This is a genomic window from Streptomyces sp. NBC_00859 (assembly GCF_045161865.1).
Classification (GTDB): Bacteria; Actinomycetota; Actinomycetes; order Streptomycetales; family Streptomycetaceae; genus Streptomyces.
In genome coordinates, this window is the sequence record NZ_CP108826.1 from 624,949 (window position 1) to 682,619 (window position 57,671).

Annotated in this window: 9 protein-coding genes (2 of these 9 only partly in view); 1 reads left to right on the plus strand and 8 read right to left on the minus strand. The window is 66.8% G+C overall.

Annotated features, from left to right (window positions below):
• Window positions 1–809, plus strand: the 3' portion of a protein-coding gene (locus OG584_RS02820) for a threonine/serine dehydratase (protein ID WP_405774619.1). 229 nt of this gene lie to the left of the window's left edge; 809 of the gene's 1,038 nt are visible here — the last part of the coding sequence; the start codon falls outside the window, past its left edge; it ends in the stop codon at window positions 807–809.
• Window positions 810–894: 85 nt separating this feature from the next.
• Here OG584_RS02820 and OG584_RS02825 read toward each other — a convergent pair whose 3' ends face one another.
• From OG584_RS02825 to OG584_RS02860, 8 genes are all read right to left on the minus strand, one after another.
• On the minus strand, window positions 895–1,107 hold the full coding sequence (locus OG584_RS02825) for an MbtH family protein (protein WP_405774621.1): 213 nt from the start codon (window positions 1,105–1,107) through the stop codon (window positions 895–897).
• A 420-nt stretch (window positions 1,108–1,527) separates the two neighbouring features.
• Window positions 1,528–3,459: an ABC transporter ATP-binding protein gene (locus OG584_RS02830; protein WP_405774623.1), complete on the minus strand. Its 1,932-nt coding sequence runs from the start codon at window positions 3,457–3,459 to the stop codon at window positions 1,528–1,530.
• Between the two features lie 172 nt (window positions 3,460–3,631).
• Entirely contained in the window at window positions 3,632–4,399 is a 768-nt protein-coding gene (locus OG584_RS02835; protein ID WP_405773694.1) for a transposase, read from the minus strand.
• A gap of 563 nt (window positions 4,400–4,962) precedes the next feature.
• Window positions 4,963–5,349, minus strand: a complete 387-nt coding sequence (locus OG584_RS02840) for a hypothetical protein (protein ID WP_405774625.1) — start codon at window positions 5,347–5,349, stop codon at window positions 4,963–4,965.
• 123 nt (window positions 5,350–5,472) lie between these two features.
• The gene (locus OG584_RS02845; RefSeq protein ID WP_405774627.1) at window positions 5,473–22,362 is read right to left on the minus strand and encodes an amino acid adenylation domain-containing protein; all 16,890 of its coding nucleotides are present in this window, start codon (window positions 22,360–22,362) and stop codon (window positions 5,473–5,475) included.
• A complete protein-coding gene (locus tag OG584_RS02850) occupies window positions 22,362–31,979 on the minus strand; it encodes an amino acid adenylation domain-containing protein (protein ID WP_405774629.1) in 9,618 nt (3,205 codons plus the stop codon). The genes OG584_RS02845 and OG584_RS02850 overlap by 1 nt, the downstream gene beginning before the upstream one ends.
• Window positions 31,979–51,388, minus strand: a complete 19,410-nt coding sequence (locus OG584_RS02855) for a non-ribosomal peptide synthase/polyketide synthase (protein ID WP_405774631.1) — start codon at window positions 51,386–51,388, stop codon at window positions 31,979–31,981. The genes OG584_RS02850 and OG584_RS02855 overlap by 1 nt, the downstream gene beginning before the upstream one ends.
• A gap of 413 nt (window positions 51,389–51,801) precedes the next feature.
• Window positions 51,802–57,671 carry the 3' end of a non-ribosomal peptide synthase/polyketide synthase gene (locus tag OG584_RS02860; protein ID WP_405774633.1) on the minus strand. 13,240 nt of this gene lie beyond the right edge of the window, so 5,870 of the gene's 19,110 nt are visible here — the last part of the coding sequence; the start codon falls outside the window, past its right edge; the stop codon is at window positions 51,802–51,804.

Below are 57,671 nucleotides of genomic sequence, written 5' to 3' on the forward strand. Positions count from 1 at the left end.
TGGCTGCACACGGCAGTCTTGGTGTCATAGCCCAGAGCACCGGCAACCATGCCATCGCCGTCGCGCTGGCCGCCCGCACCCACAAACTGCCCACCTTCATCGTGTTGCCGTGCGACGCCCCGCCTTCCAAGGTGCGCCGCATCAAGGAGGCCGGCGGCCACATCACTTTCGCCGGTACCACGCTGGCCGACCGCGTGGTTGCCGTCGAGGAGCTTCGGAGGCTGCACGGTTACGACGTCATCGATCCCTATGACAACCCACATGTGGTCGCGGGCCAGGCCACTGCCACCGCCGAACTCCTGGCCCAAGCAGCCTCGGAAGGCGTGCGTCTGGACTCCGTGGTGGTACCGATCGGCGGGGGCAGCGCACTCGCCGGCGCCTGTCTGGCGGCCTCCGGGCACGGTGCCGCCGTGATCGGCGCCGAGCCTGAGGCCGTGCCCGCCTTCACTGAAGCCCTCAGAGCGGGCGGTCCGGTCACCGTGCAGGCTCGCCCCACGATCGCGGACGGATTACGCCCCGACCGTATCGGCGCCCTCCCCTACCTCATCGCATCCCGTGCGACGTCCTGTGTGCTGACCGTCCCCGAGGAGGACATCTACGCGGCCATGCGCGCCGCACTCATAGGCGCCAGGCTGCTGGTAGAGCCGGCGGCCGCGACTGCCCTGGCCGGTGCCTTGAAGTACGCCTCCGGTCCGGGGCGCAACACCGATATCGGTGTCCTGCTGTCCGGCGGGAACGTCGAGCAGCGCCTTGTCGCCGACCTGTTGGCCGAGCCGGATAGCAGCTTCCGCGAGGGCCTTGCAAGCTGAGAGCAAATTGCTGCGTGATACATGCTTCGGCCCGAAGACGCTGGACAGCGTCTTCGGGCCGAAGCATGTATCCCGCTCTGCGTCTCTACTTTCCCGCCATGGCATCGATCAGGCTCTTGGGACGCATGTCGGTCCAGGCCTTTTCGATGAAGGCGAGGCAGTCCTCTCGGCTTGCCAGGCCGTAGACAGACGTCCATCCGTCGGGTACGTCGACAAAGACCGGCCAGAGGGAGTACTGGCCCTCCTCGTTGATGAGGACCTGGTATTCGGCACTGGGGTCTTCGAACGGATTCGTCACCACATTGTCCTTTCTCGGACGAACAACTCTGACCATGTCCCTCGCTCCGGGGAACGGAGCGAGGGGTATCGGTTCCTGCGCGATCGACCATTCCTGTATCGCAGAGCATCGCGGATCTGCGGAAATCCACTATGCCCCGAAGAGAGTGGAGCCAACAACATCCTTCAGCCTGTTCGCGACGGTGGCCGGGGTTGTACTTCACAGCGCGGGCCCGGGGGTGTCCAACCGCGCCTGCGCACCGGTTGAACACTCCCTCGAACCACTTGCACGATTGCCGAACTTCTTGTAGGCAGGGCCGGTTTACCTCCCTGCCTACCCGACGCCACTTCGGTGAACACCTCGCAGGAATACATCTGCGCGTGGCGAACCGAGCGCCGTGGGACATACAGTGTGCCGCTGTCGTCATTCGTGAACGCCAGATCAGGCGGAACGCTTTCTGTCCGTGTCAGTCACCCCCTCGGCGAACTGCGTCTGGTAGAGCGACGCATACATGCCGCCGTGCGCCAACAATTCTTCATGGGTGCCGCGTTCACGAATGCGGCCCGCATCCACGACCAGGATCTGGTCGGCCTCACGAATGGTGGAGAGCCGATGCGCGATCACCAGCGAGGTCCGGCCGACAAGCACGGTTTTCAATGCCCGTTGGATCGCGGCCTCCGACTTCGAATCCAGGTGCGCGGTAGCCTCGTCGAGGACCACGATGGGGGGCGACTTGAGCAACAGCCGCACCAATGCGATCCGCTGCCTCTCGCCACCGGAGAGACGGTAACCGCGGTCGCCGACCACCGTGTCCAGGCCCTCGGGCAGCGCCGAGACCGAGTCCCAGATCAGTGCCGCCCTGCACGCCTCGATCAGATCTTCCTCTGTTGCTTCCGGGCGTGCGTACAGCAGGTTGGCGCGGATCGTGTCGTGAAACATGTGGGCATCTTGGCTGACCACGCCCACCGTTTCGCTCAGTGACTGCAGCGTGACGTCCCGGACATCGTGACCACCGATGCGGACCGAGCCGGAGGTCGCCTCGTACAGGCGGGGCACCAACTGGGTGATCGTGGTCTTGCCGGCGCCAGAAGGACCGACCAGGGCCGTCAGTTTTCCGGCGGGAGCAGTGAAACTCAGCTCCTTGAGAATCCAGGCGCTGTCCCCCCGGTCCTTCTCGCGCAGGGCGACGGGCTCGAGTGACGCCAGCGACACCTCCTCGGATGTCGGGTAGCGGAAAGACACGTGGTCGAACTCGACCTCGGCCCCGACGTCTCGGCCGCTGATGCCGCACTGTTGAGGACTGGACAGCTCATGCGCATCGGGCTTCTCGTCAACCAGCGGCTTGAGGTCGAGAACCTCGAAGATGCGGTCGAAGCTGACCAGCACCGTCAGAACCTGGATCTGCAGGCTGGACAGTTGGTTGATCGGCCCGTACATCCGGAACAGCAGGCTCACCATCGCGACGAGGGTGCCGATCTGCAGCGCTCCACTGATCACCAAGTTGCCGCCGAAGCCGTACACGATGGCCGTAGTCAGCGAGGTCAGCACCGTGACGATGATGAAGAACATGCGCCCCTGCACCACGTTGAGCGCGGTGATGTCCCGCACCCGACCCGCCTTCTCCTCGAAGAGCGCGGACTCAGCGGCCGGACGGCCGTAGAGCTTGGCGAGTTCCGCTCCCGAGACGTTGAAGCGCTCGCTCATCATCGAGCCCATCTCGCCGTCCAGGGTCATCCGTTCGCGGGTGAGCCGTTGGAGCTTGCGCCCGATGATGCGGGCCGGGAAGAGGAAGGCGGGCACCATCGCCAAGGCGACGAGGGTGATCGCCCAGGACAGATAGATCATGGTGCTGATGACGATGACCAGGGTCAGCAAGCCGGAAACGGCTTGCGTCAGCAGCAGGGTGATCGCCTGCCGGGCGCCCACGATGTCGGTGTTGAGCCGGCTCACCAGCGCGCCGGTCTGCACTCTCGAGAAGAAGGCGAGCGGTTGTCGCTGCACGTGCTCGAAGACTTCGGTTCTGAGGTCGTAGACCAGACCTTCGCCGATCTTCCCTGAGCAGCGTGCCTCGACATAGAGAACAAACGACTCGAGGATGGCCAGTAACACGATACCGAAGGCCAGCATCAGAACGACTTCGATCTTCTTGGGAACAATACCGTCGTCGATCATCAGCTTGAGCATCAGCGGGCTCGCGGTGGTAATCACACCGGTGGCGATACTCGCGAGAATCAAAATCACCAGTTGCCCGCGGTAGCGGGATACATACGGGAGGATGCGGCGCAGCGTCCTCCGATCGATCCGCTGGCCGGTCTTGCCTCGTTCGCCGAAACTGTTTCCGGACGTTAGATTTGGGCCGCCTATGAGAGCCATAGAGGACACTCCTTGCCTGTGGGTGAAATAGACCTTTCAGTCCAGTGGTTATTCGGTCGGACGGGTGACCTGCGCGGATGACGAGAGGTGATGCCGCGGCGGACCTAAGACCTGTCCCGTAAATGATCTCTGCCTGGTGTGGACGTGGGCGGTGACCAGCCCGACCGCTCGTCTATCCGGCGAGGTTGAGGTTGTGCAGGCGGGCGATGCCGAGCATGGCGTGGTGGACGCCGTCGCCCTTGAGGCGGCAGTCGCGGAGGATTTTCCAGGTCTTCATGCGGGCGAAGACGTGCTCTACGCGGGCGCGGACCTGTTTGTGGGACTTGTTGTGGGCGTGTTTCCAGTCGGGCAGTTCCTCGCCGTTGCGGCGCCGGTGTGGCATCACCAGCCCGGTGCCCGGATAGCCGCCGTCGGCGATTGTCATCGTCTTGCCGACGGCGGCCTTCGCGCCGGACTCCTCCCACGCCTTGCAGTCGTTGCGGTTGCCGGGCAGAGGCCGGCCGACCACCACAACGAGCCGAGTGTCGGCGTCGATAACGACCTGGTGGTTCGTGGAGTACCGGTAGTTCTTGGACTGCTCGGCGATGGTGTGGTCGCGGGTGGGCACCAGGGTGCCGTCCACGATGAGCACGGTGTCCTTGCGGAACCGCTTGCGGGGCTGCAGCGCGAGGGACGGGCCGAGGTGGTCGATGATGCGGTCGGCCGCGGACTTCGAGATACCGAAGAGAGGGGCGATCTGGCGCAACGTCAAGTTCGTGCGCCAGTAAGCCGCTACCAGCAGCACCCGGTCCTCCAGCGGAAGAGACCACGGGCGGCCCTTGCGGACCGGATCTGCACCTTCGCGGCGCAGCGCGGTCACCAGCTTGCCGAAGATACGCGGGCTCAGCCCGGTGAACGGGGCTATCCAGGACGGCTCCGACGCCGTGATCACACCAGACACAGCAAGATCATCTCACCTGTGACCAGCAGTTACGGGACAGGTCTTAGCCCCGGCATCGGGCCACGGTTTCCATCGGCGCCGGCCCACGCTGCCTCTGACGTGCGACCACCCTCGACCGATAGATGGATGAGGTCGCTCCGCATGGAGAATTGCCTGCCGCCGGGGCTGCGAACCGACCCGTGGTCGATGCAACTCGCCCTCACATGCGCTGTATTGCCGAGAATCCCATGGGGATTGCCGGGCAACAGGGGCACACCAGAGGGCTCTGACGTCCCGGGCCGACTTCCCGGCGGCGCAGCCCCGCGCCGCGGCTGCGCCGAGGCCGGCCAGGCGCGCAGCCGCCTGACTCACGGTCGGCCGTGAGGTGACTGCACGCGTGCAATCACCTGCACCGCCGAGTCCTCCTCTTATGTCGGACAGCCTCTGTTCATCATCCGGCTCGAAAGTTAGGAGAATTCTTGAAATTTTCACCAAAGGCACTTCGGATCTACGCTTTCTGCTCCCAAGGGAATTCCACTTGTCCATGCCGGCTGCCCGGGATCGAGCAGTGCCGGGTGCTGCCGTCAACCGTTGCTCTGCGGGCTCTCGGCGCCCTTTCCCTTTCCCCGCTGCGAGGTGCGCTCGGCGTTCTCGGTGTGGGCAGCGGTATCGTGGATGAGTTCCTGGGCATAGAAACTCTTGATGCGGGCGAGAAAACCGCGTGCACGGGGGCGGTCGGCCGCGTCGGGGCGCGGGCCCGGGTCGAGGGCGTCGAGCATCGCCTGGCGGCGGAGCTCGGCGACAGCAACGACGTCGAAGCCCGAGTGAGTAAGCGGCGCCGACTCAGCAGCTTCAACGATGGCAGAGCTGTGGGCGACGGGCGCGACGGCTTCGGCCTGCACCTGCAGAGTCCGGGAGTTGCCCACGGGCTCCGAGGCCGATGCGATCGAGGAACGGTTCACGATAGACATGAGGGATCTGCGCTTTCTGTCGCTGATGGTTGTTGTGCTGCAGCGCACTAGCGGAGCCGCAGATGGTGAAAGAGCGGTGTTCACGTACGGCCGGGATGTTGTCGAGGGCGGCCGGGCGGGCTGTCAGCTCCGCGCTGCCAGCCAGGCCGATACTTCGGTCCACACGGCGGCCAGGGTCTCCGGCCTGGCCATCTCGTAGTGGGTGCACGGAATATCGGCCTCCGTGATTTCACCCGTAATATGGGGCCTCCACAGCTCGGCGGTGGCGGTGCCCTCCGGCTTGCTTTCCCGCGCCACGATCAGCAGGGCGTCTCCGTCGAAGCGCCCGTGCCGGTGCCCGACTCGGACCGTCCGGTGGTTCTGGAGGATCCGGGCGAAGGTGCGGTACTCCTCCTCGGTGGCGGCGCCGAGGGCACCTCCTGCTTCCTGGCGCACCACCTCGATCAGCTGGTCAACCTTGGCCTCCAGGTCGATCTCTGCCTCGTCAGTGTGGTCGCCAGCCTCCTCTTCGACGCGAAGAGTCCACGGATACTGGTCGAGGATGACCAGTGCCGAGACCTCATCGCCCGCCGCCTGTAGCTGTACGGCCATCTCGTGGGCGACCGCACCGCCGTAGGACCAGCCGAGCAGCCGGTATGGGCCACTCGCTTGTACCGAGCGGATCTGCTCGATGTAGTCCGCCGCCATCTCCGGTACGGATGCAACGACTTCGGAGGTTCCGTCCAGACCGCGTGATTGCAGCCCGTACAGCGGGATGTCCGCGTCCACGTGCCGTGCCATCGGCATGTAGCACCAACTCAGACCGCCGGCGGGGTGGACCAGGAAGAACGGGGGCTGCTTGCCCTGCTCCCTGATGGGGAGCAGGACACCCAAGGCGTCTCGTATCGAGGACAGGCTCATCCCCTTCATCAGTTCGGCCACGCTCGGCGAAGCGAACAGATCGCGGACCGCGATCGACACTCCCCGCGAGCGAAGTGCCTCCACCAGCCTCACAGCGAGCAGGGAGTGCCCGCCCAGCGCGAAGAAGTCGTCGTCGACGCCGACGCTGTCCACGCCGAGGACTTCGGCGAAGGCGTCGCACATGTTGTCTTCGAAGGAGGTGACGGCCCAGTTGGCGGTCTCCTCGTCCGGCGCTGCCTCGGGCACCGGCAGGGCCTTGCGGTCGAGCTTCCCATTCGGCATCAGCGGCAGCCGGTCGATGACCACCACCGCCGACGGCACCATGTAGCCGGGCAGCCGGTCCTGGGTGATCACCCGGACTTCCTGGCCCAGCCGGTCGGTTGCCACGCTCTCCTCCTCTGCGTCCTGTGTGGTGACACGGTTCGGGACCACGTACGCCACCAGGCGCTGATCGCCGGGGGTGTCCTCGCGGACGACGGCGACGGCCTGGCCGACTGCGGGGTGCGTCGAAAGGATGCTCTCGATCTCCCCCAACTCGACGCGGAATCCCCGTATCTTCACCTGGTCGTCTGCCCTGCCCACGTATTGCAGGTCGCCCTCGGCTGTCCAGCGCACCACGTCACCGGTGCGGTACATCCGCTGGCCGGTGCCACCGAACGGGCTGGCCACGAAGCGGCCCGCCGTCAGCCCGGGGCGACCGAGGTAGCCGCGTGCCACGCTCTTGCCGCCGATGTACAGCTCACCTGCCACGCCCGCCGGCACCGGCGTGAGGGCCTGATCGAGCACATACACCTGCGTGTTGGCGATCGGGCCACCGATGGATGTCGGGTCGGCGCCCTCGCCCGTCAGCTCCTTGGCGGTCGACCAGACGGTGGTCTCGGTCGGACCGTACAAGTTGGAAAGGGTGGGCGTCCTGGACAGAAGGGTGCGGGCCAGATCGCTCGGCAGCGCCTCCGCGCCGATCATGGCTCGGACCCCCGTCCAGTCGACCGGGTCCTCGGCGTCGGCGATCAGACCGCGCCACAGACTGGGTGTCGCGTGCACGATGTTGGCACCGGTGGTACGGATGAGGGAGCGCAGCGCCCACGGGTCGAGCACCTGCTCCTGCGAGGCAAGCACCATGCGTGCCCCGTTGAGGAACGGCAGGTAGAACTCGAAACCCGCCATGTCGCAGCCGTGGGTGCTGACCGCCAGGAGCCGGTCGTCCGCCCCCAGGGCGAACCTGTCCTGCATCGCGCTCAGGAAGTTCACGATCGCGCGGTGCTCGACGAGAACTCCCTTGGGGCGCCCGGTTGACCCCGAGGTGTAGATGACCCACATCAAATGTTCGGGCCGCAGCGCCGCCGTGCGCTCGGCGTCGGTCAACGGTCGGCTCTCATAGCGCGCGAGCCGCTCGGTGACTTCCACACCGTCCAGCAGCACCACAGGTACCTGCGGGCGGTGCTCGGGTGCCGTGGGGCGCGCATGCAGGTCCTCGCTGGTGAGCACGCAGACCGCTTCGGAGTCAGCGATGACGTACGCGATCCGGTCGGCCGGGTAGGCCGGGTCGATCGGCAGGTATGCCGCACCCGCCTTGATCACACCGAGGAGTGCCACCACCAGGTCGACCGTGCGCTCAAAGACCGCCGCGACGACCGCCTCCGGGCCTATGTTCCGGCCGACCAGGTAGCGTGCGAGTCGGTTGGCGCGGGCATCGAGTTCGGCGTAGGTCAGTTCCGTGTCGCCGTGCACCAGGGCGATCGCGCCGGGTGTGTGGGCGGCCTGTGCCTCGAACAGCTCGACGACCGTCGCTTCCGGGACCTGAGCCTCGGTGGCATTCCACTCGGCGAGCATCCGCACCCGCTCGTCCTCGCCGAGAACGTTCACCTCGCCCAGGCGGATCCCCGGATCGGCGGCGAACGCCGTGAGCACCCGTGTCAGCCGTTCGGCGATCCGCTCGACCGACGCCGAATCGAACAGGTCGGCGGCCGCGACGACCGAACCCCGCATGCCCGCGGGGGCACCTTCCGCGTCGTACAGCTCTGCGACGCTGATGTCCAAGTCGAATTTCACGACGGCCTCGGCCGGGGCCCCGGCGACGCGGGCCACCGGGGCCCCGCGCTGCGCGGCAACGCCTTCCAGGTCGAGCACGGCCTGGTCGTTGTTCTGCAGGAGCAGCATGACTTGGAACAGCGGGTGACGGGCCATCGAACGAGCCGGGGACAGCTCTTCCACCAGCCGCTCGAAGGGGACGTCCGGGTGGGCGAACGCTCCCAGCCCCGCTTCGCGTACACGGCCCAGGACCTCCCGGAAGGTCGGGTCCCCGGCCAGGTCGGTGCGCAGGACGAACGTGTTGACGAAGTAGCCGACCAGGTCGTCGAGTGCGTCGTCGGTGCGGCCCGCGATCGCGGAGCCGATCGGGACATCGGTGCCTGCGCCGATCTTGGACAGCAGGACCGAGAGGGCGCCATGAAGGACCATGAATGTCGTCACGCCCTCTGCGCGCGCCAGTTCCGTCAGCCTGGCGTGGACGTCCGCGGGGATATCGAGCGGCACCCGGTGGCCTCGGTGCGAGGCGATCGCCGGCCGGACCCGGTCGAAGGGCAGTTCCAGTTCCTCCGGCAGCCCCGCCAGCGTCTCGCGCCAGTAGGCAACTTGCTGCCAAATCAGGCTCTGGGAGTCCTGACTGTCGCCCAGTACCTCACGTTGCCACAGCGCGTAGTCGGCGTACTGGACTGGCAGCGGCTGCCAGTCGGGAGCACGGCCCGTGGTGCGAGCCTCATAAGCCACGGACACGTCACGGGCCAGGGGCGCCCATGACCAACCGTCCATGGCGATGTGGTGGACCACGACGACGAGAACTTGCTCCTGCGGGCCTGCCCTGAACAGCCAGGCACGGATGGGGACATCGGTCGCGAGGTCGAAGGTGTGGGCCTTCGCCCCGGCGACCGCGTCGGCCAGCACCTTTGGGTCCACGTCGGTGACGGTCAGTTCCCAGTCAAGCGCGTCGAGGTCGACGATCTGCTGGTACGGCTCGCCGTCTGCGACCTCGAAAACGGTCCTCAGCACTTCGTGGCGTGTGAGCAGGTCGCGGAAGGCCGCGCGCATCGCGTCGGCGTCCACCGCTCCGGCAAGCCGGGTGACCACAGGGATGTTGTAGGTGGCGCTCGGCCCATCCATTTGGTTGATGATCCAGAGCCTGCGCTGTCCGTACGAGAGTGGGAGCCGCTCGGGGCGTTCCCTGGCCGTCAGTGCCGCTCGCGCCATACCGGCACCGGGCAGCTGATCCGCCAGACCCGCGACCGTGGGGGCATCGAAGAGCGATCGGATCTCGACTTCGATGCCGAGAACGGAGCGTATGCGGCTGACCAGGCGCACCGCGAGGAGCGAGTGGCCACCGAGCTCGAAGAAGTCGTCGTCCACGCCCACTTCGGGAAGACCCAGGACTTCAGCGAAGGCCATGCACAGGATCTCCTCCTGCAGCGTGGCCGCCCGACGCCCACCGGACGCCAGCGACGAGGAATAGTCGGGCGCGGGCAGCGCCTTACGGTCGAGCTTTCCGTTGCCGGTCAGCGGCAGCGTATCCAGGACCACCACCGCGGACGGCACCATGTGCTCCGGCAGCCGCTGTCCAGCGAACTCACGTACGGATGCCGGTAGATGGTCACGCGGCTCGTCGAGGTCCGTGGGAATGACGTAGGCGATGAGGCGCTTGTCGCCGGGGACGTCCTCGCGGGCGATGACCACCGCCTGGGCGACCTGCGGGTGTGCGCCGACCACGCCCTGTACTTCGCCGGGTTCGATACGGAAGCCGCGGATCTTGACCTGGTCATCGGCCCGGCCCAGGAAGACCACCTGACCATCCGCCGTCCACTTCGCCCGGTCACCCGTGCGATACATCCGCCGACCCGACTCGAACGGGTTCGCCACAAACCGCTCCGCCGTCAGGCCGACTCGTCGGATGTACCCGCGTGCCAGCCCCGCACCCGCGACATACAGCTCACCGGCAATGCCCGGTGCCACCGGCCTCAGGTGCTGGTCCAGGATGTAGAGACGGGTGTTGGCGATCGGGGTGCCGACCGGCACCACACCGGCGGCTGTCTGCTCGGCAGTCAGCCGGGTGGTCGCCACCCCGATCGTAGTCTCGGTCGGCCCGTAATGGTTGTAGACCTCCCGCTCACCGGCCACCGCGAGCAGCTCCCGCAGCCATGCCGGCGACGGAGCCTCACCACCCAGAACCAGTGACCCTGCCGGCAGCACAGCATCGAAACCACCGGCGGCGGAGAGCGCCGCCAGGTGCGAGGGCACAGCCTTGAAGTGGTCGATACGGTGCTCGGCAAGATACGCCGCAACAGCCTGCGGGTCGGTGACCGCACCCTCATCCAGAATGTGCAGCTCACCGCCGGTGGCGAGACTGGCGAACACCACCGTGTTCCCCAGATCCGTTGCCTGCGCCTGGAGCAGCGCGTACCGCGCGCCAGGCTTCCCAAAACCCACCCGGCCGGGGACGGAAGCCACATAGTTGGCCAGACCCCCGTGCGTCACCGCCACACCCTTGGGCTGACCCGTCGAACCCGACGTATAGATCACATACGCCAACGACTGCGCTTCAACACGGGTACCCGGGCGCTCTGTTGGGAGACCAGCCAGCTGCATCTGCACGAACGTGCCGTCGAGGGCAACCAGACGCGAACGCCCCGCCGGCAGATCATCCAAAAACTCCTCGGCAGTCAGCACCAGCGCGGCCCGGCTGTCCCGCAGCATGAACGCAACCCGCTCCGTCGGCTGCGCCGGATCGATCGGCAGATAACCCGCACCCGCCTTCCACACCCCCACAATCGCCGCGATCATGTCCACACCACGCGGCAGACACAACCCCACCAGGGATTCGGCACCCACACCCTGACCAATCAGATAATGCGCAATCCGGTTCGCCCGCACCTCCAACTCCGCAAACGACACCTCAACGCCCTCAGCGACAATCGCGACGGCATTCGGCGTACGGAGAGCCTGTGTCTCGAAGCGTTCGTGCATGAAGGCAGGTTCGACATCGGTGGCCGTGTCGTTCCATCCAACCAGCACCCGATGACGCTCCACCTCATCGACCGCCGGGATGCCGCTGAGGCGGGTCTGCGGGCTGTCGCCGAGGAGGTCGAGCACGCACACCCAGGACCGGGCGATCCGCTCGGCCCACTCCGCGTCGAACAGGTCGGCGGCGACCGTCACTGAGCCGCGCAGCCCGGCCGGGACGCCCTCGGCGTCGTACGTCTCCCCCACCATCACGTCGAGGTCGAACTTCGCCGCACGGGTTCCGGTGGACATTCCGCTGGTCCACACGACGGGTGTGGCCAGTGCGTCGAGACCGGCGCTGACGGTGTTCTGCTTCGTCAGGACGACCTGGAAGAGCGGGTGGCGGGCCATGGAGCGGGCCGGGGCCAGCTCCTCGACCAGCCGCTCGAACGGCACGTCCTGGTGCGCGAAGCCGGACAGGCCCGTCTCGCGCACCCGGGCGAGCAGTTCGGTGAAGGACGGATTGCCCGAGAGGTCCGTCCGAAGCACCTGTGTGCTGACGAAACACCCGACCAGGTCGTCAAGGGCCTCATCGCTGCGGCCAGCGTGTGCCGAGCCGATCGGGATGTCGGTGCCCGCGCCCAGCTTCGAGAGCAGGGTGGCCAGGGCGGCCTGGAGCACCATGAACATGGTCACGCCTTCGGCCCGCGCCAGCTCCGCGAGGCGCGCGTGCACTTCTGCGGGGACGTCAAGCGCAACGCTGTGCCCAAGGTGAGAGGCGACCGCCGGGCGGGGCCGGTCGAAGGGTAGCTCCAACTCTTGCGGAGAATCTGACAACGCCGCGCGCCAGTAGGCGAGTTGGCGGGTGATTACGCTGTCGGGATCGGCCTCGTCGCCGAGCAGCTTCCGCTGCCACAGTGCGTAGTCGGCGTACTGGACCGGCAGCGACGGCCATGCGGGGGCGCGACCCTCTACCCGCGCCGCGTAAGCCGTGGAGAAGTCCCGGGCCAGCGGTGCTCGTGACCAGCCGTCGCTGGCGATGTGGTGGACGAGGACGACAAGGACGCGCTCACCCTCTCGGGTCTCGAAGAGGGTGGCCCGGATCGGTACCTCGACGGAGAGGTCGAAGGCGTACTGCGCGACCTTGGCGACCGCCTCCTCCAGCTCCGTCGCGTCAACCTCGACAACCTCCACCCCCCATTCGAGTTCGTTCAGTTCGATGACCTTCTGGTACGGCTGTCCGTCCGCGACACCGAAGACGGTCCGCAGCACTTCGTGCCGCCCGATGACATCGCGCAGAGCCAGGTTCAGCGCCTGCTGGTCGAGCTCGCCGGCCAGGCGCAGGGCGATCGGGCTGTTGTATGTCGAGCTGGGTCCTTCCAGCTGGCTGATGAACCAGAGCCGTTGCTGGGCGAACGAGAGCGGGATGCATTCCGGGCGTTCGCCGGCGGTCAGCGCCAGCCGGGCCTGCCCAGCAACTGCCAGACCGGCCGCGAAACCCGCCACCGTCGGAGTGTCGAACAAGGAACGCAAAGGGACCTCGACTCCCAGCACCGTACGGATACGACTGATCAGGCGCACCGCGAGCAGAGAATGCCCGCCCAGAGCAAAGAAGTCATCACCCACACCCACCTCAGGAACCCCAAGAACCTGCGCGAACACCCCACACAACAGTTCCTCCTGAACCGTGACAGGGCCCCGCCCGCCACCGGTGACATACTCCGGGGCGGGCAGCGCCTTGCGGTCCAGCTTCCCGTTCACACTCAGCGGCAGACTGTCCAGGACCACGACCGCCGAGGGAACCATGTAGGCGGGCAGCCTGTCGCCGACGAACTCGGCGACTCGTGCCGCAAGGTCGGTTACGTCGCCGTCCGCAACGACATACGTGACCAGCCGCGGATCCCCCACGACATCCTCACGCACCACCACGACGGCCTGCCGCACACCCCGGCACCCGCCCACTACGGCTTGGACTTCGCCCAGCTCGATACGGAAGCCGCGGATCTTGACCTGCTCATCCGCCCGGCCCAGATACTCGACCTGACCATCCTGCGACCACCGCACCACATCACCCGTGCGATACAAACGACCACCACACGACGAGAACGGATCAGCGACAAACCGCTCCCCCGTCAGCTCCGGACGGCCCAAATAGCCGCGGGCCAGACCAGCGCCCGCAATGTAAAGCTCACCCGGAACACCCACCGGCACCGGAGACAGGAAGCCGTCCAGAACATACACACGAGCATTCGATATCGGCCGGCCGATCGGGACGGCGCCCTCCACGTCCGCACCCGCGTACCAGGCGGTGGAGTACACCGTGGCCTCGGTGGGACCATAAATGTTGGCAACCCGGGCCCCCGGGATGGCCGTGCGGATCCCGGCAACCGCATCCGCCGTCAGCGCCTCACCCGCCAGAACAACCGTACGAGGACGAGCCCGAATCTCACCCGCCGCCACCATCTGCGCAAACGCCGACGGCACACCACTCACGAGACTCACGTCGCCTACCGGCGAGTCCGCGTCGGCCAGCGCGAGGAGGTTGTTGACGACCTCGACACTGCCGCCCGACACCAGCGGGCCGAACAGCTCGAAGACCGAAACGTCGAAGTTGAAGGACGTCGACACCAGCACCCGCCGGAAATCTGCACCCCCGAACTCCGCCGCCGCCCAGCAAAGGAGACCCGCCACCGACCGGTGCTCCACTACGACACCCTTGGGGCGCCCCGTCGAACCCGACGTGTAGATGACGTATGCCGGATGCTCCGGCCGGATCACCACCCCCAGCGGACCACCCTCAAACCCAGCCGGCTCCACATCGTCCAGAACCACAACCCTCGCACCCGACTCCGGCACCGACGCCACAGCACCCACCGAAGTAAGAACCACCACCGGCTTGGCATCGCTGAGCATGTACGCAATCCGATCCGCCGGATACCCGGGATCAATCGGCAGATACGCACCCCCCGACTTCAACACCGCCAGCAGCGCCACCACCGTCTCAATGCCCCGCTCCAGACACACACCAACAAACGACTCCGGCCCCACCCCCAACGCCACCAGACGACGCGCCAACCGATTCGCACGGACATCCAACTCGGCATACGAAACACACTCACCACCCGACACCACCGCAACCACCTCCGGCGTGCGGGCCACCTGCGCCTCAAACAACCCCACCACCGTGGCATCACCCGGCAACTCAACCGCCGAATCGTTCCACTCACTCAGTACCTGCCGCAGCCCCGCCTCATCCAGCACCTGAACAGAACTGAGCGGCACATCCTCATCACGCTCGAGGGCCGACTCAAGCGCGGAAACCAGATTCCCAGTCGCCGTGCGCACGAACTCACCCACCATCTCGGGGTCGATCGGCGCCACTGCATGGACCGCCAGCGAGATCCTCTCGCCGTTGTCGTCGACCGAGACCATCAGCGGGTAGTTGGTGTGCTCCTCGAAAAAGACCCGCCGGATACCATCCAGTCGCTCATCACGAGCCTGGGGGGCCTCAGCCACCGACTTGCCGCGGTTGTGGCGGTAGTTGAACAGTGCGGTAAACAGCGGCGCGTCACCCGTGACCCCGCTGGCCTGCTGCGCCACGGTGAGCGGCGCGTGTTCGTGCTCCAGGAGCTCTGCCAGCTGACTGCGCATCGCGGACACAGCGGAGAGGACGCCGAGTTCGTTGGTGCGCACACGGACGGGCAGCGTATTCAGGAAGGGGCCCGGCACTCTGTCGGACCCCATACCGGCGTTCATGCGCCCGAACAGGACCGTGCCGAAGACCACGTCCTCGCGGCCGCTCACCGCCGCAAGGACTCGGGACCACGACAGGTGCAGCAACGTCGCCGGACTCGCGCCGAGGCGTCGGGAGATGTTGAGCAGGCGCGTGTGCAGTTCGTCGCCGAAGTCGACCCGAGCTCGTGTCGTGCCGGTACCGTCACCACGGACGTCGACCAGGCCGAAAGGGGTCGTCGGCTCGGTGACGTCACCGAGCAGCTCAGCGAAGTACCGTTCGTGCTCGCCCGCGGCCACTCCAGCGTGGGCCTGTGCGACAAAGTTACGGAAGGGAAGCGGCTCCGCCAGGGTGTCGTCGCGTCCGGTGAGGAACGCGTTGACCTCGGCGAGCATGATCTCGAGAGCGGTGTGGTCTTGAACCATGTGGTGGATCCGCACCAGCGCTAGCCACTGCTCGCCACCGGGGACACGGCCTGCGTGGATCCGGATCAGTGGTGCCCGCCCCAGGTCCATCGACCCGCCGGCGGCCTCGAGCAGCTGCTTCACCTGGTCGCCGCCCTCGGCATCCAGGGCGACTTCGGTGCAGGGCAGGATGGCATGGCGCCGCACCACCTGAACCGGCTCGCGCAGGCCCTCCCATACGATCGAGGTGCGGTAGATGTCATGTCGGTCCACGACGCTCTGCAGCGCCTGGGTGAACGCGTCGAGCCGCTCGCGGGCGTCGAACTCGACGACTGTCGGCATCACGTACGCGTCCTCGCCACCCTCCGCAAGGAGGTGGTGGAAGAGCAGTCCTTCCTGCAGCGGGGCCAGCGGATAGATGTCGGCGACGTTCGCAGCACCGCCCTCAACGGTGGTGACGATCGCCTCGATCTCAGCGGCTGTGAGGGCGATGAGCGGCAGCATCTGCGGGGTGATCGCGGTCGCTCCGGCCGGGATCAGGTTCGCCGGGACGGCCACCTGCGCGGAGCCCGCCGAGGCGGCGAGCCCGGCTGGAGTCGATGCGTCGAAGAGCGCCCTGATCGAGACCGAGACTCCTCGTGTACGAAGCAGTGCGACGAGGCGGATCGCGAGCAGCGAGTGGCCGCCGAGCCGGAAGAAGTCGTCGTCGACGCCGACCCCGTCGAGGCCCAGAACCTCGGCGAAGCCCGCGCACAGAATCTCTTCGCGGGCGTTGGATGGGCCCCGCCCGTTGCCGGTGACATACTCCGGGGCGGGCAGTGCCTTGCGGTCCAGCTTCCCGTTCACACTCAGCGGCAGACTGTCCAGGACCACGACCGCCGAGGGAACCATGTAGGCGGGCAGCCTGTCGCCGACGAACTCGGCGATACGCAAGGGAAGTCCGGCCGGCTCTGCTTCCTCGGCCGGGACGACGTAGGCGACCAGGCGTTTGTCACCCGGCACGTCTTCGCGGGCCACCACTACAGCCTGGGCGACCTGCGGATGGGCGGCCACTACGGCTTGGACTTCGCCCAGCTCGATACGGAAGCCGCGGATCTTGACCTGCTCATCCGCCCGGCCCAGATACTCGACCTGACCATCCTGCGACCACCGCACCACATCACCCGTGCGATACAAACGACCACCACACGACGAGAACGGATCAGCGACAAACCGCTCCCCCGTCAGCTCCGGACGGCCCAAATAGCCGCGGGCCAGACCAGCGCCCGCAATGTAAAGCTCACCCGGAACACCCACCGGCACCGGAGACAGGAAGCCGTCCAGAACATACACACGAGCATTCGATATCGGCCGGCCGATCGGGACGGCGCCCTCCACGTCCGCACCCGCGTCCGCACCCACATACCAACCCGTCGTGTAGACCGTGGCCTCGGTGGGACCATAAATGTTGGCAACCCGGGCCCCCGGGATGGCCGTGCGGATCCCGGCAACCGCATCCGCCGTCAGCGCCTCACCCGCCAGAACAACCGTACGAGGACGAGCCCGAATCTCACCCGCCGCCACCATCTGCGCAAACGCCGACGGCACACCACTCACGAGACTCACGTCGCCTACCGGCGAGTCCGCGTCGGCCAGCGCGAGGAGGTTGTTGACGACCTCGACACTGCCGCCCGACACCAGCGGGCCGAACAGCTCGAAGACCGAAACGTCGAAGTTGAAGGACGTCGACACCAGCACCCGCCGGAAATCTGCACCCCCGAACTCCGCCGCCGCCCAGCAAAGGAGACCCGCCACCGACCGGTGCTCCACTACGACACCCTTGGGGCGCCCCGTCGAACCCGACGTGTAGATGACGTATGCCGGATGCTCCGGCCGGATCACCACCCCCAGCGGACCACCCTCAAACCCAGCCGGCTCCACATCGTCCAGAACCACAACCCTCGCACCCGACTCCGGCACCGACGCCACAGCACCCACCGAAGTAAGAACCACCACCGGCTTGGCATCGCTGAGCATGTACGCAATCCGATCCGCCGGATACCCGGGATCAATCGGCAGATACGCACCCCCCGACTTCAACACCGCCAGCAGCGCCACCACCGTCTCAATGCCCCGCTCCAGACACACACCAACAAACGACTCCGGCCCCACCCCCAACGCCACCAGACGACGCGCCAACCGATTCGCACGGACATCCAACTCGGCATACGAAACACACTCACCACCCGACACCACCGCAACCACCTCCGGCGTGCGGGCCACCTGCGCCTCAAACAACCCCACCACCGTGGCATCACCCGGCAACTCAACCGCCGAATCGTTCCACTCACTCAGTACCTGCCGCAGCCCCGCCTCATCCAGCACCTGAACAGAACTGAGCGGCACATCCTCATCACGCTCGAGGGCCGACTCAAGCGCGGAAACCAGATTCCCAGTCGCCGTGCGCACGAACTCACCCACCATCTCGGGGTCGATCGGCGCCACTGCATCCACAGCCAGCGTGAAGAGGTCACCGTTGTCGTTGACGGAGACCATCAGTGGGAAGTTGGTGCGCTCCCGTGTGAAGACGGCTCGCATGCCGTCCATGCCCTCGTGGCTCCGCTTGTCCGCGCGCTCCTCGGCGCTGCGGCCTGGGTTGTGCCGGAAATTGAACAGGGCGGTGAACAGCGGGGTGTTACCGGTGACGCCGCTGGCGCGCTGCGCCACGACGAGCGGCGCGTGTTCGTGCTCCAGGAGCTCTGCCAGTTGATCGCGCATCGCGGAGACGGCCGCACGGACTCCGGCGGCGTCCGTGCAGACGCGTACGGGCAGGGTGTTCATGTACGGGCCGGGGACCTGGTCGGCGCCCTCGCCCGCGTTCATGCGGCCGAACAGCACAGTGCCGAAGACCACGTCCTCGCGGCCGCTCACCGCCGCAAGGACTCGGGACCATGCAACGTGCATGACTGTCGCGGGGCTGGCACCGAGGCGCCGGGAGACCTCCCGAAGCCGCAGGGTCAACTCCGTGTCGAACGGGACCACTTCACGTACGGCTCCGGTGCCGTCGCCGCGCACGTCCGCAACGCCGAACGGTGCGGTGGGTTCGGTGACGTCGCCGAGCAGGCCGGCGAAGTACCGCTCGTGCTCGGAGCGTGCGACGGCGCCGCGCGTCTGGGCGACGAAGTTGCGGAAGGGGAGCGGCCTCGCCAGCTCCCGGCCGCGCCCCGCGAGAATCGTCTGCACTTCCTGGAAAACGATCTCCAGGGCCGTGTGGTCTCGGACCACGTGGTGCGCCCGCAACAGGCCCAGCCACCGGTCGGTGTCGGGGATTTGCGCGGCGTGCATCCGAATGAGCGGAGCCTCGCCAAGGTCCATGCGTAGGCCGCCGGCCGCGAGCAGTTGCTCCGTCGGGTCGCCACCCTCAGGGTCGAGGGTGACTTCGGTGACGGGGAGGGTGGCCTGGCGCCAGACGACCTGGACCGGCTCGCGCAGGCCCTCCCACACGATGGACGTGCGGTAGATGTCGTGGCGGTCCACGACCTGCTGAAGGGCGTCCGCGAAGGCATCGAGCCTGTCGCGGGCGTCGAACTCGAGCATGGTCGGCATGACGTACGCGTCATCCCCGCCGTCCGCGAGCAGGTGGTGGAAGAGCAGCCCTTCCTGCAGCGGGGCCAACGGATAGACGTCCGCGACGTTCGCAGCGCCACCGTCAACAGTGGCGACGACCGTCGCCAGCTCCTCGGTGGTCAGGTCGACCAACGGCAGCATCTCGGGGGTGATCGCGGTCGCTCCGGCCGGGATCAGGTTCGCCGGGACGGCCACCTGCGCGGAGCCCGCCGAGGCGGCCAGGCCGGCCGGGGTCGGGGTCTGGAAGAAGGAGCGGACCGATACGGAGACGCTGCGTTTTTGGAGAAGTGCGACGAGACGGATCGCCAGAAGCGACTGGCCACCGAGCTCGAAGAAATTGTCGTCCATGCCGACGCTCTCCAGGCCCAGGACCTCGGCGAAGGCTCCGCACACGGTCTCTTCGCGGGCGTTGGACGGGCCACGTCCGACCGTGACGGCGAATTCATGGGCCGGCAGAGCCTCGCGGTCCAGTTTGCCGTTGGCGTTCAATGGCAGGGCGTCGAGGACGATGACCGCCGAGGGGACCATGTACTCGGGCAGGCTCAGGGCGACGAACTCAGGTACGGAGATGGTCAGTTCGCCCGTGATGACGACGTACGCGATGAGGCGACGGTCACCCGGGCTGTTCTCCTGTACAACGACGGCTGCCTGCGCAACCTGCGGGTGGGCCGTAACGGCGGCTTGGACTTCACCCGGTTCGATGCGGAATCCGCGGACCTTCACCTGATCGTCTGCCCGGCCGAGGAAGACCAGCTGACCGTCCGCCGTCCACTTCACACGGTCGCCCGAGCGGTACATCCGCTCACCCAACGCGGAAAACGGTGAAGCAACGAAACGCTCCGCAGTCAGACCCGCACGGTTCACATACCCCCGGGCCACACCAGCACCCGACACATACAACTCACCGGCCACACCCACCGCCACCGGCTGCAGGAACTCATCCAGCACAAAAACACAAGCATTGGCGACCGGCCCACCAACCACCACACCGACAGACGAAGCCAGCCGGGCAATCGCCGTATCGACCGTCGCCTCCGTCGGGCCATAGAAGTTGAACCCCTCCACACCCTCCAGCACACGCAACCGCTCCCACAGACCGGCCGGGACCGCCTCACCACCCACCCCGATACGCGAAGGACACACAGGCCCCTCAAAGAGACCCTCATCCACCAGAACCTGCAGATACGACGGAGTGACCTCAGCAAAATCAATACGCGACGCCCGCATCCACCCGACCAGAAGACCCGCATCCAGCCACGTCTGCGCATCCACCACATGCAGCTCATGCCCCACAAACAGAGCCGACAGCTGATTCCACGACGCATCAAAAGACACCGACGTAGTCAACGCCACCCGCAACCGGCCACCACCCCCGGCAAACACCGTCCGAGCGTGCCCCTCACACAAACTCACCACACCCCGATGAGCCACCACCACACCCTTGGGCCGACCCGTCGACCCCGACGTATACATCACATACGCCGCATGCTCCGGAAGGATCGTCACGTCCGGGGCAGCATCGTCTAGCCCCGCCAGCGCCGCCACAGTCTCCGCTTCGTCGAGCATCACCACGGCCGCTTCAGTCGCGGGCAGCACTCCGGCCGTCCCGGTCGAGGCGATTACCGCCGCCGGGGCCGCGTCCTCGACCATGTAGGCGATGCGGTCGGCCGGGTAGGCCGGGTCCATGGGCAGGTAGGCGCCGCCGGACTTGAGGACGGCAAGGATCGCGACGATCAGATCCGCACCGCGTTCCAGGCACACGCCGACCACCGACTCGGGACGCACGCCCTGCGCGGCGAGGTGGCGGGCCAGGCGGTTGGCGCGGGCGTCCAATTCCGCGTACGTGACGGCAGCGCCGCCCGCGACGATGGCCACGGCGTCCGGCGTACGAGCCACCTGTGCCGCGAACAACTCCGGGAGCGACCCGGCCGACAGGTCGGCATTGGTCTCGTTCCATTCGGTCAACACCCGGTGGCGCTCGGCTTCGTCGAGGACCTGGATCGCACTCAGCCGGGACTGCGGGTCGAGGACCAGCAGCTCGATTGCCTGAGCCCAGCGTGCCACGATCCGCTCGGCCGTCGCGACGTCGAAGAGGTCCGCGGAGGCGACGACCGAACCGCGCAGGCCCGCAGGGGCGCCGTGAACGTCGAAGACCTCGGTGACCGTCGCGTCCAGGTCGAACTTCGCGGCGGACTCGCTGGTCGTCGGGCCTTGGTTCGAAGCGGCCTCGGCGGGGGCCGGTGCCTGCTGCGCAGCAAGGTCAGCGGAGGTGCCCTTAGTACCGGTGCTTGGGAGGTCGAGGACGGCCTGGTCGATGTTCTGCACCTTGAGCATGACCTGGAACAGGGGGTGCCGGGCCAGTGAGCGGGCCGGAGCCAGTTCCTCAACCAGTTTATCGAACGGCACCTCTTGGTGCTCGAACGCCGCCCAATCGGTCTGCCTCACCCGTGCGAGAAGCTCGGTGAAGGTCGGGTCGCCCGACACGTCCGTACGCAGGACAAGCGAGTTGATGAAGAAGCCGACGAGGTCGTCCAAGGCGACGTCCGTACGTCCGGCCACGGTCGTGCCGATCGGAATATCGGTGCCTGCGCCTAGACGGGAGAGCACAGCCACGAGAGCGGCCTGCAGCACCATGAAGGGGGTCACGCTTTCGGCCTTGGCCAGCTCAGCGAGGCGCGCGTGCACCTTTGCGGGCACGACCAGCGGCACCTTGTAGCCGCGGTGAGAGGGTTCAGCCGGCCGGGAACGATCAGCGGGGAGCTCAAGCTCCTCGGGACTGTCGTTCAGCACCCCGCGCCAGTGCGCCACCTGCGTGGCCATCATGCTTTCGGGGTCGAATTCGTCGCCGAGCAGCTCGCGCTGCCAGAGCGTGTAGTCGGCGTACTGGACCGGCAGCGGTTCCCACGAAGGGGCCCTGCCCTCGCTGCGCTCCGCATACGCGGCCGACAGGTCGCGGGCCATCGGGCGCTTGGACCAGCCGTCACTCGCAATGTGGTGGGTCACCAGGACGAGCACCTGCTCGTCAGGGCCAGTGGTGAACAACGAGGCCCGTATAGGTATCTCGGTCGACAGGTCGAAGGTGTGGGCGAGTACACCGGCGATCACATCATCGAGCTCGGCCGGAGCGACCTCGACCACCGCGAGCGACCAGTCCAGTTCGTCTGGCTTCAGAATGTGCTGATAAGGCTCGCCGTCCGTGACCCGGTAGACCGTGCGCAGGACCTCATGGCGGCCGATCACGTCACGCAGGGCTGCACCGAGTGCGGCGCCGTCAGTGTCGCTTGAAAGACGCAGCACGACCGGAATGTTGTAAGTGGAGCTCGGCCCCTCGGACTGGCTGATGAACCACAGCCGACGCTGGGCGTATGACAACGGAATCATCAGGACTCCTCCTGGTTACGCATCGGCCGCAACGCCGGCCTTGCTGTTTTCTGGTGGGCAAGTTGTTGTGCGAGTGCCGCCACAGTCGATGCCTCGAGGAGAACCCGAAGCGGAACCTCTACGCTCAGATCGGCGCGGATCTTGCTGACAAGGCGGACAGCGAGCAAGGAGTGACCACCGAGGACGAAGAAGTCGTCATCGACGCCGACTTCGGGCAAACCAAGGAGTTCGGCGAAGGCTGCGCAGAGGAGTTCTTCTTGGTGGTTGGCCGGTCCGCGCCCGGCCCTGACGGTTCCCGTGGCGTCGGGGGCCGGGAGGGCCGTGCGGTCGAGCTTTCCGTTGGCGGTCAGTGGGAGGGCGTCCAGGACGACGACCGCCGACGGAATCATGTGCCCGGGCAAGCGTTGGCCGGCGAACGTGCGGACCGATTCAGGCAGGTCCGAGTCCACATCATCGTCTTGTGCGGGGACGATGTAGGCGACCAGGCGGGTGTCTCCCGGGGTGTCCTCGCGGGCGATGACCGCTGCCTGGGCAACCTCACGGTGAGCGGCCACAACGGCCTGGACCTCACCTGGTTCGATCCGGAAACCATGGATCTTGACTTGCTCATCCGCCCGGCCCAGATACTCCAGGAGCCCGCCGGCAGTCCAACGGGCCACATCCCCCGTCCGGTACATCCGCCCACCCGGCTCGAAGGGATTCGCGGTAAAGCGTTCCGCCGTCAGACCCGGACGCCTCACATAACCCCGGGCCAGCTGAGCGCCCGCAACATACAGCTCACCCGCAACACCCGGTGCCACCGGCTGAAGATACGCATCGAGTACATACAGGCGGGTATTGGCAATCGGACGCCCCACCGGCACCGACTCACCGACCTCTACACCAGCTGAGATTTCAAAGACACAGCAGCCCACCACCGCTTCTGTCGGACCGTACTCATTGACGATCACCGAACCGGGAGACCGCTCAAGCCAGTCACGGACCGTGCTGCCCGCCAGCGCCTCACCACCCACCACCCACGTACGAGCCGAAACGGCAGCCTCTTCCCGCGTCAGCAACTCCGCCAACAGCGGAAGATGCGCCGGGACCACCTTGACCAGACCGAACTCACCCGTATCCCTGATCAGTTCAGCCAGCCCCTCCGCACCACCCACCTCGCTGCACACCACCGCAAAACCCGAAACAAGAGGCACCAACACACTGGTCACCGTCAAATCGAAAGCAAGCGAAGAATGCAGCGGAGCACCCCCACCCCCACCCCTCATCCCATACGCCCCCGCAGCCCAGATCACATAATTCGCAAGCCCCCCATGCGTGACCGCGACACCCTTAGGCCGCCCCGTCGAACCCGACGTATAAATGACATAAGCAAGAGACTCAGGACCGACCACCACACCCGGCGCCTCGACAGACACCGCCGCCAACTGCATCCGCACCAGCGAACTATCCAGCGCCACAAACCGGTTCCGACCAGCCGGAAGATCATCCAAAATCTCCTCGGTCGTCAACGTCAACACCGCACCACTATCGGCGAGCATGAACCCGATCCGCTCCGCCGGATACTCCGGATCCACCGGCAGATAACCAGCCCCCGCCTTCCACACCGCAAGGATCGCCACCACCGACTCAACCCCACGCGGCAGACACAACCCCACCACCGACTCCACACCCACACCCTGACCCACCAAATACCCAGCCAGACGATTCGCCCGCACATCCAACTCCGCAAACGAAACCGACACACCACCCCCAACCACCGCCGCCACACCCGGCGACCGCCCCACCTGCGCCGCAAACAACCCCGGCACCAACACCGACCCAAGATCAACAGCCGTGTCGTTCCAATCCACAACCACCTGCCGACGCTCCGCAACACCCAGCACCTCAAGAGTGCTCAGCCGGATCTGCGGATCGGTGACGAGCAGTCCTAGGACGCGAACGAGGCGCTCGCCTACTCCGCTGACGGTGTCCCGGTCGAAGAGGTCGGCCGCTGCGACTACCGAACCGCACACCCCGGCCGGGGCACCCTGCTCGTCGAAGGCCTCGGATACCCGGACCTCCAGATCGAACTTGGCCGCCGTCTTCGTGACGACGGTGCTCCCTGCTTGCACGCCGGGGAGGTCGAGTACGGCCTCGGCGTTGTTCTGGAGGTCCAACTGCACCTGGAAGAGTGGGTGTCGGGCCATGGAGCGAGCCGGCGCTAGTTCCTCGACCAGCCGCTCGAAGGGCACCTCCTGGTGCGCCAGAGCCGACAGACTCCTCTCCCGCACCCGGGCAAGGACTTCACGGAAGGTCGGATCGCCCGACAGATCCGTACGCACCACCAGGGTGTTGATGAAGAACCCGACCAGATCATCCAGTGCCTCATCCGTACGGCCGGCATTCGCCGAACCGATCGGAATATCCGTCCCCGCACCCAGACGCGACAACAGCATCGCCAGCGCGGCCTGCAAAACCATGAAGACGGTCACCCCCTCGGACCGGGCCACCTCCACCAGCCGCGCATGCACCTCAGCCGGAACAATGAGCGGAACACGATGCCCAAGGTGAGAGGCGACCGCCGGGCGGGGCCGGTCGAAGGGTAGCTCCAACTCTTGCGGAGAATCTGACAACGCCGCGCGCCAGTAGGCGAGTTGGCGGGTGATTACGCTGTCGGGATCGGCCTCGTCGCCGAGCAGCTTCCGCTGCCACAGTGCGTAGTCGGCGTACTGGACCGGCAGCGACGGCCATGCGGGGGCGCGACCCTCTACCCGCGCCGCGTAAGCCGTGGAGAAGTCCCGGGCCAGCGGTGCTCGTGACCAGCCGTCGCTGGCGATGTGGTGGACGAGGACGACAAGGACGCGCTCACCCTCTCGGGTCTCGAAGAGGGTGGCCCGGATCGGTACCTCGACGGAGAGGTCGAAGGCGTACTGCGCGACCTTGGCGACCGCCTCCTCCAGCTCCGTCGCGTCAACCTCGACAACCTCCACCCCCCATTCGAGTTCGTTCAGTTCGATGACCTTCTGGTACGGCTGTCCGTCCGCGACACCGAAGACGGTCCGCAGCACTTCGTGCCGCCCGATGACATCGCGCAGAGCCAGGTTCAGCGCCTGCTGGTCGAGCTCGCCGGCCAGGCGCAGGGCGATCGGGCTGTTGTATGTCGAGCTGGGTCCTTCCAGCTGGCTGATGAACCAGAGCCGTTGCTGGGCGAACGAGAGCGGGATGCATTCCGGGCGTTCGCCGGCGGTCAGCGCCAGCCGGGCCTGCCCAGCAACTGCCAGACCGGCCGCGAAACCCGCCACCGTCGGAGTGTCGAACAAGGAACGCAAAGGGACCTCGACTCCCAGCACCGTACGGATACGACTGATCAGGCGCACCGCGAGCAGAGAATGCCCGCCCAGAGCAAAGAAGTCATCACCCACACCCACCTCAGGAACCCCAAGAACCTGCGCGAACACCCCACACAACAGTTCCTCCTGAACCGTGACAGGGCCCCGCCCGCCACCGGTGACATACTCCGGGGCGGGCAGCGCCTTGCGGTCCAGCTTCCCGTTCACACTCAGCGGCAGACTGTCCAGGACCACGACCGCCGAGGGAACCATGTAGGCGGGCAGCCTGTCGCCGACGAACTCGGCGACTCGTGCCGCAAGGTCGGTTACGTCGCCGTCCGCAACGACATACGTGACCAGCCGCGGATCCCCCACGACATCCTCACGCACCACCACGACGGCCTGCCGCACACCCCGGCACCCGCCCACTACGGCTTGGACTTCGCCCAGCTCGATACGGAAGCCGCGGATCTTGACCTGCTCATCCGCCCGGCCCAGATACTCGACCTGACCATCCTGCGACCACCGCACCACATCACCCGTGCGATACAAACGACCACCACACGACGAGAACGGATCAGCGACAAACCGCTCCCCCGTCAGCTCCGGACGGCCCAAATAGCCGCGGGCCAGACCAGCGCCCGCAATGTAAAGCTCACCCGGAACACCCACCGGCACCGGAGACAGGAAGCCGTCCAGAACATACACACGAGCATTCGATATCGGCCGGCCGATCGGGACGGCGCCCTCCACGTCCGCACCCGCGTACCAGGCGGTGGAGTACACCGTGGCCTCGGTGGGACCATAAATGTTGGCAACCCGGGCCCCCGGGATGGCCGTGCGGATCCCGGCAACCGCATCCGCCGTCAGCGCCTCACCCGCCAGAACAACCGTACGAGGACGAGCCCGAATCTCACCCGCCGCCACCATCTGCGCAAACGCCGACGGCACACCACTCACGAGACTCACGTCGCCTACCGGCGAGTCCGCGTCGGCCAGCGCGAGGAGGTTGTTGACGACCTCGACACTGCCGCCCGACACCAGCGGGCCGAACAGCTCGAAGACCGAAACGTCGAAGTTGAAGGACGTCGACACCAGCACCCGCCGGAAATCTGCACCCCCGAACTCCGCCGCCGCCCAGCAAAGGAGACCCGCCACCGACCGGTGCTCCACTACGACACCCTTGGGGCGCCCCGTCGAACCCGACGTGTAGATGACGTATGCCGGATGCTCCGGCCGGATCACCACCCCCAGCGGACCACCCTCAAACCCAGCCGGCTCCACATCGTCCAGAACCACAACCCTCGCACCCGACTCCGGCACCGACGCCACAGCACCCACCGAAGTAAGAACCACCACCGGCTTGGCATCGCTGAGCATGTACGCAATCCGATCCGCCGGATACCCGGGATCAATCGGCAGATACGCACCCCCCGACTTCAACACCGCCAGCAGCGCCACCACCGTCTCAATGCCCCGCTCCAGACACACACCAACAAACGACTCCGGCCCCACCCCCAACGCCACCAGACGACGCGCCAACCGATTCGCACGGACATCCAACTCGGCATACGAAACACACTCACCACCCGACACCACCGCAACCACCTCCGGCGTGCGGGCCACCTGCGCCTCAAACAACCCCACCACCGTGGCATCACCCGGCAACTCAACCGCCGAATCGTTCCACTCACTCAGTACCTGCCGCAGCCCCGCCTCATCCAGCACCTGAACAGAACTGAGCGGCACATCCTCATCACGCTCGAGGGCCGACTCAAGCGCGGAAACCAGATTCCCAGTCGCCGTGCGCACGAACTCACCCACCATCTCGGGGTCGATCGGCGCCACTGCATCCACAGCGACCCAGAGGCTGTCGCCGTCGTCGTCGACTGACACGAGCAGTGGGTAGTTGGTGCGCTCACGCGAGAAGACTGTCCTGATGCCGTCGAGCCGCTCGTCGCGCGTCACCGGCACCTCTGCCGTACCGCCCCCGCCGTTGTGGCGGTAATTGAACAGGGCCGTGAACAGCGGTGCGCTGTTCGACATCCCGCTGGCCTGCTGCGCTACCGTGAGTGGCGCGTGCTCATGCTCCAGAAGCTCCGCCAGTTGTTCTCGCATCGCGGTGACCGCTGCGAGGACTCCTGTTCGGTCCGTACGGACGCGGACCGGAAGCGTGTTGAGGAAGGGGCCCGGTACTCTGCCCGCGCCCGCGTTCATGCGGCCGAACAGCACAGTGCCGAAGACCACGTCCTCGCGGCCGCTCACCGCCGCAAGGACTCGGGACCACGACAGGTGCAGCAACGTCGCCGGACTCGCACCGAGGCGTCGGGAGATTGTCCGGAGCCTTGTCGTCAGATCGTCCCCGAAGGGCACAACTTGGCGCACCGATCCCGCACCGTCGCCACGTACATCCGCAATGCCGAAAGCGGCTGTCGGTGCGGTGACATCGCCGAGGAGAGCGGCGAAGTAGCGCTCGTGCTCCAAGCGGTCGGCACTGTCGCGCACCTGAGCGACGAAGGTACGGAACGGCAGGGGCTCCACCAGCTCTGTGCCCCGTCCTTCGAGGAAGGCCCGCACTTCCGCCATGAGTACTTCGACAGCTGTGTGGTCACGCACCATGTGGTGCACCCGTACCAGGGCCAGCCACTGGTGCGGACCGGGGACGCGGCTCGCGTGAATCCGGATCAGCGGCGCCTCGCGGAGGTCCATCGTCGAGCCGCCAGCCGCTACCAGGTCGGCGATTGCGTCGGTGCTCCTGTCATCGAGGGTGACTTCGGTGACGGGGAGGGTGGCCTGGCGCCAGACGACCTGGACCGGCTCGCGCAGGCCCTCCCACACGATGGACGTGCGGAAGATGTCGTGGCGGTCCAGGACGTGCTGCAGTGCGCCGAGGAAGGCGTCGAGCCGCTCGCGCGAGGCGAATTCGACGACCGTCGGCAGGACATACGCGTCATCCCCGCCGTCCGCGAGCAGGTGGTGGAAGAGCAGCCCTTCCTGCAGCGGGGCCAACGGATAGACGTCCGCGACGTTCGCAGCGCCACCGTCAACAGTGGCGACGACCGTCGCCAGCTCCTCGGTGGTCAGGTCGACCAACGGCAGCATCTCGGGGGTGATCGCGGTCGCTCCGGCCGGGATCAGGTTCGCCGGGACGGCCACCTGCGCGGAGCCCGCCGAGGCGGCGAGTCCCGCCGGAGTCGGTGTCTGGAACAGGGCCCGCACCGACACCGTGACACCGTGCTCTCGCAGGATCTCAACGAGGCGGATCGCGAGCAGCGAGTGGCCGCCGAGCCGGAAGAAGTCGTCGTCTACGCCGACCCCGTCGAGGCCCAGAACCTCGCCGAAACCCGCGCACAGAATTTCCTCACGGACACTGGACGGGCCCCGGTCGGCGCCGAACGTGTACTCGGGCGCGGGAAGTGCCTTACGGTCGAGCTTTCCGTTGCCGGTCAGCGGCAGCGCGTCCAGGACCACCACCGCGGACGGCACCATGTGCTCCGGCAGCCGCTGTCCAGCGAACTCACGTACGGATGCCGGTAGATGGTCACGCGGCTCGTCGATGTCCGTCGGAACGGCGTACGCCACGAGCCGCTTGTCGCCCGGGACGTCCTCGCGGGCGATGACCACCGCCTGGGCGACCTGCGGGTGTGCGCCGACCACGCCCTGTACTTCGCCGGGTTCGATACGGAAGCCGCGGATCTTGACCTGGTCATCGGCCCGGCCCAGGAAGACCACCTGACCATCCGCCGTCCACTTCGCCCGGTCACCCGTGCGATACATCCGCCGACCCGACTCGAACGGGTTCGCCACAAACCGCTCCGCCGTCAGGCCGACTCGTCGGATGTACCCGCGTGCCAGCCCCGCACCCGCGACATACAGGTCCGCGACCACCCCGGCCGGCACCGGCTGAAGGAAGGTGTCCAGCACATAGAGACGGGTGTTGGCGATCGGGGTGCCGACCGGCACCACACCGGCGGCTGTCTGCTCGGCAGTCAGCCGGGTGGTCGCCACCCCGATCGTAGTCTCGGTCGGCCCGTAATGGTTGTAGACCTCCCGCTCACCGGCCACCGCGAGCAGCTCCCGCAGCCATGCCGGCGACGGAGCCTCACCACCCAGAACCAGTGACCCTGCCGGCAGCACAGCATCGAAACCACCGGCGGCGGAGAGCGCCGCCAGGTGCGAGGGCACAGCCTTGAAGTGGTCGATACGGTGCTCGGCAAGATACGCCGCAACAGCCTGCGGGTCGGTGACCGCACCCTCATCCAGAATGTGCAGCTCACCGCCGGTGGCGAGACTGGCGAACACCACCGTGTTCCCCAGATCCGTTGCCTGCGCCTGGAGCAGCGCGTACCGCGCGCCAGGCTTCCCAAAACCCACCCGGCCGGGGACGGAAGCCACATAGTTGGCCAGACCCCCGTGCGTCACCGCCACACCCTTGGGCTGACCCGTCGAACCCGACGTATAGATCACATACGCCAACGACTGCGCTTCAACACGGGTACCCGGGCGCTCTGTTGGGAGACCAGCCAGCTGCATCTGCACGAACGTGCCGTCGAGGGCAACCAGACGCGAACGCCCCGCCGGCAGATCATCCAAAAACTCCTCGGCAGTCAGCACCAGCGCGGCCCGGCTGTCCCGCAGCATGAACGCAACCCGCTCCGTCGGCTGCGCCGGATCGATCGGCAGATAACCCGCACCCGCCTTCCACACCCCCACAATCGCCGCGATCATGTCCACACCACGCGGCAGACACAACCCCACCAGGGATTCGGCACCCACACCCTGACCAATCAGATAATGCGCAATCCGGTTCGCCCGCACCTCCAACTCCCGGTAGGTCAGCGCCGTGTTCGCGCTGACGACCGCAGAGGCCATGGGAGTGCAGTCCGCCCACTCTTCGAACGTGGCGTGCACCAGCGGAAGTGGTCCGTCACTCGCCGTGTCGTTCCAGTCGGTCAGCACCTGGCGGCACTCAACCTCATCGAGAATTCGGATCGCGCTGAGCGCGCGGCTTGGACCGGCGGTCGCCTGGTCGATGACCTTCGCGAACCTTGCCGCGAGGCGCTCGACCGACGCCACGTTGAACAGGTCGGCCGCCGCCGTCACGGATCCGCGCAGACCCGCCGGAGCGCCCGTATCGTCGAAGAGCTCGCGGACAGAGACATCGAGGTCGAACTTGGCCGCCCGGCTACCTGCCTCCCGGCCTTCGGCCGGACTCCGGGAAGGGTCGACGACGATTCGCTGGTTGTTCTGGACCGTCAGCATGACCTGAAACAAGGGATGCCGGGCCAGGGAGCGGGCCGGTGCGAGGTCTTCGACGAGCTTCTCGAAGGGCACGTCCTGGTGCTTGAAGGCTGCCAGTCCGGTCCTTCGCACTTGGGCGAGCACTTCGCGGAACGTGGGGTCGCCCGACAGGTCAGTACGCAGCACCAGCGTGTTGATAAAGAAGCCAACCAAGTCGTCAAGGGCTTCGTCGGTGCGTCCCGCCACGGCTGTGCCGACGGGGATGTCGGTGCCTGCGCCGAGCCGCGACAGCAAAGTGGCCAGGGCGGTCTGCAGGACCATGAACGTCGTCACGCGCTCGGCCCGGGCCACCGCAGCGAGTCGAGCGTGCACTTCAGCGGGAATGTTAAGCGGGACAATGTGGCCGCGGTGCGAGGCCACGGGCGGCCGCGGCCGGTCGACTGGGAGCTCCAGCTCTTCCGGTACGTCAGCCAAAGCCTCACGCCAATAAGCAGTCTGACGGGACATCACGCTGTCAGGATCGGTTTCGTCACCGAGGAGCTGGCGTTGCCAGAGCGCGTAGTCGGCGTACTGGACCGGCAGCGGTTCCCAGGAGGGGGCCCGTCGTTGTACGCGCGCCTCGTACGCGGTCGTGAGGTCGCGGGCCAGAGGTCCCTCTGACCAGCCGTCGCTCGCGATGTGGTGCATGACGACGACGAGGACGCACTCATCGGTGCCGGCCTCGAAGAGCCACGCCTTGATGGGCAGTTCGGCGGCGAGGTCGAACGCGTACCGGCTAGCCTTGTCGACTGCCCCGTTCAGCTCCGCCACGGCGATCTCGGTGACTTGCAGTTCCCACTCGAGCTCGTCGAACCCCAGGATTCGTTGGCACGGCTCACCGTCCGTGACCTCGAAGACCGTACGCAGTACTTCGTGGCGCCCGATAACATCCCGCAGGGCCGCGCCGAGCGCGTCGCGCTGCACGTCGCCCGGAAGCCGCAGTACGACCGGAACGTTGTAGGTCGAACTCGGGCCTTCCAACTGGCTGATGAACCACAGCCGACGCTGGGCGTATGACAACGGAATCATCAGGACTCCTCCTGGTTACGCATCGGCTGCAACGCCGGCCGGGTTGACTTCACGTTTCCGAGCTGCGTGGCGAGCCCGGCCACCGTCGGTGCGTCGAACACCGCCGCGATCTCGACCTCTGCGCCGAGCACCGTTCTAATGCGGTTGACCAGACGCACTGCTAGCAGTGAGTGGCCGCCGAGGGCGAAGAAGTCGTCATCGACCCCCACTTCCGGGAGGCCAAGGACGTGGGCGAACACTGCGCACAGAACTTCTTCTTCGTGGCTCTCTGGGCTTCTATCGGAGGCCGCCGCCTGGGCGTAGTCCGGGGCAGGGAGGGCCTTGCGGTCGAGCTTTCCGTTAGCGGTCAGCGGAAGGGCGTCGAGAACCACGACAGCCGCGGGCACCATATACTCCGGCAGACGCTGTGCCGCTGACTCCCGTACCGTACGCGGTAGTCCTTTATCGGCTTCGTCGTCTTGTGCGGGGACGATGTAGGCGACCAGGCGGGTGTCTCCCGGGGTGTCCTCGCGGGCGATGACCGCTGCCTGGGCAACCTCACGGTGAGCGGCCACAACGGCCTGGACCTCACCTGGTTCGATCCGGAAACCATGGATCTTGACTTGCTCATCCGCCCGGCCCAGATACTCCAGGAGCCCGCCGGCAGTCCAACGGGCCACATCCCCCGTCCGGTACATCCGCCCACCCGGCTCGAAGGGATTCGCGGTAAAGCGTTCCGCCGTCAGACCCGGACGCCTCACATAACCCCGGGCCAGCTGAGCGCCCGCAACATACAGCTCACCCGCAACACCCGGTGCCACCGGCTGAAGATACGCATCGAGTACATACAGGCGGGTATTGGCAATCGGACGCCCCACCGGCACCGACTCACCGACCTCTACACCAGCTGAGATTTCAAAGACACAGCAGCCCACCACCGCTTCTGTCGGACCGTACTCATTGACGATCACCGAACCGGGAGACCGCTCAAGCCAGTCACGGACCGTGCTGCCCGCCAGCGCCTCACCACCCACCACCCACGTACGAGCCGAAACGGCAGCCTCTTCCCGCGTCAGCAACTCCGCCAACAGCGGAAGATGCGCCGGGACCACCTTGACCAGACCGAACTCACCCGTATCCCCGATCAGTTCAGCCAGCCCCTCCGCACCACCCACCTCGCTGCACACCACCGCAAAACCCGAAACAAGAGGCACCAACACACTGGTCACCGTCAAATCGAAAGCAAGCGAAGAATGCAGCGGAGCACCCCCACCCCCACCCCTCATCCCATACGCCCCCGCAGCCCAGATCACATAATTCGCAAGCCCCCCATGCGTGACCGCGACACCCTTAGGCCGCCCCGTCGAACCCGACGTATAAATGACATAAGCAAGAGACTCAGGACCGACCACCACACCCGGCGCCTCGACAGACGCCGCCGCCAACTGCATCCGCACCAGCGAACTATCCAGCGCCACAAACCGGTTCCGACCAGCCGGAAGATCATCCAAAATCTCCTCGGTCGTCAACGTCAACACCGCACCACTATCGGCGAGCATGAACCCGATCCGCTCCGCCGGATACTCCGGATCCACCGGCAGATAACCAGCCCCCGCCTTCCACACCGCAAGGATCGCCACCACCGACTCAACCCCACGCGGCAGACACAACCCCACCACCGACTCCACACCCACACCCTGACCCACCAAATACCCAGCCAGACGATTCGCCCGCACATCCAACTCCGCAAACGAAACCGACACACCACCCCCAACCACCGCCGCCACACCCGGCGACCGCCCCACCTGCGCCGCAAACAACCCCGGCACCAACACCGACCCAAGATCAACAGCCGTGTCGTTCCAATCCACAACCACCTGCCGACGCTCACCCATACTCAAGACGTCCAGCGCGCTCAAGTGCATGCTGGGGTCAGCGACCAGTAGCCCGAGCACCCGCACTAGACGCTCACCGATGCCTTCGACCGTCACCCGGTCGAAGAGGTCGGCCGCTGCGACTACCGAACCGCACACCCCGGCCGGGGCACCCTGCTCGTCGAAGGCCTCGGATACCCGGACCTCCAGATCGAACTTGGCCCTGGTGGCGCCCGCAGAGGTACCTCCGCCCTCTGATCCGGGGAGGTCGAGTACGCCCTCGGCGTTGTTCTGGAGGTCCAACTGCACCTGGAAGAGTGGGTGTCGGGCCATGGAGCGAGCCGGCGCTAGTTCCTCGACCAGCCGCTCGAAGGGCACCTCCTGGTGCGCCAGAGCCGACAGACTCCTCTCCCGCACCCGGGCAAGGACTTCACGGAAGGTCGGATCGCCCGACAGATCCGTACGCACCACCAGGGTGTTGATGAAGAACCCGACCAGATCATCCAGTGCCTCATCCGTACGGCCGGCATTCGCCGAACCGATCGGAATATCCGTCCCCGCACCCAGACGCGACAACAGCATCGCCAGCGCGGCCTGCAAAACCATGAAGACGGTCACCCCCTCGGACCGGGCCACCTCCACCAGCCGCGCATGCACCTCAGCCGGAACAATGAGCGGAACACGATGCCCAAGGTGAGAGGCAACCGCCGGACGCGACCGGTCGAAGGGCAGGACAAGCTCCTCCGGAGAACCCGCCAGCGCCGCACGCCAGTACGCAAGTTGGGTGGCAATCACACTGTCCGGGTCGGTTTCGTCACCGAGCAGCTCCCGCTGCCACAACGCGTAATCCGCATACTGCACCGCCAACGGCTCCCACACCGGCACCCGACCCTCCGCGCGCGCCGCATAGGCCGCAGACAGATCCCGCGCCAGCGGAGCCGTCGACCAACCATCCCCCGCAATGTGATGCACCACCACAACCAGCACACGCTCACCCGGCCCCGCCTCGAACAGCGTGGCCCGAATGGGCACCTCCGAAGTGAGATCGAAGGCATATATCTCCGCGTCGGCAACTGCGTAACCCATATCCGCCGGTGTCACCTCGATGACGCCCAACCGCCATTCCAGTTCGTTCAGTTCGATGATCTTCTGGGATGGCTCGCCGCTCCCGGCCGTCGGGAAGACAGTCCGCAGCACCTCATGCCGTCCGATCACGTCCCGCAGGGCCAGGCCGAGCGCGTCGCTGTCGACCTCGTTGGCGAGGCGGAGAACGTAGGGGATGTTGTATGTCGAGCTGGGTCCTTCCAGCTGGCTGATGAACCAGAGCCGTTGCTGGGCGAACGAGAGCGGGATGCATTCCGGGCGTTCGCCGGCGGTCAGCGCCAGCCGGGCCTGCCCAGCAACTGCCAGACCGGCCGCGAAACCCGCCACCGTCGGAGTGTCGAACAAGGAACGCAAAGGGACCTCGACTCCCAGCACCGTACGGATACGACTGATCAGGCGCACCGCGAGCAGAGAATGCCCGCCCAGAGCAAAGAAGTCATCACCCACACCCACCTCAGGAACCCCAAGAACCTGCGCGAACACCCCACACAACAGTTCCTCCTGAACCGTGACAGGGCCCCGACCGTTGCCGGTGACATACTCCGGGGCGGGCAGTGCCTTGCGGTCCAGCTTCCCGTTCACACTCAGCGGCAGACTGTCCAGGACCACGACCGCGGAGGGGACCATGTAGGCGGGCAGCCTGTCGCCGACGAACTCGGCGATACGCAAGGGAAGTCCGGCCGGCTCTGCTTCCTCGGCCGGGACGACGTAGGCGACCAGGCGTTTGTCACCCGGCACGTCTTCGCGGGCCACCACTACAGCCTGGGCGACCTGCGGATGGGCGGCCACTACGGCTTGGACTTCGCCCAGCTCGATACGGAAGCCGCGGATCTTGACCTGCTCATCCGCCCGGCCCAGATACTCGACCTGACCATCCTGCGACCACCGCACCACATCACCCGTGCGATACAAACGACCACCACACGACGAGAACGGATCAGCGACAAACCGCTCCCCCGTCAGCTCCGGACGGCCCAAATAGCCGCGGGCCAGACCAGCGCCCGCAATGTAAAGCTCACCCGGAACACCCACCGGCACCGGAGACAGGAAGCCGTCCAGAACATACACACGAGCATTCGATATCGGCCGGCCGATCGGGACGGCGCCCTCCACGTCCGCACCCGCGTCCGCACCCACATACCAACCCGTCGTGTAGACCGTGGCCTCGGTGGGACCATAAATGTTGGCAACCCGGGCCCCCGGGATGGCCGTGCGGATCCCGGCAACCGCATCCGCCGTCAGCGCCTCACCCGCCAGAACAACCGTACGAGGACGAGCCCGAATCTCACCCGCCGCCACCATCTGCGCAAACGCCGACGGCACACCACTCACGAGACTCACGTCGCCTACCGGCGAGTCCGCGTCGGCCAGCGCGAGGAGGTTGTTGACGACCTCGACACTGCCGCCCGACACCAGCGGGCCGAACAGCTCGAAGACCGAAACGTCGAAGTTGAAGGACGTCGACACCAGCACCCGCCGGAAATCTGCACCCCCGAACTCCGCCGCCGCCCAGCAAAGGAGACCCGCCACCGACCGGTGCTCCACTACGACACCCTTGGGGCGCCCCGTCGAACCCGACGTGTAGATGACGTATGCCGGATGCTCCGGCCGGATCACCACCCCCAGCGGACCACCCTCAAACCCAGCCGGCTCCACATCGTCCAGAACCACAACCCTCGCACCCGACTCCGGCACCGACGCCACAGCACCCACCGAAGTAAGAACCACCACCGGCTTGGCATCGCTGAGCATGTACGCAATCCGATCCGCCGGATACCCGGGATCAATCGGCAGATACGCACCCCCCGACTTCAACACCGCCAGCAGCGCCACCACCGTCTCAATGCCCCGCTCCAGACACACACCAACAAACGACTCCGGCCCCACCCCCAACGCCACCAGACGACGCGCCAACCGATTCGCACGGACATCCAACTCGGCATACGAAACACACTCACCACCCGACACCACCGCAACCACCTCCGGCGTGCGGGCCACCTGCGCCTCAAACAACCCCACCACCGTGGCATCACCCGGCAACTCAACCGCCGAATCGTTCCACTCCACTACCACCCGCCCACGCTCAACGTCATCCAGGACGCCCAGCGTGCTCAGCCGCAGGCCCGGGTCCACCGCCAGGCGCTCGAGGACTCGCACCCAGCGGGCCACGAGACGCTCGGCGGTCTCCGCGTCGAACAGGTCCGCCGAGGCGACGACCGAGCCGCGCAACCCCGCCGGGGCCCCCGCCTCATCGAGAACCTCCGCGACCGACACATCCAGGTCGAACTTCGCCACTGCGGCGCCGGCCGTGACGCCGTCGGTCTGAACGCCGTGCAGGTCGAGCACCGCCTCAGCGTTGTTCTGTACTTGGAGCATCACTTGGAACAGCGGGTGCCGCCCCATCGATCGGCTGGGGGCCAGCTCCTCGACGAGCCGCTCGAACGGCACGTCCTGGTGGGCGAAGGCCGACAGACTCGTCTCCCGCACCCGGCCGAGGACGTCCCGGAAGGTCGGGTCGCCGCTCAAGTTCGTACGCAGGACGAGGGTGTTGATGAAGAAGCCCACCAGGTCGTCCAAGGCCTCGTCAGTACGGCCCGCGGTCGCCGAACCGATCGGGATGTCGGTCCCGGCGCCGAGCTTCGAGAGCAGCATGGCCAGCGCGGCCTGCAGAACCATGAACGTCGTGACGCCCTCGGCACGCGCCACAGCCGACAGTCTCGTGTGCACCTGCGCCGGGACCGTTAGCGCGACGTCGTGACCACGGTGTGAAGGGGTCTCGGGCCGGAACCGGTTTACGGGGAGCTCAAGTTCCTCCGGTGCGCCATCCAATGCCGCACGCCAGTAGGCGACCTGGCGGGAGATCAGGCTGTCGGAGTCGGAGTCCTCACCCAGCAGGTCCCGCTGCCACAGCGCGTAATCCGCATACTGCACCGGCAGCGGCTCCCACACCGGCGCCCGACCCTCACACCGCGCCGCGTAGGCGAGTGACAGATCCCGCGCCAGCGGGCGCTTAGACCAGCCATCGCCGGCGATGTGGTGCATCGTCACGACAAGCACTTGTTCATGGGCTGCGGCGGAGAACAGCCAAGCGCGGAAGGGGACGTCGACAGCAAGGTCGAAGGCGTGCGCGGCCGCCTTGGCCACCGCGTCCGCCAGTTCCTGTGGAGCCACCTCGATCAGTGGCAGTTCCCACTCGAGTTCGCCGATATCGACGATGCGCTGGTACGGCTCGCCGTCGGCGATGTCGTACACGGTGCGCAACACCTCGTGTCGCCCGATCACATCCCGCAGGGCCGCTTCCAGCACTTCGCGGTCCACGTCGCCGTCGAGACGCAGTGCCACTGGGACGTTGTAGGCCGCGTTCGGGCCCTCCAGCTGTCCGATGAACCAAAGGCGGCGCTGGGCAAAGGAAAGCGGCACGTGCTCCGGACGCTGTCTGGCGGCCAGGGCAGGCCGTACCTGTCCAGCGTTGGTCAGGCCGGCTGCGAGACCCGCGACCGTGGGGGCATCGAAGAGCGATCGGATCTCGACTTCGATGCCGAGAACGGAGCGTATGCGGCTGACCAGGCGCACCGCGAGGAGCGAGTGGCCACCGAGCTCGAAGAAGTCGTCGTCCACGCCCACTTCGGGAAGACCCAGGACTTCAGCGAAGGCCATGCACAGGATCTCCTCCTGCAGCGTGGCCGCCCGACGCCCACCGGACGCCAGCGACGAGGAATAGTCGGGCGCGGGCAGCGCCTTACGGTCGAGCTTTCCGTTGCCGGTCAGCGGCAGCGTATCCAGGACCACCACCGCGGACGGCACCATGTGCTCCGGCAGCCGCTGTCCAGCGAACTCACGTACGGATGCCGGTAGATGGTCACGCGGCTCGTCGAGGTCCGTGGGAATGACGTAGGCGATGAGGCGCTTGTCGCCGGGGACGTCCTCGCGGGCGATGACCACCGCCTGGGCGACCTGCGGGTGTGCGCCGACCACGCCCTGTACTTCGCCGGGTTCGATACGGAAGCCGCGGATCTTGACCTGGTCATCGGCCCGGCCCAGGAAGACCACCTGACCATCCGCCGTCCACTTCGCCCGGTCACCCGTGCGATACATCCGCCGACCCGACTCGAACGGGTTCGCCACAAACCGCTCCGCCGTCAGGCCGACTCGTCGGATGTACCCGCGTGCCAGCCCCGCACCCGCGACATACAGCTCACCGGCAATGCCCGGTGCCACCGGCCTCAGGTGCTGGTCCAGGATGTAGAGACGGGTGTTGGCGATCGGGGTGCCGACCGGCACCACACCGGCGGCTGTCTGCTCGGCAGTCAGCCGGGTGGTCGCCACCCCGATCGTAGTCTCGGTCGGCCCGTAATGGTTGTAGACCTCCCGCTCACCGGCCACCGCGAGCAGCTCCCGCAGCCATGCCGGCGACGGAGCCTCACCACCCAGAACCAGTGACCCTGCCGGCAGCACAGCATCGAAACCACCGGCGGCGGAGAGCGCCGCCAGGTGCGAGGGCACAGCCTTGAAGTGGTCGATACGGTGCTCGGCAAGATACGCCGCAACAGCCTGCGGGTCGGTGACCGCACCCTCATCCAGAATGTGCAGCTCACCGCCGGTGGCGAGACTGGCGAACACCACCGTGTTCCCCAGATCCGTTGCCTGCGCCTGGAGCAGCGCGTACCGCGCGCCAGGCTTCCCAAAACCCACCCGGCCGGGGACGGAAGCCACATAGTTGGCCAGACCCCCGTGCGTCACCGCCACACCCTTGGGCTGACCCGTCGAACCCGACGTATAGATCACATACGCCAACGACTGCGCTTCAACACGGGTACCCGGGCGCTCTGTTGGGAGACCAGCCAGCTGCATCTGCACGAACGTGCCGTCGAGGGCAACCAGACGCGAACGCCCCGCCGGCAGATCATCCAAAAACTCCTCGGCAGTCAGCACCAGCGCGGCCCGGCTGTCCCGCAGCATGAACGCAACCCGCTCCGTCGGCTGCGCCGGATCGATCGGCAGATAACCCGCACCCGCCTTCCACACCCCCACAATCGCCGCGATCATGTCCACACCACGCGGCAGACACAACCCCACCAGGGATTCGGCACCCACACCCTGACCAATCAGATAATGCGCAATCCGGTTCGCCCGCACCTCCAACTCCGCAAACGACACCTCAACGCCCTCAGCGACAATCGCGACGGCATTCGGCGTACGGAGAGCCTGTGTCTCGAAGCGTTCGTGCATGAAGGCAGGTTCGACATCGGTGGCCGTGTCGTTCCATCCAACCAGCACCTGTCGCCGTTCTTCGCCGGTCAGGAGGTCCAGCGTGCTCAGCCGGCAGCCTGGGTCTTGGGACAGGTGCTCCAGGAGTCGGGCCCAGGCACCAGCGATCCGCCGGGCCCAATCGGCGTCGAACAGATCGGCGGCGACGGTGACCGAGCCCCCGAGCCCTGCCGGGAAACCGTTCTTGTCGTATGTCTCTGCGACCATCACGTCGAGGTCGAACTTCACCGCTGCGCGTCCCGACGCGGACTCACTGTCGTCGGCTGCCGTCGCGCCGGTTTGCACTCCCGGCAGCTCTAGTACCGCGTCGATCGTGTTCTGCAGGGTGAGGACAGTCTGGAACAGTGGGTGCCGGGCCATAGACCGGGCCGGTGCCAGCTCCTCTACCAGTTTCTCGAACGGCACATCCTGGTGAGCCATCGCCGCCAGGCTCTTCTCTCGCACCTGGGCCAGGACTTCGCGGAAGGTCGGGTCGCCGGACAGATCGGTCCGCAGTACCAGCGTGTTGATGAAGAAGCCGACCAGGTCGTCGAGCGCCTCATCCGTGCGCCCCGCATTCGCTGAGCCGATCGGGATGTCGGTTCCGGCACCCAGCTGGCAGAGCAAGGTAGCCAAGGCTCCCTGGAGGAACATGAACGTGGTCACGCCCTCCGCCCGCGCCCTCTCAACGAGGCGGTCATGCACCTCGGCCGAGACCTTCAGCGGAACGCTGTGGCCCAGATGGGATGCCACCGTCGGGCGTGGGTGGTCGAAGGGCAGCTCTAGCTCGACCGGAGCGTCCGTCAATGTTGCGCGCCAGTAAGTGAGTTGGCGGGCGATGAGGCTGTCGGGGTCGGTTTCGTCGCCGAGCAGCTTCCGCTGCCACAACGCGTAGTCGGCGTACTGCACCGGCAGCGGCTCCCACACCGGCGCCCGGCCCTCACGGCGCGCCGCGTAGGCGACCGAGACGTCCCGGGCCAGGGGGCCCATGGACCAGCCGTCGCCTGCGATGTGGTGGACGACGACCACGAGTACCTGCTCGTCGGGGCCGGCGTCGAACAACCAGGTGCGGATCGGTGCCTCGACCGAGAGGTCGAACGTGTACTTCTCGGCCTCCCCGATCGCGGTGGCCAGGTCCGCGGGAGCTACCTCGGCCACGGAGAGTTCCCAGGCCAGGTCCTCCAGGTCCGTGATCCGCTGGTACGGCTCGCCGTCGCTGACCTCGAAGACCGTACGGAGCACCTCGTGCCGCTCGATCACATCGCGCAGGGCGGCGCCCAGCGTGTCGCGGTCAACTCCGCCTGACAGTCGCAGAGACACGGGCACGTTGTAGGAGGCGCTGGGTCCCTCCAACTCTCCGATGAACCAGAGGCGACGCTGGGCGAAGGAGAGCGGGATGCGTTCCGGGCGTTCGCCTACCGTCAGCGCGGGACGCGCAGCCCCGGCGCCGGCGAGCTTGCCCGTGAGGGCAGCGACGGTCGGTGCCTCGAAGAGCGTCTGCAGGGGGACCTCGACTCCCAGCACCGTACGGATACGACTGACCAGACGCACCGCGAGCAGAGAATGCCCACCCAGAGCAAAGAAGTCATCACCCACACCCACCTCAGGAACCCCAAGAACCTGCGCGAACACCCCACACAACAGTTCCTCCTGAACCGTGACAGGGCCCCGACCGTTGCCGGTGACATACTCCGGGGCGGGCAGCGCCTTGCGGTCCAGCTTCCCGTTCACACTCAGCGGCAGACTGTCCAGGACCACGACCGCCGAGGGAACCATGTAGGCGGGCAGCCGCTCACCGACGAACCCGACGATACGCAAGGGAAGCCCAGCCGGCTCTGCCTCCTCGGCCGGGACGATGTAGGCGACCAGGCGGGTGTCTCCCGGGGTGTCCTCGCGGGCGATGACCGCTGCCTGGGCAACCTCACGGTGAGCGGCCACAACGGCCTGGACCTCACCTGGTTCGATCCGGAAACCATGGATCTTGACTTGCTCATCCGCCCGGCCCAGATACTCCAGGAGCCCGCCGGCAGTCCAACGGGCCACATCCCCCGTCCGGTACATCCGCCCACCCGGCTCGAAGGGATTCGCGGTAAAGCGTTCCGCCGTCAGACCCGGACGCCTCACATAACCCCGGGCCAGCTGAGCGCCCGCAACATACAGCTCACCCGCAACACCCGGTGCCACCGGCTGAAGATACGCATCGAGTACATACAGGCGGGTATTGGCAATCGGACGCCCCACCGGCACCGACTCACCGACCTCTACACCAGCTGAGATTTCAAAGACACAGCAGCCCACCACCGCTTCTGTCGGACCGTACTCATTGACGATCACCGAACCGGGAGACCGCTCAAGCCAGTCACGGACCGTGCTGCCCGCCAGCGCCTCACCACCCACCACCCACGTACGAGCCGAAACGGCAGCCTCTTCCCGCGTCAGCAACTCCGCCAACAGCGGAAGATGCGCCGGGACCACCTTGACCAGACCGAACTCACCCGTATCCCTGATCAGTTCAGCCAGCCCCTCCGCACCACCCACCTCGCTGCACACCACCGCAAAACCCGAAACAAGAGGCACCAACACACTGGTCACCGTCAAATCGAAAGCAAGCGAAGAATGCAGCGGAGCACCCCCACCCCCACCCCTCATCCCATACGCCCCCGCAGCCCAGATCACATAATTCGCAAGCCCCCCATGCGTGACCGCGACACCCTTAGGCCGCCCCGTCGAACCCGACGTATAAATGACATAAGCAAGAGACTCAGGACCGACCACCACACCCGGCGCCTCGACAGACACCGCCGCCAACTGCATCCGCACCAGCGAACTATCCAGCGCCACAAACCGGTTCCGACCAGCCGGAAGATCATCCAAAATCTCCTCGGTCGTCAACGTCAACACCGCACCACTATCGGCGAGCATGAACCCGATCCGCTCCGCCGGATACTCCGGATCCACCGGCAGATAACCAGCCCCCGCCTTCCACACCGCAAGGATCGCCACCACCGACTCAACCCCACGCGGCAGACACAACCCCACCACCGACTCCACACCCACACCCTGACCCACCAAATACCCAGCCAGACGATTCGCCCGCACATCCAACTCCGCAAACGAAACCGACACACCACCCCCAACCACCGCCGCCACACCCGGCGACCGCCCCACCTGCGCCGCAAACAACCCCGGCACCAACACCGACCCAAAGTCCGCGGCAGTGGCATTCCAGTCCTCCAACACCCGACCACGCTCAACACCAGAAAGGACATCAACAGCACTCAGACGGAGCTTCGGGTCGTCGACCAGTAGCTCAAGAACGCGAACCCAGCGCTCGGCAAGCCGCACGGCCGTCTCTGCCTCGAACAGGTCCGCCGAGGCGACGAGGGAACCGTTCAGTCCTGCTGGGGCGCCGTCAGTGCCGACGGTCTCGGAGAACTGGAAGTCCAGGTCGAATTTGGCCGCGGCCTCCCGAGGAGCAGTCGAGCCCGAAGTTTGCTGCGGACCGTCGGTGTCGAGGCCGGGCAGGTCCAGGACTGCCTCGGCATTGTTCTCCAAGGTCAGCATGACCTGGAAGAGGGGATGCCTGCCCAGGAAGCGGGTGGGGGCGAGTTCTTCGACGAGCTTCTCGAACGGCACGTCCTGGTGGGCGAAGGCCGACAGGCTCGTCTCCCGCACCCGGCGCAGCACTTCCCGGAACGTCGGGTCACCGGACAGATCAGTCCGCAGCACCAGCGTGTTCACGAAGAAGCCGACCAGGTCGTCCAGCGCCTCGTCGCTACGGCCCGCATACGCCGAGCCGATCGGGATGTCGGTGCCCGCCCCCAGCCGCGACATCAGAACCGCGGATGCCGCTTGAAGCAGCATGAACACTGTCACGCCTTCGGCGCGCGCCAGTTCCTGCAGCCGCGCATGCACCTGGGGCGGCACTGCGACCGGGACCCGGTAGCCGAGATTCGACGAGGCGATGGGGCGCCGGTGATCGGTCGGCAGCGCCAGTTCCTCAGGGGCTCCGGCCAGTGTCTCGCGCCAGTAGGCGACTTGGCGCGCGCCCATACTGTCCGGGTCGCTGTCGTCGCCGAGCAGCTCCCGCTGCCACAGCGCGTAATCCGCATACTGCACCGGCAGCGGCTCCCACACCGGCGCCCGGCCCTCGCATCGCGCCGCGTAGGCCGTGGAAAGGTCCTGCGCCAGCGGCCGCTTGGACCAGCCGTCGCTGGCAATGTGATGCATGACCACGGCGAGCACGTGCTCGTTCGGCCCGGCGGAGAACAGCCAGGCACGGAAAGGCACTTCTGATGACAGGTCGAAGGCGTAGTTTCCCGCGGTGGTGACCGCGTCCACCAGGTCCTGCGGAGCGACCTCTACCAGGGGAAGCTGCCATTCGAGCCTCTCGATAGGAATGGTCCGCTGATACGGCTGACCGTCGGTGACGGGGAACACGGTGCGCAGCACCTCGTGGCGCCCGATCACATCGAACAGAGCAGCGGCGAGCGCGTCTTGATTGATCTTGCCCGCCAGGCTGAGTGCCACGGGGACGTTGTAACCGGAGCTCGAACCTTCCAACTGGCTTATGAACCAGAGGCGTTGCTGAGCATAGGAAAGAGGGGTGTGCTCAGGGCGCTCCATTGGCGTGACCTCAAGTCGCGCCTCGCCTGCCGCGGCGATCCGAGTCGCGAGTGCCTCAACGGTCGGCGCCTCGAAGAGTGACGCCAGGTCCAGCTCGACGCCGAGGACGGAGCGGATGCGGCTGACCAGGCGGACGGCGAGCAGTGAGTGGCCGCCGAGGGCAAAGAAGTTCTCGTCGGCACCGACCCGCTCGAGACCCAGCACCTGAGCGAAGGCTGCGCAGAGGAGTTCTTCTTGGTGGTTGGCCGGTCCGCGCCCGGCCCTGACGGTTCCCGTGGCGTCGGGGGCCGGGAGGGCCGTGCGGTCGAGCTTTCCGTTGGCGGTCAGTGGGAGGGCGTCCAGGACGACGACCGCCGACGGAATCATGTGCCCGGGCAAGCGTTGGCCGGCGAACGTGCGGACCGATTCAGGCAGGTCCGAGTCCACATCATCGTCTTGTGCGGGGACGATGTAGGCGACCAGGCGGGTGTCTCCCGGGGTGTCCTCGCGGGCGATGACCGCTGCCTGGGCAACCTCACGGTGAGCGGCCACAACGGCCTGGACCTCACCTGGTTCGATCCGGAAACCATGGATCTTGACTTGCTCATCCGCCCGGCCCAGATACTCCAGGAGCCCGCCGGCAGTCCAACGGGCCACATCCCCCGTCCGGTACATCCGCCCACCCGGCTCGAAGGGATTCGCGGTAAAGCGTTCCGCCGTCAGACCCGGACGCCTCACATAACCCCGGGCCAGCTGAGCGCCCGCAACATACAGCTCACCCGCAACACCCGGTGCCACCGGCTGAAGATACGCATCGAGTACATACAGGCGGGTATTGGCAATCGGACGCCCCACCGGCACCGACTCACCGACCTCTACACCAGCTGAGATTTCAAAGACACAGCAGCCCACCACCGCTTCTGTCGGACCGTACTCATTGACGATCACCGAACCGGGAGACCGCTCAAGCCAGTCACGGACCGTGCTGCCCGCCAGCGCCTCACCACCCACCACCCACGTACGAGCCGAAACGGCAGCCTCTTCCCGCGTCAGCAACTCCGCCAACAGCGGAAGATGCGCCGGGACCACCTTGACCAGACCGAACTCACCCGTATCCCTGATCAGTTCAGCCAGCCCCTCCGCACCACCCACCTCGCTGCACACCACCGCAAAACCCGAAACAAGAGGCACCAACACACTGGTCACCGTCAAATCGAAAGCAAGCGAAGAATGCAGCGGAGCACCCCCACCCCCACCCCTCATCCCATACGCCCCCGCAGCCCAGATCACATAATTCGCAAGCCCCCCATGCGTGACCGCGACACCCTTAGGCCGCCCCGTCGAACCCGACGTATAAATGACATAAGCAAGAGACTCAGGACCGACCACCACACCCGGCGCCTCGACAGACACCGCCGCCAACTGCATCCGCACCAGCGAACTATCCAGCGCCACAAACCGGTTCCGACCAGCCGGAAGATCATCCAAAATCTCCTCGGTCGTCAACGTCAACACCGCACCACTATCGGCGAGCATGAACCCGATCCGCTCCGCCGGATACTCCGGATCCACCGGCAGATAACCAGCCCCCGCCTTCCACACCGCAAGGATCGCCACCACCGACTCAACCCCACGCGGCAGACACAACCCCACCACCGACTCCACACCCACACCCTGACCCACCAAATACCCAGCCAGACGATTCGCCCGCACATCCAACTCCGCAAACGAAACCGACACACCACCCCCAACCACCGCCGCCACACCCGGCGACCGCCCCACCTGCGCCGCAAACAACCCCGGCACCAACACCGACCCAAGATCAACAGCCGTGTCGTTCCAATCCACAACCACCTGCCGACGCTCCGCAACACCCAGCACCTCAAGAGTGCTCAGTGGCACATCCGGCCCGCCGTCCAGGGCCGTCTCCAGGGCGGTCACAAGGTTGTCAGCGGTTGTGTACATCAGCGCGCACACTGCGTGCGGGGCGATCGGGGAGATCGCGTCGACGGCGAGTGCGATCGTGTCGCCGTTGTCGTTGACAGCCACAGAGAGTGGGTAGTTGGTGCGGTCTTGCGTCCAGATGGTTCGGATCCCGGTGATGCCGGCGTTCCGGCCGCTGTCATCGCTTTGGCCCGCGTTGTGGCGGTAGTTGAAGAAGGAGGTGAACACCGGGCTGTCAGCTGCCACCCCGCTAGCCCGCTGGGCCACGGCGAGCGGTGCGTGCTCGTGCTCAAGGAGCCGCGCGAGCTGGCTGCGCATGGCGTCGGTCGCCTCCAGGACGCCGAGCTCGCCGGTGCGTACGCGAACGGGGAGTGTGTTCATGAACGGCCCTGGCACCCGGTCCGAGCCTGCCCCCGCGTTCATGCGGCCGAACAGGACGGTGCCGAAAACGACGTCGTTCCTGCCGCTGACGGCGGCCAGCACCCGGGCCCATGCCACGTGCAGGACGGGGGCAGGGCTGATGCCGAGGCGCCGCGCGACCTCGCGGAGGCGGGTGGTCAGTGCGGGCGGAAAGTCCAGCTCGCCCCAGGTGATGCCGGTGCCGTCGCCTCGCACGTCGACGAGGCCGTAGGGAGCCGTGGGTTCGGTGACGTCGCCGAGCAGCTTGGCGAAGTACGCCTCGTGTTCGGGCTCCTCGATGCTGCCTCGAGCTTGGGCGACGAAGTTGCGGAAGGGCAGGGGTGTGGCCAATTCGTCGCCATGTCCGGTGAGGAAGGCATGCACCTCTTTGAGGAGAATTTCCTTGGCCGTGTGGTCCTGCACCATGTGGTGTATCCGCAGCAGGGCGAGCCAACGATCGTCAGCCGGCGCGGCGGCGATGTGCAGGGTGATCAGTGGGGCCCGGCCGAGATCCATCGGGTCGGCGCCGGCCGCGACCAGCGCGGCGACCGGGTCTGCAGCTCCCGCGTCGAGGGTGACTTCGGTGACGGGCAGGGTGGCGTGGCGCCAGACGACCTGGACCGGCTCGCGCAGGCCCTCCCACACGATCGAGGTGCGCAGAATGTCGTGACGGTCGACCACGTGCTGCAGGGCTGCCAGGAAGGTGTCGAAGCGGTCGCGCGAGTCGAACTCGATGACCGTTGGGAGCACGTAGGCATCGTCTCCGCCCTCGTTGAGGAGGTGATGGAAGAGCAGCCCTTCCTGAAGCGGGGCCAGCGGGTAGACGTCTGCGATGTTCGCCGCGCCCGCGTCGACGGAGTCGACGATTGTGGCCACTTCTTCCGCTGTGAGGTCGACCAGCGGCAGCATTTCGGGGGTTACCTCGGTTGCATCGGCCGGGATGAGGTTTTCGGGTACGACGACCTGATGTGACTCTGCCGCCATGGCGAGGCCGGCCGGGGTCGGAGTCTCGAAGAGTGCGCGCACAGAGAGCGACACGCCGCGCTCGCGGAGCCGTTCGACCAGGCGGACGGCGAGCAGAGAGTGTCCGCCGAGGCTGAAGAAGTTGTCGTCGGCGCCCACCTCGTCAAGGCCGAGGATCTGTGCGAACACAACGCACAGCAGCTGCTCCTGGTCAGTGGACGGGCGCCGGCTGCCGGCGACGTGGGCGGGCGCGGGCAGTGCCCTGTGATCCAGTTTGCCGTTGACGGTCAGCGGCAGCGCATCCACGACCACCACAGCCGACGGCACCATGTACGACGGGAGCCGTCCGGCGGCGAACTCGCCTATGCGCGCGGAAAGTCCAGCGTCCTGATCTCCGTGCGCGACTACATAGGCGACCAGTCGCGGGTCCCCCGCGACATCCTCACGCACCACCACCGCGGCCTGTGCGACCTCTGGGCATGCGGCCACCGTCGAGCGGATTTCACCCAGCTCGATACGGAAGCCACGGATCTTCACCTGTTCATCGGCACGCCCGGTGAAGACGAGCTCGCCTTGCACGGTCCAGCGCACCACGTCACCTGTGCGATACAGCCGCCTGCCCGGGCCCCCGAACGGGTCGGCGACAAACCGCTCAGCCGTGAGACCGGGGCGCCCCACGTAGCCTCGCGCCAGCTGGGCGCCCCCTACGTACAGCTCACCGGCCACCCCTGGTGCCACCGGCCGCAGGAATTCATCCAGCACGAACATTTGGGTGTTGGCCACCGGGGATCCGAACGGGACCGCACCGCGGCCGTCCGGATCCACCCGGCTCACTGCCGTGATCACCGTTGCCTCGGTCGGACCGTAGGCATGCAGCAGCCGACGGCCCCGCGCCCACTCCCGCGCCAGCGCCGGCTCAATGCCCTCTGAGCCGACGATCATCGATCCGACACCTGCCAGGTCCTCGACGTCAAGCACCGCCAGGAGCGACGGCACCACGCTGGCCGACATCACTCCCGCCGAGGCCACCAGCTCCCGCAGCAGGTGTGGCTCGGCCCGCTCCTGCGCCGAAGCCACCACCAGTACACCGCCCGACGCCAGCGTCACTGCCACGTCCAAGACCGACGCATCGAAGTTGAACGAGGCGAACTGCAGAACGCGGACCCCTCGGCCCACCGCCATCAACGGCCCGAACACCGACACCAGATTCGCCAGTGCCCCGTGCCCCACTGCGACGCCCTTCGGCCGGCCCGTCGACCCCGACGTATAGATGACGTATGCCAGGCCTTCCCGGGCAGTGGCTCGGTTCGGGGCGCTGGTGGGCATCCGCTCCAGGCAGGCGGTGGTGGCCGGTTCGTCGAGCCAGAGCACCCTGTCCACTCCGAGTCGGGCGGCCACACCGTCGCCGGCGTCGTGGCTGCTCACCACTGCCCGGGCGCAGCTGTCCTGGAGAATGTAAGAGAGTCGTTCCTCCGGGTGCTCCGGGTCCAGCGGCACATACGCGCCGCCGACTTTCCAGATGCCGAGAATCGCCGTGAGCATGTCGAGCCCGCGCGGGAGGCAGAGACCCACGACCGTTTCGGCACCGACGCCGAGGCCAAGGAGGTAGTGCGCGAGTTGGTTCGCCCGTGCGTCGAGCTCCGCATAGGTCAGTTCCGTGCCCTCGAACACCGCGGCAACCGCGTCCGGGGTCAGCTTCGCGTGTGCTTCGAACTGCTCGGGTACCTGGGCCGCGTCCACGCCGGCCTCAGTGTCGTTCCACTCGGTCAGGAGGCAGAAGCGCTCGGCGTCATCGAGGATGTCCAGGCCGCTCAGCTGCGTATCGGGGTGGGCGATCAGTGTCGCCAGCGCACGGGTGAGCCGCTCGGCGAACGTGGCTGCCGAGCCCTCCTCGAACAGGTCCGCCGCGACGATCACCGATCCGCGCAGACCTGCTGCGGCGCCGTCCTCGGCAAACATCTCGTCCACGGCGATCTCGAGGTCGAACTTCGCTACTTTCTTCAGGCGCGCTGCCGTGTCGTCCGTGGCCACGTCGGCGAGCGATCCGGCCCGGATGCCGGGCAGCTCGACCGCTTCTTGTGCGAGGTGCTCGACGGAGAGCATGACCTGGAACAGGGGGTGGCGGGCGAGCGAACGGGCCGGGGCGAGTTCCTCGACGAGTTTCTCGAACGGCACGTCCTGGTGGGCGAAGGCCGACAGGCTCGTCTCCCGCACCCGGCGCAGCACTTCCCGGAACGTCGGGTCACCGGACAGATCAGTCCGCAGCACCAGCGTGTTCACGAAGAAGCCGACCAGGTCTCTCAGCGCAACGTCGCTGCGTCCGGCCACTGCTGCGCCGACCGGGACGTCGGTTCCCGCACCGAGCTTCGACAGGGTCATCGCCAGCACGGCCTGGAACACCATGAAGGTGGTCACGCCTTCGGCGCGCGCCAACTCCTGTATATGGGCGTGGACGGCCGGCGACACCGCGAAGGGCATGCTGAGGCCCCGGTGGGAGGGAACGGCCGGGCGCGGGTGATCGAGGGGTAGTTCCAGCTCTTCCGGAATGTCCTGCAATGCCTCGCGCCAGTAGGCGACTTGGCGCGCACCCATACTGTCCGGGTCGCTGTCGTCGCCGAGCAGCTCCCGCTGCCACAGCGCGTAATCCGCGTACTGCACCGGCAGCGGCTCCCACACCGGCGCCCGGCCCTCACACCGTGCCGCGTAGGCCGTGGAAAGGTCCTGCGCCAGCGGCCGCTTGGACGCGCCGTCGCTCGCAATGTGGTGCAGGACCACGGCGAGCGCGTGCTCGCCGGGTCCCGCAGAGAAGAGCCAGGCGCGGATGGGCAGTTCGACAGACAGGTCGAAGGTGTAGCCGAAGACGCCTGCGACCGCTGCGGCCAGATCGGCCGATGTGGCGGTGTCAGGGAGCTCCACAGTCTGCAGCGACCAGTCCAGTTGTGCAAGGTCGTGTATGCGCTGGTGGGGTTCGCCGTCCTCGACGCCGTAAGTCGTGCGCAGGACTTCATGCCGCTCAAGGACGTCCCGCAGCGCTGCCGTCAGCGCCGCCCGGTCCACTGCGCCCGTAAGGCGCAGCGACACCGGGACGTTGTACGTCGCGCTGGGGCCCTCGAGCTGCTGGATGAACCACAACCGACGCTGCGCGAATGACAACGGAATCATCGGGAACCTTCCTGATTTCGTCCCGGCCGCAACATCGGCGCAGGCTGACTGTCGAACGTCCGCCGCCCCTTGTTCCCGTTGGGAAAGAAGGCCAGCGCGGCGTGGAGAAGGCCTCCGAAAGAGGGGCCTCATACACTCGAATAGGAAACACATCGATAGGGGTCAACACAAGATTTGCAGGGTCTTCGTCACAACATTCTTGGAATGGCTTGCCAAGCTGGGGGCCGACATTCAATTCGCCTGATCCGCTTGGCGCGAACCACTATGACCCACCTCTCACTGACGATCAATGTTGTGGATGCCGCTCGTCGACGGATGTGAACACACAGGTCGGACAGGGCTCTGTAGTCCGTTCAACCGCCTCTTGGTGGCAGTTGAACGCTGTCAGCACCGGGCGCCCGAATCATCGATTTGTCCACTGCTCAACGCCCCATAACGCGCTTCGGCCGCCGCATTCCTGTTATCCGGATGCGGCGGCCGATTCTTTTTTGTTCTTCTTTTCGATTGTTCAGGCTCTGCGGCCTGGTTTCTTCACTCCCTGTGCGCTATGCCTTCCGGTTGCGCATCGGTCGTAGGGCCGGACGGCTTGACTTCTCCGCACCGAGCTGCTTTGCGAGTCCCGTCGGGGTGGGCGCATCGAACAGTGCCCGGAGTTCGACATCGACGCCGAGTTCCGCGCGAAGGCGAATGACGAGCTCGGTGGCGAGCAGTGAGTGGCCGCCCAGGGCGAAGAAGTCGTCGTCCATACCCACTTTCTCCAACCGGAGGACCTGGGCGAACACGTCGCACAGGACCGCCTCCGCGCGGGTGGCGGGCCCTCGGCCCGCGCCGGTGGTGTGGGTGGGGGCGGGCAGGGCGTTGCGGTCGAGTTTGCCGTTGGCGGTCAGCGGCAGCGTGTCCAGCACCAGCACCGCAGACGGCACCATGTAACTCGGCAGGCTTGCACCCACATGGGCTCGAAGCTCTCCAGCATCCGTCGGCCCCTCCATTTCGGTCACCGGTATCGCATACGCCACCAGCCGAGCGTCGCCCGGTGTGTCCTCACGCACGACGACTGCGGCGCGGGCGATCCGGGGATGGCGCTCGAGGACCGCCTCGATTTCGCCCGGCTCGATCCGGAAGCCTCGGACCTTGACCTGGCCGTCTGTGCGGCCCAGACACTGCAGAACACCACCGGGACGCCAGCGCGCCACGTCTCCCGTGCGATACAACCGCTCGCCGGAGACGAATGGCGATGCAACGAATCGCTCGGCCGTCAAGCCGGGCCGGCCCAGGTAGCCACGGGCCAGCTGGGCGCCCGCGAGGTAGAGCTCTCCTGTCGAACCGGGGGCCACGGGGCGCAGCCGCTGGTCGAGGACATAGGCGCGGGTGTTCGCGAACGGCCGTCCGATGACGACGCGGCCTTCGCCGACTTCGTGGGAGGTGGCCCAGATGGTCGCTTCGGTGGGCCCGTACAGGTTCACCGCCGACACCCCGCACGAGTGGAACCGTGCGGCCAGCTCCTCGGGAAGTGCCTCGCCGCCGACCAGGGCGCGCACCAAGACGGGCCACTCACCGGCCTCCAGGAGCGCGCGCCACAGGGACGGCACGGCCTGCAGTGCAGTGGCCCCGCTGGTGCGGACCAGGTTGAGCAGAGCCTTCGGATCGCGGACCGTCTCACGGTCGGCGAGCACGACAGCGGCCCCGTTGACCAGCGGCAGGAACAGCTCGAGGGCGGCGATGTCGAAAGACACGGTGGTCACGGCCACGAACCGGTCGCCGGCGCTGAGCGGGACCCGCTCGGCGGCGGCGTGCAGGTGGTTGGCCAGCGCCCCGTGGCCGACGACGACACCCTTGGGGCGCCCGGTCGAGCCCGAGGTGTGAATGACATATGCGGGATGCTGCGGCAAAAGACCGGCCCGCCCCGGCAGCCCGGCCGCCCCAGCAGCGGGGAGTACGCCGCGTGCGAGCACGTCATCGACCACCAAGACCGGAACATCCGACGCCGGCACACCACCCGCGCAGCCGGACGTAGTCAACACACACACTGGCCGCGCGTCCGCCAGCATGTAGGCGATCCGCTCCTGCGGGTACTCAGGATCGACCGGCAGATACGCGCCACCCGCCTTGACCACCGCGAGCAACGACGCCACCAAAGCCGCGCTGCGCTCCATCTGCACCGCCACGATGGACTCAGGGCCAACGCCCCGATCAGCCAGCAGATGCGCCAACCGGTTGGCAAGCGTGTCGAGTTCGGCGTACGTGAAGCTGCGCGCTCCGTCGACCAGGGCGACCGCCTCGGGTGTGCGTGCCACCTGGGCCTCAAAAAGCTCCGGCAGGGTAGCGGCAGAAGGCTCCGTCCCCCCGCCGTTCCAGTCCACCAGCACCCGCTGCAATTCAGCCTCATCCAGCACGTCCAGCGCGCCCAAGCGCGTGCGGGGATCAGCGACCAGCAGCCCGAGCACCCGCGCCAGACGCTCGCCCAGGACCTCGACCGTCTCCCGATCGAACAGGTCCGCCGCGGCTATGACGGTGCCGCGCAGACCAGCCGGGTTGCCGTCGTCGTCGAACGTCTCGCCGATGCCGACCTCCAGATCGAACTTGGCCATCGGCATCCCGGCGGACATCCCGTCGGCCCGCACGCCAGGCAAGTCGAGTACGGCCTCCACGTTGTTCTGTAGATTCAGCTGCACCTGGAAGAGTGGGTGCCGAGACAGGGAGCGTGAAGTCGCCAGCGCCTCGACTAGCCGCTCGAAGGGCACCTCCTGGTGCGCCAGAGCCGACAGACTCCTCTCCCGCACCCGGGCAAGAACCTCACGGAAGGTCGGATCGCCCGACAGATCCGTACGCACCACCAGCATGTTGATGAAGAACCCGACCAGATCATCCAGTGCCTCATCCGTACGGCCGGCATTCGCCGAACCGATCGGAATATCCGTCCCCGCACCCAGACGCGACAACAGCATCGCCAGCGCGGCCTGCAAAACCATGAAGACGGTCACCCCCTCGGACCGGGCCACCTCCACCAGCCGCGCATGCACCTCAGCCGGAACAATGAGCGGAACCGCGTGGCCCCCGTGGGAGGAGACGGTGGGTCGCGCCCGGTCGGCGGGGAGTACGAGCTCTTGCGGAGATCCGGCCAGTGCTTCGCGCCAGTAGGCGAGCTGGCGGGACATCAGGCTCTCCTCGTCGGTTTCGTCGCCGAGCAGTTCGCGCTGCCACAGCGCGTAATCCGCGTACTGCACCGGCAGCGGCTCCCACACCGGCGCCCGGCCCTCACACCGTGCCCCGTAGGCGGTGGACAGGTCGCTTCCCATCGGCGCCCATGACCAGCCGTCGCCCGCGATGTGGTGGACCACGACGAGCAGCACTCGCTCCTCGCCGTCTGTCTCGAACAGCGAGCCCCGGATGGGAACTTCCGTGGACAGGTCGAACTCATACTCCGATGCCTCCTGCACCGCTGCGGCGACGGCGTCTGGCTCAACGTGGGCAACTGCGAGTTCCCAGGCCACCTCGCTCAGGGGCAGGACGTGCTGGTACGGCCGGCCCTCGACCGTCGGGTACACCGTGCGCAGCACTTCGTGGCGACCGATCACATCCCGCAGCGCGAGCCCCAGGGCTCGCGCGTCGACGGCGCCGGTGAAGCGCACCGCCACCGGAATGTTGTAGGTGGCGCTACCTCCCTCCAACTGTTCGATGAACCAAAGACGTTGCTGGGCGAAAGACAACGGAAGCCGCTCTGGGCGTTCGCCGGCCGTGAGGGCCAGTCGTGCCTCGCCTGCGCCGTCCAGTTGCGCCACAAGTCCCGCAACCGTCGGCGCGTCGAACAGAACGCGGATGTCGAGGTTGACTCCGAGTACGGCTCGTACCCGGCTGGCCAGCCGCACCGCGAGAAGCGAATGGCCGCCAAGGGCGAAGAAGTCGTCTTCGACGTCGACCTTGTCGACGCCCAGGACTTGGGCGAAGACGCCGCACAGCAGCTGTTCGCGCACCCCGATCGGGCCACGTTCAGCGGTCGCCGTGCCCGCGGAGTAGTCAGGCGCGGGCAACGCCTTGCGGTCGACCTTACGGTTGACGGTCAGCGGCAGCGCGTCGAGGGCGACGACTGTTGAGGGGATCATGTAGTCGGGCAGCCGCTCGGCCACATACGTTTGGAGGGACTCCGTGGCGGACGCCGGCCAACTGCCGGCTGCCTGGGCGGGCACGATGTAGGCAACCAGGCGCTTGTCACCCGGGCTGTCCTCGCGGACAATCACCGCGGCCTGGCCTACGGCCGGATGCGCCGACAAGACGGCGGCGACTTCGCCGGGCTCGATGCGGAAACCGCGGATCTTGACCTGGTCGTCGGTGCGGCCGGCGAAGACGAGCTGCCCGTCGGCTCCCCACTTGGCGCGATCGCCGGTGCGGTAGAGCCTGGAGCCGTCGACCGCAAAGTGGTTGGCGACAAACCGTTCGGCGGTCAGGCTGGGCCGCCCCAGGTAGCCGCGGGCCAGGCCCGCCCCGGTGACGTAGAGCTCACCGGCGACCCCGACCGGAACGGGTGCCAGGTACTCGTCGAGGACGTACACCTGCGTGTTGAGGACCGGAGCTCCGATGGCGACCTCGTCGGCGTCCGAGGCGCACCGCCACACCGTGGCGTCGACGGTCGTCTCCGTGGGCCCGTACGAGTTGAACAGCCTGTGCCTTCGGCCCCAGCGGGCCATGACATCGGGCGGGCAGGCCTCGCCGGCGACGACAAGGACCGTCTCCGTGTCGATTGACGTCTCGTCGAGGGTCGCCAGGACGGCAGGGGGCAGCGTGGCGTGCGTGACGCGCTGCTCGGTGAGGTAGGCGGGCAGCGCGTCACCCAGCCGCCGCTCGCGCGGGATGACGACGAGGGACGCACCGGACAGGAGCGCCATAAACCATTCCCAGCCGAACGTGTCGAAGCTGGCGGAGGCGAACTGGGCGACCCGGGAGCCGGGCCCGACGCCGAAGTAGCGGACGTGGCCCGCGACCAGAGCGGCGACGCCCGCATGGGAGACGAGGACACCCTTGGGACGCCCGGTCGAACCGGACGTGTAGATGACGTAGGCAGGATGAGCCGTGGTGAGCGCGGTGTCGGATGCCTCGTTAGGTGCTGTGTGCGCCTCGTCGATCAAAACCATCTCGACCGCGGTGTCGGGCACCTTACCCACCGTCCCCGCCGCGGCGAGGACCAAGGCGGGCGCCGCGTCACTGAGCATGTAGGCAATGCGGTCGGCCGGGTAGTCCGGATCGATCGGCATGTACGCACCGCCGGCCTTGAGCACGCCGAGCAGGGCCACCATCAAATCGATGCCGCGGTCCAGGCAGACCGCGACAACGGACTCGGGGCGTACACCCCGCTCGCTCAGGTAGCGACCCAACTGGGCTGCTCGGGCATCGAGTTCGCCATAGGTAATCTCGATACCGTCGGCGGCCACGGCGACCGCGTGCGGGCGGCGGGCGACGTGTGCGGCGAACAGGTCCGGGATGGTCGCCGGTGTCACGTCCGCAGCCGTGTCGTTCCACGCGATCAGCATGCGCTGCCGCTCGGTGTCCCCGAGGACGCGGACCTCGCTGAGCCGTATGCCGGGTTCCGCAGTGAGCGCGTCGAGGACCTGTGTCAGACAGGCGACGAGGCGCTCGACGGTGGCGGCCTCGAACAGCTCGGCCGCCGCCGTGACCGCTCCACGCACGCCGGCCGGATTACCGTCCTCATCGAAGACCTCACCGACGATGACGTCCAGATCGAACTTGGCCTTGGCGGGGCCGGTGGACAGCGCCTGGGCATGCAGCCCAGGCAGATCGAGGACAGCCTCGGAGGTGTTCTGCAGGGTCAGCATGACCTGGAAGAGTGCGTGCCGGGCCATTGAGCGGCTGGGGGCGAGTTCCTCGACAAGTCGTTCAAAGGGCACGTCCTGGTGGGCGAAGGCCGACAGGCTCGTCTCGCGGACACGGGACAGGACGTCGCGGAACGTCGGATCACCGGACAGGTCGGTGCGCAGCACCAGGGTATTGACGAAGGATCCGATGAGCCCTTCGACGGCTTCATCCGTACGGCCGGCGTTCGGCGAGCCGATCGGAATGTCCGTCCCGGCCCCCAGGCGCGAGAGCAGGATCGACAGCGCCGCCTGCAGAATCATGAAGGTGGTCACCCCCTCGGACCGGGCCACTTCCACGAGCCGTCCGTGCACCGCGGCCGGCAGGTCCACCGGCACGCTGTAGCCACGGTGGGAGGCCACCGGCGGGCGCGGGTGGTCGAAGGGCAACTCCAGCTCTTCGGGGGAACCAGCCAGCGCGTCCCGCCAGTAAGCGATCTGGCGGCCCATCACGCTGTCGGAATCGCGCTCCTCGCCTAGCAGCTCGCGCTGCCACAGCGCGTAATCGGCGTACTGGACCGGCAGCGGTTCCCACCGCGGCGCCCGGCCCGCAC

Excerpts from the sequence above, each read along its gene's own strand:
- OG584_RS02840 (WP_405774625.1), bottom strand. The coding sequence starts at position 5,349 with ATGTCTATCGTGAACCGTTCCTCGATCGCATCGGCCTCGGAGCCCGTG.
- OG584_RS02830 (WP_405774623.1), bottom strand. The coding sequence starts at position 3,459 with ATGGCTCTCATAGGCGGCCCAAATCTAACGTCCGGAAACAGTTTCGGC.
- OG584_RS02845 (WP_405774627.1), bottom strand. The coding sequence starts at position 22,362 with ATGATTCCGTTGTCATACGCCCAGCGTCGGCTGTGGTTCATCAGCCAG.
- OG584_RS02850 (WP_405774629.1), bottom strand. The coding sequence starts at position 31,979 with ATGATTCCGTTGTCATACGCCCAGCGTCGGCTGTGGTTCATCAGCCAG.
- OG584_RS02855 (WP_405774631.1), bottom strand. The coding sequence starts at position 51,388 with ATGAGGCCCCTCTTTCGGAGGCCTTCTCCACGCCGCGCTGGCCTTCTT.